We start from the raw sequence: 53,196 nt of genomic DNA, 5'->3' as shown, positions 1-53,196 counted from the left end.
TGATCAGCTTGACGATGCCCGGCAGGTCCGGCGCCACGTGCTGGATCAGCTTCAAAATGCTCAAGCCTGCCATCGCGCCGATCATGAGCACGTCGCCGTGCGCAAAATTGATCAGGTTCAGCACGCCGTACACCATCGTGTAGCCCAGGGCGATCAGGGCGTACATGCTCCCCAGGACCAGGCCGTTGATGATTTGCTGGATGAATATGTCCATATGTCTCCTAAGCTCCCTTTTTTCCACGCTGCTTGTTGCAGAGCGGTTCTGTGTAAATCTTTGTGGATTGAATTTCTGTCAGATCAACTTTGCAGCGAGTCACGCGCCACGCGCGCCGCCGCCAGATCCCATGAGGCCTGGCCGACGGTCTTGAAGACCGGCAAACCCTGCGCAGGCTGCAGCTTTTCACCGCGACCGGCCAGGATGTCGCCGATGGCGCGTACGCGACTCCAGTCGACGCCGGCCTGGATCAGGTCGCCGGCTTCATGTTTGGCGCCGCCGAGGTCGTCGACGACGATGGTGCGTTCAGCCAGCAGCGCTGCCGGGAATTCCACCATGTCAGGCTTGAAGGCGCCGACGCCGATGGCCAGGGTATGCGGCGCGAGTCTGGCCGGAATCACCGCGGTGCGCGAGGTGGTCAGTGCGATCAGTACGTCGGTCGCAGGCACGTCCTTTTGCATGGCGTCAGCCGCCAGCGGACTGGCGACGATGCCGCGCTCGGCATGACGCGTGCTGAGCTCGCTGCAGAACGCCTGCATGCGGGCAACGTCGCGCGCCACGATCCAGAATTGCGTGACGCCGAAGAACTCCACCAGCGCGTCGGCATGCGCGGCAGCCTGCACGCCGGTGCCGATCAGCAGCGCCGATTTTGGCTTGGCCGGCGCCAGCGTCTGGATGCCGAGCAGCGTCATCGCGGCGGTACGACGGGCAGTGACGGTCGGACCGTGCAGCAAGGCGATGCGCCGGCCGGTCTGCGTTTCAAAGACGATGACTTCGCCCTGGATGGCGGGCAGGCCATGCCGGGCGTTGTCGCCATGGACGGTAATCAGCTTGGTGACGCTGAGGTCAGCGCTGACGGCCGGCATGCTGAGCAGCACGCTGTTGGCGTCGATCGGCACGACCTGGCGTTCGGGCGCGGTGATGCGGCCGTCGGCGAATTCCTGCGCGGCTTGCGCCAGCGCCGGTACCAGGCGCGCATACGGCAGCGCGGCGGCGGTTTGTTGGGCGTCGAGAATGTGCATCGATTTACCTCAGGAAGAAGCCGGTCGGGAACGGGTCGGACTCTTCCAGCAGCCACTGGTTGGTGCTCATGATGTGCGCCGAACCGGTGACTTCGGTGAAGACCCCATCAAGCTCGCCGACCTTGGTGGTGCCGGTGACGCGCACGCTGAAGTTGCTGCCGACAATGCTGCCGTTGACGTAGTCCTGGTTGAGGTCCAGCTTGCCGCGCAGGAACAGCTGCGCCGCGCGGCCGGAGGTGCCGGTGCCGGTCGGCGAGCGGTCGACTTCGCGGTCGGCGAAGATGCAGACGTTGGACTGATCGGCGCCGGGAAAATTGGGGGCGCTGTCGATGATAGTGCCGTACAGCGTGTTCAAACCCGGCTCGAGCGGATGCTGGATCTTGACCTTGGCCTTGACGGCGGCCTTGGTCTCGGCGCCGAGCTGGATCAGCTGGCGCACTTGTTCCGGCTTGACGGTCAGCTTGGCCTGGTCGGCGTTGATGTAATAGTAGAAAGCGCCACCGAAGACGATGTCGCCGGTGATCTTGCCGAAGCTCGGGGTGTCGACTTCGACGTCGCGCTGATAGATGAAGGAAGGCACGTTCTTGAAGGTGACCTTGCCGGCGCGCTGGCCGTCCCACTCCACGCTGGCGTCGATGAAGCCGGCCGGCGCGTCGAAGCAGATGCGCGTCACCGGTGAAGTACGCTCAACATAGCCCATTTCGACCAGCACTTTGCCCAGCGCGATGATGCCGTGGCCGCACATGTCGCTGTAGCCTTCATTGTGAATAAAAATAACGCCGAAATCGGCATTCGGCGTCAGTGGCGGAAACAGGTAAGCGCCGTACATGTCGGCGTGACCGCGCGGCTCGTTCATCAGGAACTGGCGCAGGTCGTCGCGGTTTTCCTTCAGCCAGGTGCGCTTTTCAAGGATCGTGGCGCCGGGTACTTGCGGCAGGCCGGACACCAGGATACGCAGCGGTTCGCCGCCGGTGTGGGCGTCGATGGTCTGGACGGTGCGGGTGTAACTGAGCATGAAACTTCCTTCTGCAAAATACTAGAAACTATTCGCAATGGGCAGTGTATTGCATTTCCGATTGCGTGCGCCGTATTGGTGATACGGATGCATCAATGCCTTGCCCGATCGTAAAGATGAGGCTGTGGCAACCCCGGCCCTGCTGCATTGCAGAGGGCCGGGGATGAACTACGGAAATTACCAGGGGATCATTTCAGGGAAGCAATCACAAGACTGCGATTGTTCCCTGGCAGAAATGAAATGGAACTGGCGATGAAACCAAACAGCGGAAGCAGCGATCAGTAGCTGGTCAGAGCAACCGGCACGCCGTCCTTGAAGCGGAAGATCGTCACTGGCGATTGCTTCAGGTCATGCTTGTCGTCGAACTCGTACTGACCTGCCACGCCTTTGTATTTGATTTTAGCCAGCGCAGGGCCATAGACCTTTGGTTCGACGGAGTTGGCCGCCTTCATTGCCTGAGCGATGACCATCATGCCGTCATAGAACGAGACTGCGTAGACTTCCGCTGGGCGACCGAACTTCTTTTGATAGTCGTCGGCGAATGCCTTGCCTTCCTTGGCCTTCTCGAGGATCGTGCCGCCTTGCGTACAGTAGACGCTTTCGCCGATGGCGTCGCCGCCCAGACGACCCATTTCAGGCGAGCAGATACCGTCGCCGCCCATCAGCAGCGCGTCGATGCCCAGTTGCTTCATCTGACGCTTGATCGGACCGCCTTGTGGTGCGTAACCGCCGATGAACACGGCTTGCGGCTTCTTGCCCTTGATCGAGGTCAGGATGGCGGTGAAGTCGGTGGCCTTGTCGTTGGTGAAATCCTTGCTGACGACCTTGATGCCGTTGGCCTGGGCGATCTTGATGAATTCTTCCGCCAGGCCCTGGCCATACGCGGTGCGGTCATCGATCACGGACACGGTCTTGATCTTCAGTTCCTTGGCGGCGTACAGCGCCATCTTGCCGCCCAGCTGGCTGTCGCTTGCTGCAACACGGTACAGGGTGGCGAAACCTTGCTGGGTGATCTTCGGATTGGAAGCCACGGTCGCGGTCACGATGCCGGCGTCGTTGTAGACGCGCGAAGCAGGAATGGTGACGCCCGAGTTGTACGGACCGACGATGGCCTTGACGCCCTGGTCAACCAGCTTTTGCGCTACGCCCACGCCCGATTTCGGATCGGCCTGGTCATCTTCCGCGACGATTTCGAACTTGATCTTCTTGCCGCCGATGGTGAGGCCTTGCGTATTCAGACGCTCGACCGCCATTTGCAAACCGCCCTGGTTATCCTTGCCGGCCGAAGCTTGTGGCCCGGTCAGCGGACTGCTGAAACCGATCTTCACTGTTTGCACTTCCTGAGCAGATGCGAATGCCGGGATGATGGCAAGTGAAGCGGCGATGATATGCATGCGGTTATACATGTTGTTTCCTCTCTTGGTTGAAGGTCAGGCTTGCGTTAAAACACTGAATTCAAGCCGCGGCGGCAAAAAGGCAAGACGGTCGCAAGCGCAACTGCAGATAGGCATGGCGGGTGAGTCTCTCTTCTGTGCTTTGGTCGGCCCGTTGCGTCCGGTGGTCCGGCGCAACTACTTTTTATGGTGCTCGATTCTATTTACTCTTTGATGATATTAGTCCCGATAATTGCCCTTATAATCAGAATTTAATTCAGCAATTTCTCATTAAACAGAAGAAAATTCAGATTCTATGGCTACGCTTGATAAAATCAGCAAAAAAATTCTGTCGGAACTGCAAAACGACGGCCGCATCAGCAACGTCGACCTGGCCGCGCGCGTCAATCTGTCGCCGGCGGCCTGCCTGGAGCGGGTACGCAAGCTGCAGGACGCCGGCTATATCCTCGGCTACGCGGCCCAGCTCAATCCGGAATTGCTGGACGTGTCGCTGCTGGTGTTCATCGAGGTGGTGCTGGACCGCACCACGGCCGACGTCTTCGAAGCCTTCAAGAAAAGCGTGCAGAGCATTCCGGAAATCATGGAATGCCACATGGTCGCGGGCGGCTTCGATTATCTGGTCAAATCGCGCGTGAAGGACATGAACGCCTACCGTGAATTCCTCGGCAAGTCGCTGCTGCAGCTCAAGGGCGTACGCGAAACGCATACCTACGCGGTGATGGAAGAGGTCAAGAATACGATCCGGTTGCCGATCAAATAAATCACGGACGAGCCGTCTCAAAAACTCGATAGCGGCACCAGCTTGCCATCCTTGAAACGCAGGATGGTCACGGTCGATTCGGTCATGTCGTGGCGTGGCGTGAACTCATAGGTGGCCGTTACGCCCTTGTAACGCATGCGCGCCAGCACCGGCGCAAAGACGCGCGGGTCGAGCGAATTGGCCGACTTCATCGCCTGCCACAGCAACAGCACGCCGTCGTAGAAGGTCGGCGCATAGACATCCGGCAAGCTGCCATATTTGCCCTGGTAGGCGGAAGCGAAAACAGCGCCGTCCGACACCCTGGTCAGCCACACGCCTCCCTGCACGCAGTAAGTGCGTTCGCCCAGCGCGCTAGCGGCTTGCGTCGACATGGCCGACGAACACAAGGCGTCGCCGCCCAACAGGGGAATCGACAGGCCGCGCTGCTGCATCTGCCGCAGCAACGCGCTCGCCTGCGGCACGTAGCCGCCGAAGAAAATGGCGTCGGCCTTGGCGGCGGCGATGGCATTGAGCGCGACGCCGAATTCCTCCGCCTTGTCGCCGACCGCTTCCTTGTACACCAGCTGGACGCCATTCATTTTGGCGACCCGCTCGAACTCATCAATCAGCCCGCGCGCATACAGCGAACCGTCGTCGATGACTGCCATTTTTTTCAGTTTGAGATGACGCGCCGCATACAGGCCCATCTTGCCGCCCATATCGGCGTCGCTGGCGGCAATGCGAAACACATACGTCAGCGCGGTCTGGGTGACTTTGGGATTGGAGGCGACGGTGAGCGACACCACGCCGGCGTCGTTGTAGATCTTCGCAACGCTCAGCGCCACGCCGGAATTGAACGGTCCCAGCACCGCCCGGACCCCGGCCCCCACCAGCTCCCGCGCGATTGCGGCGCCTTCCTGCGTGCTGGCCTTGTCGTCGCGCACCAGCAACTCAAAACGAATGACTTTGCCGTCCAGCTGCAGGTTTTGCTGGTTCAGGCGTTCGATCGCCATCTGCGCGCCATTCAGCCCATCCTTGCCGGCGGCGGCTTGCGGCCCCGACAGCGGGCTGCTGAAACCGAGCTTGACCACTTGCCGCTCTTGCGCAAAAGCGCAGGCGGACAGCAAGGACAGGGCTGTTGCAATTGCAATGATGCGAACAGGTGGCATGCGCTCCTCGGGCCGGGACTGGCTGTGCCGGCGGCATTGCCGGTGACTCTGCCCAGAATAGCCCAATACGTCGCCGCGCATTGGTGAAAAACCGGCAAAAGAGCATGCCTTTTGCCGGTTTTGACTGGTTCAGGCGCCGCGCGCCATGCAAACGGGTTCCGGTCAGAACTGCGTGCGCACCCCGACGATCAGGTTGCGCCCCGATTGCGGCACGGTGTCCTTGAGCACGGCGGTGGAATAGCGGATGTCCTGGTTGAGCAGGTTCTTCACCAGCGCAAACCAGGTCACGCGCATCGCCTGCAGCTTTTGCGTGTACGACAGATTGGCGTCGAGCTGGGTATAGGACGGCGTCTGACTGGATTCGAAGGCGGCCAGGCGATCCTGCTTGAGCGCCCGCAACACGCGCGCGCCGCTGGCCCACGGACCTTGCTTCCAGCCGAGGTCGACGCCGTAGCGCGTGGCCGGCTGCAGCGGCAGGCTGCCCTGGTTGTCCAGCGTACCGCGTGAGGTGTCGGCAAAGCCGCGTACCGAGAAGCCTTCGTTGTTCAGGTTGTAGCTGACTTCGACTTCGGCGCCGTGGATGGTGGCGTCGCCCTGCGACCAGAAGCGCTGCAAGAATTCACCGGCCGGATCGGCATTGCCGGTTGCGTCGACCTGGCCGTTGGTGCGGCCGTAGACGTAATTCTTCACCTTGTTCTGGAACAGATTGCCCTTCCAGCGCACCAGGCCTTCGGTCTTTTGCAGGCTCAGTTCGATGTTGTGCGAGGTTTCCTTTTGCAGGCTGCCGTTGCCGATGTCGAAGGTCGAGGTCGATTCATGCGGGCCGTTGGAATACAGCTCTTCCACGGTCGGTGCGCGCTGCGCCACCGAATAGGTCGCACCCAGGCCGTAGCCGGGCACGAAGCTCCACAACGCGCCGGTGGACCACGAGAACAGATTGAAGTCGCGGTTCTGCAGGCCTTCCGGACGGCGCTTGACGGACTCCAGGCGCAGGCCGGCGCTGGCCAGCACCGAGCCGAACTTGCGCTCTTCGACCAGGAAGCCGGCGAAGGTGCTGGACTTGGTTTTGGGCGTCAGCTGCGGCGAACCGTCGACGGCCGACAAGGCCGAGTAATTGTTTTGCTCGGTCTGGATGCCGAAATTGCCGCGCCAGCCGGCCAACGGCTTGTGCGCCAGTTCCCAGCGCGTCTGCAGCGCGCGATTGGAGAACACCGTGTCGGCGGTGCCGTCCTCCTTCTTCTCGGTGTGGGTGTAGTCGGTATAGCCGAGCTTGAACTTGAAGGACTCGATGCCGGCAAACGGCTCCCTGACCAGGCTGTCGATGTCGTAGCGGGTCTGGTGCAGGTCGATGAAGGATTTTTCTGCAGTCGGAATGCCGTAGTGATCGTCCAGCGACGACACCGACGCGCCGATATGGCCCCAGTCGGCGATGTAGGAACCGCCGACGCCGACGCTGCTTTCATGCGTGAAGGAATTCGGCAGGCGGCCGGATGCGGTGGTGGCATCGCCCTGTTTGGCGTTGCCGGGAATCTTGTAGTTGTCGGTGTCGCGGTAATTGCCGTCAACATGCAGGCCGATCTGGCCGGCCGAACCGTCGACCGAGAATGAAGTATTTTTCTGGCCGTCGACGGTGCCGTAGCGCGCCTCGACCTGGCCGGTCGGCTTGCCCACCAGCTCGGTCGGGATGCGGTCGTTGACCACGTTGACCAGGCCGCCGATGGCGCCCGAGCCGTACAGCAGCGCGGCCGGACCGCGCAGGATTTCGATCTGGCGTGCGGTGGCGGCTTCGGTGGCGACCGCGTGGTCGTTGGAGACAGTCGACACGTCGGCGGTCGACATGCCGTTTTGCAGCATCAATACGCGCGGGCCTTCCATGCCGCGGATGATGGGACGCGACGCGCCGGCGCCGAAGGCGGAGGCCGAGACGCCGAGCTCTTGCGACAGCGTGTCGCCGAGCGAATTGCCGAGCTTGTTGCGCAGCTCATCGCCGGCCAGCACTTTGGCGGGCGTGAGGATCTGGGCGTTTTCTTCGGTGGCGAAGGGGCTGGCGGTGACGACGACTTCCTGCAGTTGCTGTGATTGTTGCTGTAATTGCGGCGATGGCGTAGTTTGCACGGTCTGCACGTTCTGTGCGAAGGCGGCGGTGGACATGACGGCGAGCGCGGACAGGACGGCGCTGGCCAGCAGGGTGGGCTGGGCTTGCATGGTGTTCCTTGACTGACAAATGAAAGAATGGCGTGCGGCCAGGCGCGGATCCGCGTGAGGCGGTCCGGCCGGCAAATCCTTGCGTTCAGATGTCAGCGCGGCGGCGCGCGTGAGGAAAAGTGGCAGACGGCCGGCGCATCCCAGGAGGCGAAGGCCTGCCACAGCGCCAGCACTTGCGTGCCGGGAATCAGCGGAGGAGAAAAGAAACCGGCGTGGATGCCGGCCGCACCGGCGGCGGCGTCATATTCGACGCAGGAATGATGCGATTTTTCATGCGCGGCGTGATGCTTGCCGTCGTCAGAACTGCGGGCGCCGACGTCGACATAGTTGAACAGCGCGGCATTGAAGGAAGCCAGCGAGGACGTCACTGACGACGCTTGCGCCTGCTCCGGCCAGCCGGCATGAGCGATGCCGTGCAGCAGACCGAGCCACTGCGAGAACAGCAGCATCGCGACCAATGCCAGCGCCAAACCCATGCGGCCGCTGCGACTGCGTCGGACAGCGACGCCGGCCGGACGAGGACGTGCCGGAGGGGCAATACGCAGCGATGTGGCGGAGGCGACGGCCATGAGGTTCAGGTAGGTCAGCGATGGTTCGGCAAGCGCGGCGGGCGGCATGCCGGAGAGCGCGAATTATAGCACTCAATTGCAACACTGTTGCATTGACGAATGCATCTTGCCCCGCATGATTACGCGGCGGTGCAATTGGGGAAACGTCGGAAGTTCGGAAATGCCGGGAAAGGACGCCGCACGCGAATATGACGAGAACGTGGTGACGGACTACAGTCGCACCACCGAGGCTGGAAGGACGAAAGAAGGAAAGAAAGACGTGCAAAACAAAAGCGAATGGCGCCGACTCGCGGCGCCATTGCTTGTGATCACAGCAGGAACTCAGTCGCCGTACAGCTTTTGCTTGAGTTCGCGGCGTTGTTGCGCTTCCAGCGACAGTGTCGCGGTAGGACGCGCCAACAGACGCGGAATGCCGATCGGTTCGCCGGTTTCTTCGCACCAGCCGTATTCGCCGCCGTCGATGGAGACGATGGATTGCTGCACCTTCTTGAGCAGCTTGCGCTCGCGGTCGCGGGTACGCAATTCCAGCGCGTGTTCTTCTTCGATCGTAGCGCGGTCGGCAGGATCAGGCACGAGCACGGTTTCGCGCAGATGCTCGGTGGTCTCGCCGGCGTTCTTGAGCAGATCTCGTTCCAGCTGTTGCAAACGGGCCTTGAAGAAAGCAAGTTGCGCTTCGTTCATGTAGTCCTTCTCGCCCATCTTGAGGATTTGTTCCTCGGTGAGCAAGGTTTGCGTATCAGGGGTAGTTTTGGGAGTTTTAGTTGCCACTTCGCTTACTTTCAATACTACGGGTTTTTCAATTTTATCCTTTAATCCGGCGCTTGCATCCTGCTTTGCTGTCTTGCCGCCGCTGGCTTTGCTGCCGCCAGCCTGACCGGATTTGGTCGCTTTTGAATCCACTTCCCTTGCTGCCGGTGTTGCCGGTGGTAACGCTATTGCGGACGCTTTTTGAGACGCCGCTCCGACTGCCTTGCCGGCGCTCTTCCCTGTGCCGGACCCGGAGGTCGCCGATACCGTTTTTTTAACGGTCAGGGATTTTACTACAACAACATTGGCTGCCGAGGAAGTTGTTGCCTTCTTCTTCGCCGCCGCGCCAGCCTTGGGCTGCGCGGCCGATGCAGTCTTCACTGCAGCGGTTTTGCGGGCCGGCGTCGCCGCCCGGCTGGCCGGTTTCGGCGTCAGCTTTTCAGCTGCCGCCTTTGGTGTTTTGACCGCTGCGGCAGTGGCGCCGGCTTTCTTGGCTGCACTTTTGGCCGCGGTGGCTTTGGAACTGTCTTTCTTTGCGGTGACGCCCATGTATCCTTCCCCCGAAACTTCCGGTTATCTGGTCAATCGACGATCGTGCCTGGCTCACGCCATGACACGCAGATGGGAAGCGTGTCATCCGGCACGCAAATCCAATACAGTGTATACCAGAACTTGGCGCATAAATAGCACTTCGCGTACTGCTGTGCGCCTGCACCCGCCTGTATTTATGCCCGCCTGGGGCCGCCTTTGCCTGCTTCGGTGCGGTCAGGCCGGATGTACGGCGCCGCACACCGGGCAAGCCGGGTTGCGCGCCAGCCGGATGGTGGTCCATTCCATGTTGCGGGCGTCCAGAATCTGCAGCCGTCCGGCCAGCGATTCGCCGATCCCGGCTGTCAGCTTGAGCGCTTCGGCCGCCTGCATGGTGCCGATGATGCCCACCAGCGGCGAAAACACCCCCATGGTCGAGCATTGCACCTCGTCGAATTTCTGATCCGGCGGGAACAGGCAGGCGTAGCACGGCGCCGTCCCTGAACGCGGGTCGAACACGCTGACCTGGCCGTCAAAACGGATCGCTGCGCCCGACACCAGCGGCACCTTGTGGGTCACGCACGCGCGGTTGACGGCGTGGCGGGTGTCGAAATTGTCGCTGCAGTCCAGCACCACCGTAGCGCTGCGCACCAGCTCGCCGAGGCGCCCGTCGCTGACGCGTTCGGCCAGTGCGACGATGTCGATGTCGGGATTGATTTCTTCCAGCGCCTGCTGCCCCGATTGCACCTTGAGCTGGCCGACGCGCCCCGTCGTGTGCATGATCTGTCGCTGCAGGTTGGTCAAATCGACGGTGTCGTCGTCCACCAGCGTGATCCTGCCCATGCCGGCCGATGCCAGATACATCGCCGCCGGCGACCCCAGGCCGCCGGCGCCGATGACCAGCGCATGGCCGGCCAGCAGTTTTTCCTGTCCGGCAATGTCGATCTCGTCGAGGAGGATGTGGCGCGAATAGCGCAGCAATTGCTGGTCGTTCATGGCGTGGCGGTGGCGGAGCGATAAATGAAAAAAGGGCTGCATGTCTGCAGCCCTCTTAATGTAACGCAATTTCCTACATCACTTCTTTTCGATCTTTTCTGCTGGAGCCTTTTCAATCTTTTCCGGTGGCGCCTTGTTGTCCTTGCGGATGTCCTTGACCGGCTTGTCGTCCTTGCTGGACTCGTCGCGGATTTCAGGCTTGACCTTGGACACCTGGACCGGCTGGCCCTTCAGGTGGTTGAGCGCCTGCGCCAGCTGGAAGTCTTCCTTGCTGCCGAATTCGAGCGGCTTGCGCTTCTTTTCCAGCGCGATCAGGCGTTCTTCTTCCTTCTCGTCGACCGTGGATGCCTTCACTTCCTTGGCATCCTTGTCCTTGTCGTTGGTCAGGTGCTTGGTCAGGTCGGCTTCGCGCAGGCGCAGGCCGTTGAGGCCATCGCCGTCGGCGTATTCATCCACCATGATGTCCGGCACGATACCGCGCGCCTGGATCGAGCGACCGTTCGGCGTGTAGTAACGCGCCGTGGTCAGCTTGACCGCAGTCAGCTTGTCCGGCGGCAGCGAGATCACCGACTGCACCGAGCCCTTGCCGAACGACTGCGTGCCCATGATCGTGGCGCGCTTGTAGTCCTGCAGTGCGCCGGCGACGATTTCGGAAGCCGAAGCGGAACCGGAGTTGATCAGCACCACCAGCGGCACCTTCTTGATCGCGTCAGGCAGCTTGGACAGCGGATCGTTGAGCGGATTGGCGGCGTAGAACTCGCGCTTGGCCAGGAAGCTCGACTTGGAGCTCGGCAGCTGACCGTTGGTGGTCACCACCACGGCATCCTTCGGCAGGAAGGTGGCCGACACACCGATCGCGCCCGGCAGCACGCCGCCCGGATCGTTGCGCAAGTCGAGCACCAGACCCTTGAGGTTCGGTTCCTGGGCGTAGATCGCCAGGATCTTCTTGGCCATGTCGTCGACCGTCGGTTCCTGGAATTGCGTCACGCGCAACCAGGCGTAGCCGGGTTCGACCACTTTCGACTTGACGCTTTGCACGCGGATTTCCTGGCGGGTAATGCTCAGGATGATCGGCTTGTCCTCGTCCTTGCGGGCGATGGTCAGCGTGATCTTGGTATTCGGTTCGCCGCGCATTTTCTTGACGGCTTCATCGAGCGTCAGTCCCTTGACCGGCGTCGAATCGAGACGGGTAATCAGGTCGCCCGCCTTGATGCCGGCGCGATAGGCCGGCGAATCTTCGATCGGCGAGATCACCTTGACGTAGCCGTCTTCCATGCCGACTTCGATGCCGAGGCCGACGAACTTGCCCATGGTGCCTTCGCGCAGCTCCTTGTAGGCCTTCTTGTCGAGGTAGGCAGAATGCGGGTCGAGCGAGGCAACCATGCCGGAAATTGCTTCGGTGAGCAGCTTCTTGTCTTCTACCGGCTCAACGTAATCGGACTTGATCAGACCGAACACATCGGTCAATTGCCGCAGCTCTTCCAACGGCAGCGGGGCCGTCGCATTTTTTTGCGCGATGGCGTCGAATTGCATCGAAGCCGCTACACCCGCAATCATGCCCAAACTGATAAGTCCAACGTTCTTGAGTTTGCTGCCCATTTTTCACCTAGTAGTTACCCAGCCCAGTGGGTCGAAAGCGCGGCCCTGATGCCGCATTTCAAAGTATAAACCCGATTGCTCATTGCCGCCGCTATTCCCTGCGCTGGCAATGACATCCCCGGTTTTGACGAGATCCCCCGCCCGCTTCAGAACGGACTGATTATTGCCATAAATCGTCATGTACTGGTTGCCGTGGTCGACAATCAGCAGATTGCCGAAACCCCGCAGCCAGTCTGCATACACTACCCGCCCGGCCGCCACTGCCTTGACTTCCGAGCCTTCCGGCGCGCGGATGAACAGGCCCTTCCAGCTCGGTCCGTCGCCGCGCTTGCCGCCGAACTTGGCGATCAGGTCGCCGCGCACCGGCAGGCGCAACTGGCCGCGCAGGCTGGCGAAAGGCTTACCAAAATTTTCTTCCGGCGACGGCGTGGCTTCGTTGCGGCCCAGCGATTGCGGCGCTTCGTCGTCGTCAATGTTGTCCGACGGCGCCGGCCTGGCCTTGGTTCCCGGCGCGGCCTTGGCTTGCTGGGCAGCAGCAGCCGCACGCCGCTCGTGTTCGGCCTTGGCTTTGGCCAATTGTTCCTGGCGCCGCTTTTCGCGCGCCGCGGCTTCGGCCTTCTTCTGGTCCTCGATCAGTTGCGCCAGCTTGTCGACCAGGCCGGACAGGCGCTGCTCGTCGCGCTGCAGGTTGCCGACTTCCTTGCGCTGCGAGTTGAGTTTGGTCGACAGTTGCGCCAGCAGCGTGCCGCGCTTGGCCTTTTCCTTCTCCAGCAGTTTCTTTTGCTCGTTCTCTTCCTGGGCGATTTCTTCCAGTTCGAACTTGGCGTTCTGGGTCGCGGCCTTGTTGTCCTTGATGGCCTGCAGGTTCGTGCGCAGCGTTTCGATCAGTTTCGCCTGCGCCTGCGACACGTAGCCCATGTATTGCAGCTCGCGGTTGATGCGATTGGGGTTGTCGCCCGACAGCAGCAACTTGATGCGATCCTCGTTGCCGGCCACGTACTGGTCACGCAGCAGTTTCGACAACTGCGCCTGCTGGCTGTTGACCACGCCCGACAAGTCGGCCTGCTGCTTCACCAGCACATTGAGCTTGGCTTCGGTGCCGGCCTGCTCCTGGCTCAGTTCGCGCAGCGAGCGGTTGGCCTTGGAAATCGCCTGCTCCGACTCGGCCAGCGCATCGGCGGCATTGCCCTTGGCGGTCTCGGTCTTGTCGATGTCGCGCTTGAGGTTGGCCAGCTTTTGCTGCAGGTCGGCGCGCTCTTTCTCGGCCGCCTGCTTTTGCTTGGCGCGTTCGGTGACCTGGGCGGCGACCGGGGGCGACAGCAAACACAACGCCGCGGCCAATGCCGCAGCACCGAGAGCCGCCGGTCTGCCGGCGCGCCAGCGCCGCAATCCTTCAGTCATGCAAAAAAGCTTAGTTATTTCGATTTCCCTTGATTTGCCACGGCCTTGAGCGCCGCGTCGATGGCCGACTGGTCGCCCAGATAGTAACTCTTGATCGGCTTGAGGTCGGCATCCAATTCATACACCAGCGGCTGGCCGTTGGGAATGTTGAGGCCGACGATGTCGTTGTCGCTGATGCCGTCGAGGTACTTGATCAGTGCGCGCAGGCTGTTGCCGTGCGCCGAGATGATGATCTTCTTGCCGGCGCGGATGGCCGGTGCAATGGTGTCGTTCCAGGCCGGCAGCACGCGCGCCACGGTGTCCTTGAGGCATTCGGTCAGCGGGATGTCCTCACGCTTGAGGTTGGCGTAGCGCGGGTCGTTGTAGGACGCGCGCGGATCGCTCGGCTCCAGCGGCAGTGGCGGCGTGTCGTAGCTGCGGCGCCAGACCAGGACCTGCTCATCGCCGTACTGGGCGGCGGTTTCCGCCTTGTTCAGACCTTGCAGCGCGCCGTAGTGGCGTTCGTTAAGACGCCAGTCGTGCTGCACCGGCAGATACATCAGGTCCATTTCGTCGAGCGTGGTCCACAGCGTGCGGATGGCGCGCTTCAACACCGATGTGTAAGCCAGGTCGAAGGTGAAGCCGGCTTCTTTCAGCAGCTTGCCGGCCTGCTTGGCTTCGGCCACGCCTTTTTCGGTCAGATCGACGTCAACCCAGCCGGTGAAACGGTTGGCGAGGTTCCAGGTCGACTCGCCGTGGCGCATGAAAACGATTTTGTACATAGTGTGGATTCGTGAGAAATAGGAAGAAACGGGAAGAGATCAGAAAATAGCAAAGGAAGAATCAAATAGCGTGTCAGCTTCTATTTTATAATGCCGGGATTCAGTAAACCCATTGAGATCCCGTGAAATTCATCGTAGACAATATTTTCCTGATCGGCCTGGTCATCATTTCCGGTGGCGCGCTGCTCATTCCCTTCCTGCAACAGCGCGGCAGCAAGCTGACGTTGCTGCAAGCCACCCAACTGATCAACACCGGCAAGACCCTGGTCCTGGACGTGCGCGACGTCGAGCAATTCAACGCCGCTCACCTGCGCGACGCCCGCAACATCCCGCTCAAGGACCTGTCGCAACGCATCGCCGAACTCGACAAGTTCAAGGGCAAGAACGTCATCGTGGTGTGCCAGTCCGGCACGCAAACAGCCAAGGCTGAAGGCATCCTCAAGAAGGCCGGCTTCGCCGAAGTGCACGGCCTGACCGGCGGTATCGCGGCCTGGCAGGCGCAAGGCCTGCCGACCGCCAGCCAGAAGGCGGCAAAATGACAGCGCGCGTCCTCATGTACAGCACCGGCGTGTGCCCGTATTGCATGATGGCCGAGCGCCTGCTCAAGAGCAAGGGCGTCGAGGACATCGAAAAGATCCGCATCGACCTCGATCCGCAGCAGAAGGACATCATGATGGAGAAGACCGGCCGCCGCACGGTGCCGCAAATCTACATCGGCGACACCCACGTCGGCGGTTTCGACGACCTCAGCGCGCTGGACCGCGCCGGCGGTCTCGATCCGCTGCTGCAGGGCTAAGCCTTCCCGAATCGATCCATTCGCATTTTTATCATCCGTATTAATCCAACCTGAAACGAGAGCATTCCATGGCGGAAGAGAACCAACAAGCTGAACAGCAACCCGTATTCCAGATCCAGCGCGTCTACCTCAAGGACCTGTCGCTGGAGCAACCGAACTCCCCGGCGATCTTCCTGGAACAGGATGCGCCTGCGATCGAAGTGGCAGTCGACGTCGGCGCCGAAGCGCTGGCCGACGGCATCTTCGAATCCACCGTCACCATCACCGTGACCGCCAAGGTCAAGGACAAGGTCGCGTTCCTGGTCGAAGGCAAGCAAGCCGGCATCTTCGAAGTGCGCAACATTCCTGCCGAGCAACTGGATCCGCTGCTGGGCATCGGTTGCCCGAACATCATCTATCCTTACCTGCGCGCCAACATCGCCGATGTGATCACGCGCGCCGGTTTCCCGCCGATCCACCTGGCCGAAATCAATTTTGAAGTGTTCTACCAGCAACGCCTGCAGGCGCTGGCCGAACAACAGACCGACAGCACGCTGGTCACCGGCACCACCACAGTCAACTGATCTCGCTGTATCCGCCGCACGCTGCCCCGCTCCGCGCGAGGCGCGTTGCGGTCGGCGCCTTCGTTGTATCCTGCATCCGATGCCGCGCCCGGCGATCATTCGCGCCATGCACGGCCTCACCCTCTCCAGCGGAGCAAGTCCATGAAATTTTCCCCTCTCGTCCTTTCCGCTCTGATTCTCGGTTCGACCGCGGCAGCGCCCGCCTTTGCGCTCGACTTCAAGTCGGTCGGCGCAGCGCCGGCCGTGCTGTATGACGCCCCATCCGAAAAAGGTCGCCGCGTCTTCGTGGCGCCGCGCGGCATGCCGGTCGAAGTGGTGCTGACCTACGGCGAGTGGAGCAAGGTGCGCGATGCGGCCGGCACGCTGTCCTGGGTCATGTCCAAGTCGCTGGCGGCCAAGCGCAACGTAGTGGTCAATGTCGCCAATGCCAAGATTCATGCTGCGGCCGACGACAACAGCGCCACCGTCTTCAGCGCCGACAAGAACGTGCTGCTGGAGCTGACCGACGCCGCGCCTGCATCCGGCGGCTGGGTCAAGGTCAAGCACCGCGACGGCCAGAGCGGCTTCGTCAAGGCGTCCGAGGTCTGGGGCGATTAAGCTTTACCAGGCGCATACTTTCCCCATTCCCGCCTCTACAAGCGAATCTTCATGAATATTTCCATACTCGGCGCCGGCGCCTGGGGCACGGCGCTGGCCATTGTGCTGGCGCAGCGCCATCAGGTCGTGCTGTGGGGCCGTAACGGCCAGGCCATGCGGGAAGCTTCCCTGCAACGCGAAAACATGGCCTACCTGCGCGGTTTTCATCTGCCGGAGTCGCTTATCGTCACCGGCGATTTTGCGAAGACGGTTGAACATGTCACCGCCAGCCAGGACAGCCTGCTGATCGTCGCCTCGTCGGTGTCCGGCCTGCGCGCTTTGGCCGAGACGCTACGCGATCATCCGATCCCCAACATCGTCTGGCTGTGCAAGGGACTGGAAGAACAAACCCGCCTGCTGCCGCATCAGATCGTGCGCGAAGTGCTGGGCGACAAGATCCCGGCCGGCGCGCTGTCGGGTCCGTCCTTCGCTCAGGAAGTGGCGCGCGGCCTGCCCTGCGCCCTGACCATCGCCAGCCTCGACAAGGCCTTGTGCGAACGCGTGGTCAGCGCGGTGCACGGCGGCAATCTGCGCGTGTATTCGAGCGACGATCTGATCGGGGTGGAAATCGGCGGCGCCGTGAAGAACATCCTGGCCATCGCCACCGGCGCGGCCGACGGCCTGCAATTGGGATTGAACGCGCGCGCGGCGCTGATCACACGCGGCCTGGCGGAAATCAGCCGGCTCGGCATCGCGCTGGGCGGCCGCGCCGAAACCTTCATGGGCCTGTCCGGCGTCGGTGATTTGATTCTGACCTGCACCGGCGACCTGTCGCGCAATCGCCGCGTCGGCCTCGGGCTGGCGCAGGGCAAGAAACTCGACGCCATCGTGACCGAACTCGGCCACGTCGCCGAAGGCGTGCGCTGCGCGCAGGCGGTGCGCTCGCTGGCGCAGGAGCTGGACATCGACATGCCGATCACCAATGCGGTGGCCGGGGCCTTGTTCGATGGGGTTTCAGTACAGGAAATGGTGGCGCAGCTGCTGTCGCGCGATCCGCGCGAAGAAAACTGAACAACTGGAAATTCAGGCGGGAAAATTGACGCCGGGCAAAACTGCCGGCTGAAGAAAAACGGGACTGGCGCCTGGCGCTCAGTCCCGCTGCTGCAACCCGAAAAACTTAGCGTGCGACGATGTCGCTCTCCATTTTGGGGCGCTTGAAACGCTTCGGCGACTCGCCTTCGACGATGTCGTCGATCTGCTTCGGCAGCTTGTCATAGACCGAGCAATCGTCTTCGCGCTCTTTCGCGCGGAACGATTTTCCTGCCTTGCTGAAACGGCCTTCCTTGGCCGCAAGCACATATTGCTGATGATGAGCGGCGCCGTTCTTGGCATTCTTGACTGCGATATTGCGTTCGATTGCTTGCATGACCCTGTCCTTACACGTCTTCTGACGTTCCCGTTCGTGGCGTTCTGCGACGAAAAATACCTTTCGGCACCATCGCAGTTGCGCGTTTTTGGCGCGCTGTAAGTCAACTAACGCACCAAATTCGATTTGGAATACGCAAAATCCGAATTTTTGTCAGGGAGTAGCAAGAAAAAACAAAACGCCGCCATGTTTGCGGCGTCGCAGCAAATCGAAAACTCCAGTATTTACAAGGCTTTACGGCGTTTTCCTCGACTGAAATTTGAAGAACATACGCAGTAGCAGCAGAATCGTAACAATTGTTGCAAAAAGTATCGGCTGGGCCAGCAGGTTCTTGCCCGCCTTCATCCACCAGAAGTGCAAAATGCCCAGCGGCAAGATCAGGTACATCAGCCGGTGCAGCCACAGCCAGCGTTTGGCGCCCAGCCGGCGCACCATGGCGTTGGTGCTGGTGGCCGCCAGCGGGATCAGCAGCACGAAGGCGATGAAGCCGACCGTGATGAACGGCCGCTTGACGACGTCGCGCCACATTTCTTCCACATCGAAGAAATGGTCGAACCAGAAAAACGTCATGAAGTGCAGCACGACGTAAAAGAACGAAAACAATCCCAGCATGCGGCGCAGCCGGATCAACCAGTTCCACCCGGTCAGGCGCCGCAGCGGCGTGACCGCCAGCGTGATGCACAGGAAATACAGGGTCCAGTCGCCGGTATTGCGCGTGATGAATTCGATCGGGTTGGCGCCGAGCCGGTCAAGGAAACCGAAGGCGATCAGCCGCACGAACGGCAACAGCGCCAACACGAACAGCACGCCCTTGAGGATGCCGACCTGGCGCGGCTTGAGGTTGCGCAGTGCATTCATGGGCGCGCTCAAAAGAATTTCTTCAGATCCATGCCCGCATACAGCGGCGCGACTTCGTTATAGCCGTTGAACATCAGCGTCTTGCGCTTGCGGGCCAGGAAACCGTCTTCGCCGATGCGGCGCTCCGAGGCCTGCGACCAGCGCGGGTGGTCGACGTTGGGATTGACGTTGGAATAGAAGCCGTATTCCTGCGGCGCCGAGACGTTCCACGCAGTCTTGGGCTGTTCCTTGAGGAAACGGATTTTGACGATGGACTTGGCCGATTTGAAGCCGTATTTCCAGGGCACCACCACACGCACCGGCGCGCCGTTCTGGTTCGGCAGCACTTCGCCGTACATGCCCACGGTCAGCAGCGTCAGCGGATGATTGGCCTCGTCCAGGCGCAGGCCTTCGGTGTACGGCCATTGCAGCACGCGCTCGTAGACGCCGGGCATCTGCTTCTTGTCGTCGAGGGTGATGAATTCGATGTATTTGGCGTTGCCGGTGGGCTCGGCCTTCTTGATCAGCTCGGACAACGAATAGCCGATCCACGGAATCACCATTGACCAGCCCTCCACACAGCGCAGGCGGTAGATGCGCTCTTCCAGAGGCGCCAGCTTGAGCAGCGCGTCGATGTCGAGCGTCAGCGGCTTCTTCACCTCGCCTTCGATGGCGATGGTCCACGGCCGCGTCTTCAGCGTGCCGGCGTTTTGCGCCGGATCGCCCTTGTCGGTGCCGAATTCGTAGAAATTGTTGTAGGTGCTGGCGTCCTTGAAGCTGGTCTGCTTGTCCATCACGACATAGGCGGAATTGGGCTTGGCGGTCAGCTTCTGCGCGCCCGGCGTCTGCGCCAGGGCGGGTTGCGTCATGGTTTCCAGCAAGGCGCCGCCGGCGATCGAACCGACCGCGACGTGGCGCATGAAATCGCGGCGCGATTCGAACAGCGCGCGCGGCGTGATCTCGGAGGACAGCGGGACGTCGATGTTGCGGAGTTGGCGCTTGATGAACATGGAATCTCCTGTGGCGGTAACTGACGACCATTGGTCGCGTTGATCCGCACCATCTTACAGAAGTTCGCCGATTTGATTGTGCCGGGGGAGACCCGGGTCAGGAGAGATTGGCGACCGGCGCCAGGCGGCCCGGCAATTCCGCCAATTCGCGGATCACGTGCACGCCGTCGGGCAAGGTCAGCACATGGTCTTCCGACTGCAGCGCAAACACCGTCATACCCGCCGCCAGGCCGGCCTTGACGCCGGGCAGGCTGTCTTCGACCACGGCGCAGCGCGCCGGCGCAACACCCATGGCGGCTGCAGCATGCAGGAACAAGGCCGGATCCGGCTTCCATTTCTGCACGTCGTAGGCGCTGTAAATCCGGCCTTCAAAATACGGCAGCATGCCGGTCACGCGCAGGCACAACTCGATCTTTTCACGCGGTGCATTGGACGCCAGGCAAAACGGCACGGCCAGCGACTGCACCAGCTCGAGCGCGCCGGCGATCGGCTGCAGGCGGGCGCGGAACATGATCGCCATGAGATCGCGCAGTTCGGTCACGAAGCTGGCCGGCAAGGGACTGCCGGCCAGGCGTTCGATCTCGGCCACGCAGTCGGCCATGTTGACGCCCTTGAATTTCTCCAGCGCCTCGACCGCGGTGATGCTGACGCCGAAGCGTGCGCTGTGCTCGACCCAGGCGTCGGCGGCGACGATTTCGCTGTCGACCAGGGTGCCGTCGCAGTCGAACAGGATCAGGTCGATGGTATCAATCGCGGGAAGCGCTGTCGTCATGGTGCGGTTCGCTTACAGTTCGCCGTAGGAATGCAGGCCGGACAGGAACATGTTCACGCCGAGGAAGGCGAAGGTCGTGACCAGCAGACCCACCAGCGCCCACCAGGCGGCAACCTGGCCGCGCAGGCCCTTCATCAGACGCATGTGCAGCCACGCTGCATAGTTGAGCCAAACGATCAGCGCCCAGGTTTCCTTCGGATCCCATGACCAGTAGCCGCCCCAGGCTTCGGCCGCCCACAGCGCGCCGAGGATGGTGGCGATGGTGAAGAAGGCGAAGCCGACCGCGATGGCCTTGTACATGACGTCGTCGAGCACTTCCAGCGACGGCAGCCGATCTTCCAGGTAACCCTTGGATTTGAGCAGGTAGGCCACCGCCACCATCGCCGCCAGCGCGAAGGTGCCGTAGCCGATGAAGTTGGCCGGCACGTGGATCTTCATCCACCAGCTTTGCAGCGCCGGCACCAGCGGCTGGATCTCGGCGGCGTCGCGCGAGACCGTGTACCACAGCAGGAAACCGACCGCCGCCGTAATCACCAGCAGCACGAAGGCGCCGAGCTGGCGGGTGGCGTAGCGATCTTCGTAATACAGGTAGAACAGCGCCGTGATCATGCAGAACAGGATGAACACTTCGTACAGGTTGGAAATCGGGATGTGACCGATGTCCGGACCGATCAGGTAGGACTCGTACCAGCGCACCAGCATGCCGGTGAAGCCCAGCACCACTGCCGCCCAGCACAGCTTGGAGCCGAGTGCGGCGCCGGTGCCGGAACGCGCCACCAGGCCGACCCAGTAGAACAGCGTGGACAACACGAACAGCGCGCTCATCCACAGGATGGCCGACTGGCTGGAGAGCAGGTATTTGAGGAAGAATTTCTTGTCGGCCATCTCCAGCGCGCCGCCGTACATGGCGATCGCCGACAGCGCCAGCACCGCCAGCACCGCCATCAGCCAGCGCACCGATTTCCAGTGCCAGCCGAGCCAGGCGAAGGTCGGCGCCGCCAGCAGCAGCACCGCTTTTTCGTAGTAATCCATGTGGCCGCCGTAGCGGCTCAGCGCAAACAGCGATGCCGCCACCAGCGCGGCCGCGTAAATCCAGTCAAGCACGCTGAGGCGCTTGAAAAAGCCGATATCCTGCGAATAAGCGTGGGTTTGGCTCAATTCCATTACGATCTCCAGTTCAATCCTGGGGCCGCCGCGCATCGTCGCGGCATCAGGCCCTCCGACATCCTACCCGTCTAGCGCGCGGGAGATATGTCGTTGCGGGCATAAGCGTTAAACGCTCATGCCTATATTATGTCCGACGCTAGCTTACGCCGTTTGCGACAGCTTCGCCTTCAGTAATTCGAATTCCTTATCGAAATCCATCGTCTTGCGCTGGGTGCTCATGGCCATCAGCGAATGCGATCCGCCGTCGTCTTGCGGGCGGATCCAGACCCACAGGCGACGCTCGCGGATGTACAGCATCGAGAACACGCCCAGCACCAGGAACAGGCAACCCAGATAGACCACTTTCTTGCCCGGCGAGCGCGTGACCTGGAACACCGAGGCCTTGATCTCGTCGAAACCGCTCAGCTTGAGGTACACCGGCGCATGGTAGAAGCCGGCGTCGGCCATCGCGTTGATCGCCAACTGCAGGAAACGCGCATGCTTCTCGTCGGTGCCCATGGATTTCAGGCCGGCCTTCTCGCGCGCGACCTGCCACAACTCCCACATGCTGCCGTTGAGGATCTTCATGAAGATGTCGGCGGCTTTTTCCTGCTCGGCGGCGGGGATCTTCTCGATGAAGCGCGACACCGCGATGTAACCCGATTCCTTGCCGTCGCCGGCGAAGATGCTCAGGCCGCGCAAGGCCGACTGCTGCACCTGGTCGCGCAACTGCTGGGCATTGGCGCCGTCGCCTTTCATGGCCTGGCGCGCGTAGCGTGTGGCGGCTTCCGCGCGCAAGGCCGGATTGGCCAGCGCGGCGCGCAGGCGCATCCACTCGTCGACGCTGTCTTCGTCATCGGCCGGAATGCGCAGGTAGCGGAATTGCTCGTCCGGCATGTCGCGTACCCCCGCCAGGAAGACATAGGCGCCGTCGACCTGTACCGGCTGCATGTAGTTCAGGAACTCGCGCGCCTGGCCGGTCTTGTCGCGCAATTTGTATTGCACGCTCGGGCCGACGTTCTTGAGGTCCTTGCTGTTGGCGTTCTTGGCGCCCGAGCCGAGATGCTTGTCGAGGCCATCGGCGAACGACTTGCCCATGCTCTGGTTGAGGCTCTTGTTGACGCTGCGAACATCGCCACTGCCGCCGCCGTTGGCGCTGTTGCCGTTGTTGTTCATGTTTTCCACGTTGAAGGGACGGAAGCCGCTCCACTCCACCGTGTACTCATTGTCCTTGGCCGCCGACAACGGCGTACTGCCGTTGACTTCACCGGCGATCTCGAAGCGCTTGTCGTCGGCGCCGGTCATCGCATGGCCGGTCAGGCGCAGCTTGCTGCCGCCGTCTTCGAAACTGGACTGGTACACCGCCACGCCGTTGTAGATCAGCGGTTCATTGACCTTGATGGTCGCAGCAAAATCCTTGCCGGTGGCGTTGTCGCGCACGATGACGTCGCTCGCGAACAGCTTCGGCATGCCGGTTGAGTAGTAGTCGATGACGAAGCGCTTCAACTGGATCGTGAACGGCAGGTCCTGGATCATCACGCCGTTCTGCTGCGGGATGATGGCGGTGCTGCTGCTGGCGCCTTCAGGGATTAGCGTGTTGCCGCGGAAGGTCGGATTGCCCAGGCCCAGCCGGTGCTCGGCCGGAATCTGCGAAATCACGCCGTTGCCGGTAAATGGCGTCTTGTCGTAGAACCATTGCTGGAAGCGGATCGGCAGGTCGGAGTCGAGCAGGCCGCCCAGGCAGATGATGACGATGGCGGAGTGGGCGAAGATGTAACCCAGTTTGTTGGCCGCGCCCTTCTTGGCGGCGATCAGCGTGGCGCCGTCCTTTTCCAGCAACTTGACCTTGTAGCCGTTGGCGCCGATGCGCTGCGCCAGTTGCAGCGCCATGCCGGCCACCGGCGTGGCGGCGGTCCATTCGGCCTTGTGGTGGAAATTGCGCAGCGATTGCTCGCGCACGTTTTCACGCCAACTGCTGATGTCCTTGAGCATTTTGGGACCGTTGCGCGCGATGCACAGCGAGGTCGACAGCACCAGGAAACCCATGATCATCAGGAACCACCAGGCCGAGTACACAGCGTAGAGGCCAAGCTTGCCGAACACCTCGAACCAGAACGGCCCGAACTGGTTGACGTAGTTCGGCATCGGCTGGTTCTGCTGCAGCACGGTGCCGATGATGGAGGCGACCGCGATCAGCGTCAGCAGGCTGATGGCAAAGCGCATGGAGGAAAACAGCTCGACGACTTCGGCGACCCAGCGTTGGCGGGTCTTCAGTTGGATGCCTGCGGTACTGCCTGTCATAAGTGCTACCTTTATCGATGCTCGATGGTGCTTGTCGTTGCTGCTTGCGGTGCAGTTTTCTGCGGTGCAGTTCTCAGCGGCTGCCTCGCCTGCCGGGGTGAGTTGGCCTGGCAAGACGGAAATGCAAAAAGGGGCGGCTTCGCAGCCACCCCCTCCAATTTGTTGCGACCGAATTTTTACATCGGATTTTTACAACTGATTCTTTAAAACGGATTCTTTACTTCAGGCCGGCGATGTAGTCTGCCACAGCCTTGATTTCCTTGTCCGACAGGCGGTCCGCAATGGTCGTCATCTGCGGGCTGTTGCTGCGCGTGCCGCCGCGGAAGGCTGTCAATTCGGTCACCGTGTAATCCTGGTGCTGGCCGGCCAGACGCGGATACTGTGCAGGGATGCCGGCGCCGTTCGGGCTGTGGCAACCGGCGCAGGCCGGAACGTTCTTGGAGGCGATGCCGCCGCGCCAGATCTGCTTGCCGAGTTCAAGGGTGTCCTTGCTCTTGGCGGCGCCCGGCTTCGGGGCCTGGGCGTTGAGGTAGGCGGCGATGTTCTTCACGTCATCATCCGACAAGGCCTTGGCCAGCGGCGACATGATGGGGTTGCTGCGGCCGGCGGCGCGGAAATCGGTCAATTGCTTGACGATGTAGGCGGTATGCTGGCCCGCCAGGCGCGGATTGGCGGTAATGGTCGAATTGCCCGCGGCGCCATGACAGGAAACGCAGGCGGTGATGTTGCGCGCCGCGTCGCCGTTGGTATAGAGCGCTTCGCCTTTGGCCGGATCAACCTTGGCGACTGGCTCGGGTTTTTTTTCTTCGGCTGCAAATGCTGCGGAAGATACCGCCAGCATTGCAATGAATAAGGATTTCAACAACGGCGAAAAGGCACGATTCATTCAAACACCCTGAGACTTGATTGTGATAATAAATTGCCAGGTTGGCGACGCGATTCCTCTTTCCCTAACTTTTCAGGCACGCTTGAAAATGCACAGCCGAAAAGTGTTTCCCCCAGTACAACACAACAAGAGACAACCCCTTATTGTACAATAGCTTTTCGGCATTTTTGCCCACTTTCAATGCATTTTCCTCCTACTATGTCCCAACTTTGGCAAGCCCGCTTCTTCACCACGGTGAATCATCTCCGTGATTTGCCAAATACTCAGGTACCGGAGATCGCCTTTGCAGGCCGCTCCAATGCCGGCAAATCCACGGCCATCAACGTACTGTGCAATCAAAAAAAGTTGGCTTTTGCATCGAAAACGCCAGGACGCACACAGCATATCAACTATTTCTCGATCGGCGGCGCGCATATAGCGCAGCATCGCAAAGATGAGACAAAAGTGGAAGAAATCCGCGCCCTGCTGGTCGACTTGCCCGGTTACGGCTACGCCCAGGTGTCCGGGTCGGCCAAGCTGCACTGGCAGGAACTGCTGGGCGACTATGTGCGCCGCCGCGACCAGCTCGCTGCGCTGGTGATGATCGTCGACTCGCGCCGGCCTTTTACCGAACTCGATATCCAGATGGTGGAATGGTTTGCGCCCACCGGCAAGCCGCTGCATTGCATCCTCAGCAAAGCCGACAAACTCAACCGCAACGATGCTACCAATGCATTGCGCCAGGCGCACACGTTCCTGTCCAGCTACGTCGATGCAAACGGCCAGCCGTTTCCGTTCACGGCGCAATTGTTTTCCGCGCTCAAGCGCACCGGCCTCGAAGAGGCCAACGACAAGATTCTGGAATTGGCGGGATTGTCGAATGACGAAGATTCTGAAGATACCGACGGGGATGCAACGAATGGTCCCGACGACATCGGCAACGAAGAGAATTAATAGCGCAATTAACAGCGAAAGTACGAGCGCAAATAAAAATGCCCTGGAAGGGGGGAAACCTTTCCAGGGCAAACGCCTATCGTTTGCACGATGAGCCCCGCTCAGGGAGGGAAGGGGAAGCGGGAGGCAACATACATTGCCTATGCGTCAGAACCCCTCCCGGGAGAAAAGTTTCAGAGGACGAATCGATTTTTTAATTATCGTCTTTTGACTATTTTTTAATTGAAATTGTTTAAATTTGTCCGCAGTTAAAAGGCCGGCAACATCATGGCGCGAAGGCTGGCCGATAGCGCCAGCCGTCTGCCCGTAGCAGCCTTCCTTTGCGGTTTAGCGAGCACTCACTATGTCATCGACTTCCACCTCCGCCCAGTTCCCCGCCATCCGCATGCGCCGCATGCGCAAGGATGCTTTTTCGCGCGCCATGATGCAGGAAAATGTCATCACGCCCGCCGACCTGATCTATCCGGTCTTCATCCAGGAAGGCCAGAACCTGCGCACCCCGGTCGGCTCTCTGCCCGGCGTCGAGCGCCTGTCTATCGACCAGTTGCTGCACGTGGCCGAAGACACGGTCGCGCTCGGCATTCCGGTGCTGGCGCTGTTCCCGGTCATCGATGTCGCGCTGAAAACGCCCGACGGCATCGAAGCCATCAATCCCGACGGCCTGGTGCCGCGCGCGGTGGCGGCGCTCAAGCAGCGCTTCCCCGAACTCGGCATCCTCACCGACGTCGCGCTCGATCCGTACACCAGCCATGGCCAGGACGGCGTGATGGATGACAACGGCTACGTGCTCAACGATGAAACCACCGCGCTGCTGGTGCGCCAGGCCCTGGCGCAAGCGCAGGCCGGCGTCGACATCGTGGCGCCGTCGGACATGATGGATGGCCGTATCGGCGCGGTGCGCGACGCGCTGGAAGCGGAGAAATTCATCTACACCCGCATCATGGCCTACTCGGCCAAATACGCGTCGGCCTTCTATGGCCCGTTCCGCGATGCGGTCGGCTCGGCCGCCAATCTCGGCAAGGGTAGCAAGAGCACCTACCAGATGGATCCGGCCAACAGCGACGAAGCCTTGCGCGAAGTGGCGCTGGATCTGCAGGAAGGCGCCGACATGGTCATGGTCAAACCCGGCATGCCGTATCTGGACATCGTGCGTCGCGTGAAGGACGAATTCAAGGTGCCGACCTTCGCCTACCAGGTCAGCGGCGAATACGCGATGATCAAGGCGGCTGCGCAAAACGGCTGGCTCGATCACGACAAGGCCATGATGGAAGCGATGATGGCCTTCAAGCGCGCCGGCGCTGACGGCGTGCTGACGTATTTCGCCCGCGACATCGCGCGCTATCTGAAGAAATAAAGCGGTAAAAGCAATCCCGCCGGCGTCGCCTTCAGCGTGACGCCGCGCCTTCTCCTCTTTTCCTACCTCCCACTGCGGATTTTCCACACGCCGACGCGCTTAGTCGAAATCCGGATATGCAATCTCTGAATTGGTATTTTTACAAAGTCGCCGGACTCTTTATAGTCTGCGAAATACGGAGTCCGTTCGGGCTCCGATTCTTTTGGCGCGCGTATTTTTACTTTCCTGCGCGCCCATCGCTCAACAATAAAACGGGGTCGGGAAATGACATCGCATACTCTCTTCAAGAAGCTCGCTGCCGCTGCGGCGCTCATCATCACCACACTCGGTGCAGGCCTTGCCCATGCCGAAGACGTACCGCAGGAAGTCCGCTTCGCCTGGGCCGGCGGACCGCGCGTCTGGATCCTCGGCAAGATCGACAAGTCCTTCGACAAATCCTTCGGCGCACCGGTGAAATGGATTCCGTTCGCCACCGGCGCCGACGTGCTGTCGCTGTTCGCCGCCAAGGAAATCGACATCGCCCGCTTCGGCTCCAGCCCCGCTGTTGCCGGCATCGCGCGCAAGCTGCCGATTGAAATCATCAGCGTGCCCGAAGTCATCGCCACCAGCGAACGCCTGATCGGCCGCAAGAGCAAGAACATCAATTCGATCAAGGACATCGAAGGCAAGACCGTCGCCTATCCGCCCAACTCGACCGCGCAATATGCGCTGGAACTGGCCATCAAGGTCAACCGTCTCGACAAATCCAAGATCCGCCTGGTGCCGCTGAAGCCGGCCGACCAGGTCGCCGCATGGAAGCGCGGCGACATCGACGCAGCCTATGTCTGGGGCCCGTTCACGCAACAGTTCGAAGCTGACGGCGGTCACGAAATCTTCGTCACCAAGCAGCTGCAAAAAGACGGTTACCTGGTCTACAACAACTTCGTCGTTCGCAAGGAATTCGCCGACAAGTATCCGCAGCTGGTCGTGAAGTTCCTGCGCACCTACCAGGAAAAAGTCGACCAGTACAAGAAGGATCCGGACGGTTCCGCGCAACTGATCGCCAAGCATCTCGACATCCCGTTTGAAACCGCACGCAGCGTGCTGACCGGCCTGGAATATCCATCCAGCACCGAGCAGCTGACCCCGTCCTACCTCGGCAACGGCGCCACCACGCCGACCTCGGGCATCGCCAAGGCCGCCAAGGACACCGCCAACTTCCTCGTGGAAATCGGCGACCTGCGCAAGAGCGACGTGCCGGAATCGTTTGCACCGGCCATCAACACCAGCTACCTGAAACAGGCCGTCGCCAAGTAATGTCCACGCGCCACGTCACACCGCAAGCAAGCGGAGCCCGCCCATGACGGCGCAGGCAAGCCGCCATACCGGCCTTGATCTCGGTATGGGTCCGGCCAAACGCGCCGCCGTCAGCACCGCCGCCGTGGCGCTGGTGCTGGGCGTGTGGCAGTTGTCCGGCAGCCTGCACTGGATCGATCCGCTGCTGCTGCCGCCGCCGAGCGAAATCTTCCAGACCACGGTCGACATCCTGGCCGACGGCTATCGCCAGGTCTCGCTGTGGCAGCACATCCTCGTGAGCGTGCTGCGCGCGACGGTAGCGTTCGCCGCCGCCATCGCCGCAGGCATTCCGCTGGGGCTGGCGATGGGCTTGTCGCAACCGGTCAGCGCAGTGTTGGAACCGTTCGTGCAATTCCTGCGGCCGTTGCCGAAGATTGCGCTGATTCCGTTGACGGTGGTGTGGTTCGGCATTGACGAAGGCTCCAAGTTTTTCCTGATCTTCATCTCCTGCTTCCTCAGCGTGGTGGTCAGCGCCGCCGCTGCCGCCGTCGGCGTCAACAAGAACCGCCTGCGCGCGGCACAGACGCTGGGCGCCAATCGCTACCAGCTGTTTACGCGCGTGGTGTTGCCGAATGCCTTGCCGGAAATTTTCACCGGCGTGCGCCTGTCGATCGGCATCGGCTGGACTTCGCTGATCGCCGCCGAAATGGTGGCCGCCAACTCCGGCCTCGGCTGGATGGTGATCAACGCCGGCACCTATTTGCGCACCGACGTGGTGATGCTCGGCATCCTGTTGCTGGGCATCATCGGCTATCTGTTCGACCTCGCGCTGGTGCTGCTGCAGCGCGCCTTTGTACCTTGGGCGGGACGCGATTCATGATGAAGCTAAGTAAGCTATGAACCAGATTGCACAACTGCCCGCCCGCGTGCGGCTGGCCGGCATCAGCAAGAGTTTCACCTCCGGCAAACAGGCGGCCACGCCGGTGTTGTCGGATATTTCACTGGAGCTGGAACAGGGTGAACTGGTCTGCCTGCTGGGCCCGTCGGGCTGCGGCAAATCGACCATCCTCAACCTGATCGCCGGTTTCGAACAAGCCGACGAAGGCGCCATCCTGCTCGACGGCGTCGCGGTCAACAAACCCGGTCCGGAACGCGGCGTGGTGTTCCAGCAGCCGACGCTGTTCCCGTGGCTGTCCGTGCTCGACAACGTGACCTTCGGTCCGCGCATGGCCGGCGTCAGGAAGTCCGTCTATCTGCCTGAAGCCGAGCGCTATCTGCGCCTGGTCGGCTTGCAGGATTTCCAGCATCACATGCCGTGGCAATTGTCGGGCGGCATGCGCCAGCGCGCCGCGCTCGCACGCGCCTGGCTGCCCAATCCGGAAATCCTGCTGATGGACGAACCGTTCGGCGCGCTCGACGCACAGACGCGACTCATGATGCAAGAGCTGCTGACCAGCGTCTGGCAGACCACCGGCACCACCATCCTGTTCATCACGCACGACGTCGATGAAGCCCTGTTCCTGGCTGATCGCGTGCTGGTGATGTCGGCGCGCCCGGGCCGCATCTGTGCGGAATTCAAACTGCCCTTCCCGCGTCCGCGCGACGTCGAATTGCTGGTGGCCGACGCCGGCTACGGCGCGCTCAAGCAAAAGATCCTGCACATCGTGCGGGAGGAAGCGCGCAAGAGCATGGCCGGTATCGGCGCATGAGTACAGCTTTGCTTGGCGTGCTGGGCGGCATGGGGCCGCTGGCGGCGGTGGATTTTGCACACAAGCTGCTGGAGTTGAATCATGTCGAGACCGAGCAGCAGCACATCCCGACGCTGCTGTGGAACGTGTCGCAAATCCCGGATCGCCAGCTCGCGCTGTCACGTGGCGGACCGTCGCCCTTGCCGGCGATGTTGCAAGGCATCGCCGTGCTCAATGCAGCCGGCGCGACGCGCATCGCCATCCCCTGCAACACCGCGCATCATTGGTTCGATGAGCTGGCCGCAGCGAGCGCAGCGCCCTTGTTCCATATCGTCGACGCCACCCTTGCACAATTGGGCGAGACCAGCGAAGTCATCGGCTTGCTGGCCACGCGCGGCGCTTTGCAGTCACGTCTGTATCAGGATCGTTTCGATGCCTTGCAGCGGCCCTACGTCGCCAACACGGCAGATGAACTCGACGAGCTGTTCATGCCCGGCTGCTATGCCGTCAAGCACGGCAAGCTTGAAGAAGGCGGTCGCCTGCTCGAGGCCGCCGGCAAACGTCTGCTGGCGCGCGGCGCAACCCGTCTGGTGCTGGCCTGTACTGAAATCGCCACCAGCCTTGCGCGCATCAACTCTCCCCTGCTGGCGCTGTCGGTCGACACCAACGAAGCCTTGGCGCAAGTGTGCATCAACTATTGGCATACGCAGGACAGCGCAAACAATCTGAACGCCGCATAAAAAAAGCGCACCCCGACGTGAGTCGAGATGCGCTGAAATGCATCGGCTTGCGCCGACTTCTGCTCAGAAATGTTGCTACTTCAAATCTGTCCTTACTGTCTTTGCTATGTCTTTGCTGTCCTTGCGATCACTTCCACAGCGAGCACTTCGACTCGGCCTTGGTCATGTACGCCTGGTCGCCTGGAATCGTCTGCACCAGCTTGTAGTAATCCCATGGGCGCTTGGATTCGGACGGCTTTTTCACTTCCATCAGGTACATGTCATGCACCATGCGGCCATCCGGACGGACCACGCCGTTGGAGGTGAAGAAATCGTTGATCTTGTTCTTGCGCAGGTAATCCATGACCTTGTCGGCATCAGTGCTACCCACGGCCTTGACCGCCTTCAGATACTGGCCCACGGCTGATGCGTCACCGGCCTGGAACATGGTCGGCATCTTCTTCATCTTGCCGAAGTAGCGATTGCCCCATGCGCGCGACTGGTCGTTCATGTCCCAATACCAGCCGTCGGTCAGGTACATGCCTTGCGTGACTTGCAGGCCCAGCGAGTGCGTGTCGGTGATGAAGATCAGCAAACCGGCCAGCTTCATGGTCTTGTTCACGCCGAATTCATTGGCTGCCTTGATGGCATTGATGACGTCGCCGCCGGCAACCGCCAGACCCAGGATCTGCGCCTTGGAGGCTTGCGCCTGCAGCAGGAAGGACGAGAAGTCCGATGTTGCCAGCGGTGCACGGACCTGGCCAACGACGGTGCCGCCGCCTGCCTTCACGACATCGCTGGTGTCTTTTTCAAGCGAGGTGCCGAAGGCGTAATCTGCCGTCACGAAGTACCACGACTTGCCGCCCTGCTTGGTGATCGCAGCGCCGGTGCCGCGCGCCAATGCCGTGGTGTCGTAGGCGTACTGGACGGTGTAAGCATTGCATTCTTCATTGGTCTGGCGAGTGGTGCCGGCACCGACCGAGATGAAGACCTTTTTCTTTTCGCCGGCCACTTTGCCCATGGCCAGGCTGGCTGCCGAGTTCACGCCGCCGACCAGCATGTCGACGCCGTCGCGGTCAAACCATTCGCGCGCCTTGTTGGCGGCGATGTCGGCCTTGTTCTGGTGATCGGCGAACACGAATTCGACCTTCTTGCCGTTGATGGTGCCGCCTGCATCGGCGATCGCCATCTTGATCGCTTCGATACCGCCTTGGCCGTCCATGTCGGCATAGGTGCCGGACAAGTCGGTGATGAAGCCGATCTTGATGGTGTCGCCGGCTGCATTGGCGTTACCGCTGAATGCCGCAGATATTGCAACCGACATCGCGGCGGACAATGCCGCCATTTTCAGAAATTTTTTCAAACCCGTCTCCTCTGTTGTTATGGTCCTGCCGCGGCGCGCAACCTGGAATTGCGCGCCGCCTCCCTGTTCAAATCAAATTGTTATGCAGTACGCGGATCGTTCACCACAGCCTTGGTCGGCTCACCGTCAACCAGACGCAGCAGGCCGAGCGGATTGCTGTTTTGCAGTGCCGCCGGCAACAACTCGTCCGGATAGTTCTGGTAGCAGATCGGACGCAGGAAGCGATCGATCGCCAGCGTACCTACCGAGGTACCGCGGGAATCCGATGTCGCCGGATACGGGCCGCCGTGCACCATTGCATCGCTGACTTCGACGCCGGTCGGGAAACCGTTGACCAGCAGACGGCCGGCCTTTTGTTCCAGCAGCGCGATCAGGTCCTGGTGAGCGCGCAGGTCTTCCGGTTGCGCTTGCAGAGTCGCGGTCAATTGACCGTGCATGTTGCGGGCGAAGTCGATCAGTTGTTCGCGGCTTTCCAGCTCGACGATCACGGTCGCGGGGCCGAACACTTCTTCTTCCAGCGGTGCTTCCTTGGTGAACAGCACCGATGCTTCCGCCTTGAACAGGTGCGGCACGGCTTGAGTTTCGCTGCTGCCGCCGGCGGCAAGAACGACTACGCCGGGGACTTTGCTCAGGCGTTCCACACCGCCGCCGTAGGTCTTCAGACCGGCGCTGTTGAGCATGGTCGCGGGCGATTGTGCAAGTGTCGCTTCGCGCAGTTGTTCAATGAACTTGGTCAGTTCCGGCGAACGCACGCCGAGCACCAGGCCCGGGCTGGTGCACAACTGGCCGACGCCGACCACCACCGAGCCGATCAGGTCGCGGGCGATTGCTTCACCGCGTGTCGCCAATGCTTGCGGCAACACGATGATCGGGTTGATGCTCGACATTTCGGCGAACACCGGGATCGGTTGCGGACGCGCTGCCGCCATGTCGCACAGTGCACGACCGCCGCGCAGCGAACCGGTGAAACCGACCGCCTGGATGCCGGCGCTCTTGACCAGTTGCGCACCGACGCGATCGCCGTAAATCATGTTGAAGGTGCCGGCCGGCACGCCGCTGCGCTTGACTGCGCGCTCAATGGCGTCAGCCACCAGTTCCGACGTGATCAGATGGCCGCTGTGCGCCTTAAACACGACCGGGCAACCGGCTGCCAGTGCAGCGGCAGTGTCACCGCCGGCCACCGAGAACGCCAATGGGAAATTGCTGGCGCCGAACACGGCCACCGGACCGACGCCGATGCGGTATTGACGCAGATCGGGACGCGGTAGCGGCTGGCGTTGCGGCAAAGCGGTATCAATGCGGGCACCGTAGAAATCGCCGCGGCGCAGGACCTTGGCGAACAAACGCATCTGGTTGCTGGTGCGGCTGCGCTCGCCTTGCAGGCGACCTGCAGGCAAGGCGGTTTCACGCGAGACTTCCGCGATGAAGTCGTCGCCGAGGGCGTCGATTTCTTCTGCGATGGCGTCGAGGAATTTGGCACGCGCTTCCGCAGGCAAAGCGCGATAAGCCGGATAGGCCGCGCTGGCGGCGTCGACCGCAGCGCTGACTTCGGCTTCGGTCGCGGTCAGGAACGGTACGGCATGCGCTTCGCCGGTCGCCGCTGCGATGCTGAGCAACTTGACGTCGCCTTCGCCGCTGCGTCCGCCGCCGATATAGTTATGTCCGAGCAGTGTCATTTTTATAGTTCTCCAGATTTACATCGATTGGGTGAGCATACGAGCGTAGTCGTCTTCCGACGCCACGCGCGGATTTGTTTTGTGGCTGTGGTCAGCCAGCGCGCCCTTGATGATCTTCGGATACATGTCTTCGGTCACGCCGAGTTCGGCCAGGCCGGTCGGCAAGCCGAGGCGCTTGCTCATGTCCTTGATCGCAGGGCCGATGTCGGCTTCGCTTGCCAGTCCCATGGCGTGCGCGATGCGCGCCAGTTTCTTTTCCTTGATGACCGACTCCGAATCCTTGTTGAACTCGATGATGGCGGGCAGGAAGATGGCGTTCAGGGTGCCGTGGTGCAGGCGCGGATTGATGCCGCCCAGCGAGTGGCTCAGGCTGTGCACGCAGCCGAGGCCCTTCTGGAATGCCATGGCGCCTTGCATCGATGCGCTCATCATGTTCAGGCGCGCTTCGCGGTCGTGCGGTTCCTTGGTGGCGGTTTCGATGTGCGCCCAGGCGCGCCACAGACCATCCAGCGCAATGCCGTCGGCCGGTGGGTTGAAGGACGGCGCCATGAAGGTTTCCAGGCAGTGGGCGATGGCGTCCATGCCGGTGGCGGCGGTCATCATGGCCGGCAGATTCAGGGTCAGTTCGGGATCGCAGATCGCCAGGCGCGGCACCAGGTACGGCGACAACACGCCGACCTTGCGGCCGTCGTCGAGGATCAGGATGGCGCCGCGGCCGACTTCGCTGCCGGTGCCGGCAGTGGTCGGGATGGCGATCACGGGTGCGGTCTTGGCGGTGATGTTGGCGAGGCCGCCTTCGATCAGCGCAAACGATTTGAGCGTGCCTTCGTGCGTGCCGCAGACGGCCACGCCCTTGGCAAGATCGATCGAGGAACCGCCGCCGACGGCGATGATGCCATCACAGGCGCTGTCGCGGAACAGTTTGACCGCAGCGCGCACGGCGGTTTCATTTGGATTCGGCGGCGTCTGATCGAACACGGCAACTTGGGCGCCATCTTTCAGTTGGGCGACCACCTTGTCGAGGATGCCGGCATTGCGGATGCCCATGTCGGTGACGATCAGCGGCTTGCGGATGCCGATGCGGTCGCATTCCTGCTGCAGCAGCGCGAGCGCGCCGAAGTCGAACTGGACTTGGGTAATGTAGTTAATCAATGCCATCGTACATAGCCTTAAAGTTATAGATATACTTGCAGCGTGTTGCGGAGCCGGCGGCTTCCGAACCACGGCGCATCAGGCGGTTTCCCTGTGCGAATCAAGCTTTAGAGGCAAAACTGTATGCCAATCGGCAGGCTTTGCCTAATGAGAGCTGCTGATACAGCTATAACTTATATTCATACAAAAGTCATTCCCATGATGCAAGAAATCCCCTCGCTGAGCTCCATCACTTCCCGCCTGCATCTGAAGCAGCTGCGCCTGCTGATCGCGTTGGCCGACCATGGCTCGCTGCTCAAGGCGGCGGAACAGGTCGCGCTGACGCAGCCAGGCGCCAGCAAGGCCTTGCAGGAGATCGAAACTACCCTGGGCGCGCAACTGTTCGTGCGCACCAACCGCGGCCTGGAGGCGACCGACCTCGGCCATTGCGTGATCCGCTACGCGCGCCTGATCCAGACCGACCTGGCGCATTTGCGCGAAGACATGATCGGCATCCTGCAGGGCCACGGCGGCCGGCTGGCGCTGGGGGTGATCATGGGCGCAGTGCCGCTGCTGACCGATGCGCTGACGCGGCTGCTGGAAAAGCGCCCGGCGCTGTCAGTGGAAATCGTCGAAGACACCAGCGCGCGGCTGCTGCGCCTGCTTGACCAGGGCCGGCTGGACATGGCGATCTGCCGCACCAGCATCAGCCAGCAGCCGCATTTGTACGACAGCATCGAGATCCACAACGAGAAATTGGCGGTGGTGGCCAACATCAACCACCCGCTGGCGGGACGCGACACGCTGCAGCTGACCGACCTGGCCGATTCACGTTGGGTGGTGTACTCGGCCAACATGCCGATGCGACTGCTGCTGGAGCGCGAATTCCACGAAGCCAACCTGCGCTTCCCGCTGCACTTGCTGGAAACCACCTCGGCCTTCACCACCTTGTCGTTATTGCAAAGGAATCCATCCTTCGTGGCGCTGATGTCGGTCGACGTGGCGCAGTTCTGCACACGCTTCGGCATGACCACGATCCTGCCGCTGCCGCTGCATTCGCGCAGCGAGCCGTATCAATTGGTGACGCGCCACGGCAGCATGCGCTCGTCGGTGGCGCAACTGTTCATCGACGAGTTCACCGAGACGCCGAAGGAAGAGGCGTAAAAAAAGCGCTCCGTTGCGGGAGCGCTTTTGATGATGCTTATGCTTCAGCTCACTTGTTCGGCTGCGGCGTGATGCGCAGGTAAGGACGCGGCGAGGTGTAACCCTTCGGATACTTCTGCTTGATCACTTCTTCGTCCTTGACCGACAACGGGATGATGACGTCGTCGCCGTCTTTCCAGTTGCCCGGTGTGGCCACGGTGTAGCCGTCGGTCAGTTGCAGTGCATCCAGCACGCGCAGCACTTCGTCGAAGTTGCGGCCGGTGCTCATCGGGTAAGTGATGATCAGGCGCACCTTCTTCTTCGGATCGATGATGAACAGCGAACGCACGGTCGCGGTTTCGGACTGGTTCGGATGGATCATGTCGTACAGGCCGGCGACTTTCTTGTCGACGTCGGCGACGATAGGGAAACCGACCACGGTCTTCTGCGTGTCTTCGATGTCCTTGATCCATTTGGTATGCGCTTCGGCGCCGTCGACCGACAGGGCGATGGCCTTGACGTTGCGCTTGTCGAATTCAGGTTTCAGCTTGGCGGTCAGGCCGAGTTCAGTGGTGCAGACCGGCGTGAAGTCGGCCGGATGCGAGAACAGGACTACCCAGGAGTCGCCTGCCCATTCGTGGAACTTGATTTTGCCGATGGAGGAATCTTGCTCGAAATCCGGCGCGGTGTCGCCCAAACGTAGTGTCATGTCAGTCTCCTTGGTAACAAAATTCAGGACGTCTACTATAACGTCAGTGACGTCGCGGCCCAACAATTATTAACGAGTAACCAAATAACGCCGCGCTATGAAAACACCGCCGGCGGCGACCAATTTCAAGGCGCCAAAGCTTGCAGACTTTGCAAGAACTGGTCGGCATTCTGGTAGCCGATCACGCGCTTGTCGGCCAGTTCGCGGCCTTGGCCGTCGAACAGGATGATGCCGGGCGGTCCGAACAGCTGGAAGCGTTTGAGCATGGCCTTGTCGTCGGCATTGTTGGCGGTGACGTCAATCTGCAGCAGGACCATGCGGGCGAATTTTTCACGCACGCGCGGGTCGGTGAAGGTGAATTTTTCCATCTCCTTGCAGGACACGCACCAGTCGGCATAGAAGTCGAGCATTGCGGGCTTGCCGCCGGTCTGCGCCAGTGCGGCGTCAAGTTCGGCGACCGAACGCACACGCACGAAATCGGTATGCGCGGCCGGCTTACCGCCGCCCAGATGCGACAACGGCGCCAAGGGATCGCGGCCGCCGGTGGCGACGCTGACCAGTTGCAATAGGCCCAGCGCGGCGAACGCCAGGCCGCAGGCGCGCGCGGCCCAATGGCCCGGTTTGCTCCACAACAAGTACGCGCCGTAGGCGATGCCCAGCGCCGCCCAGCCAGCCACGAAGGCCCAGGCCGGAATCACCGGCGACACCATCCACAAGGCGGTAGCCAGCATCAGTACGCCGAAGAAGCGCTTGACCGATTCCATCCAGCCGCCGGCGCGCGGCAGCAAGGCGCCGGCGGAAGCGCCGATGACCAGCAGCGGCACGCCCATGCCGAGCGCCATCGCGAACAGGGCGCTGCCGCCCAGCACGACGTCGCGCGTCTGGCTGATGTAGAGCAGCGCACCGGCCAGCGGCGCCGCGACGCAGGGGCCGACGATCAGGGCGGAAATCGCGCCCATCACAAATACCCCCGCCAGCTTGCCGCCGCCCTGGCCGGAGGCCTCGGTCAGTTTCGATTGCCAGGCCGCCGGTATTTGCAACTGGTAGAAATTGAACATCGACAGCGACAGGCCGACCATCAGCAGCGCGAACGCCGACAACACCCAGGGATTCTGCAGCACCGCCGACAGCCCTTCGCCGATCAGGCCGGCGGCAATGCCGAGCGCGGTGTAGACCAGCGCCATGCCGAGCACGTAAACGGCCGACAGCAACAAGCCACGGCCGCGTTTGGCTTGCGCGCCCTCGCCGACGATGATGGACGACAGGATCGGCACCATCGGCAGCACGCAAGGCGTGAACGAGAGGCCGACGCCGAGCAGGAAGAACAGCGACAGGACAGTCAGCAGCTTGCCGCTCCTGAGCGCGGCGGTGATCCTGTCCATGTCCGAGCCGCTGGAAGCGATCACGTTGCCGGATGCATCCGCCGGTCCGACGACCTTGCCGACGGCGCTGGCCGACATGTCCACAACGGTATCCATCGGCGGATAGCACAAGCCCTTGTCGGCGCAGCCCTGTGCGGTCGAGACCAGTTTGAATGCGCCAGGGGATGTGGACACCTCAACCGGGATGCGGATGCTGACGCTGTTGCGATAGGTCTCGACTTCCTTCTGGAAATTCTCGTCGTACTTGACCTTGCCATGCGGAAAATCAGGCTGGCCCAGTGTGGCGCCGTCGGCCTTGAAGTGGAAACGGTCGCGGTACATGTAGTAGCCGTCGGCGATCGCGTAGGTGATCTGCAATGTGCCGGCATCGACCATCACGGCGGAAAAACGGAAGGCCGCTTCCGGCGCGAGATACTCTTCCGCCGACGCGCTTGCGGGCGTCAGCGAAATCGTCAACATGGCGGCGAGCCACAACTTCATCAAGAAGCCGCCACGTACGGCGACCAGCAAACGCTTAAACATTCAACTCTTTCCCGGTTTCTGCAACGATCCAATTCAGGTAGGCGAGCAAGCCGGCGGTAATCGGCAGTGCGATGATTTCCGGCACGTCGTAAGGATGCGCGGCGACGATCGCCGCTTCCAGTTCGGCATAGCGCGCCTGCGTGCTCTTGATCATCAAGCTTATCTCGCTGGCATGCTCGACGGCGCCCTGCCACCGATATATCGACTGTACCGCAGGCATGATATTCACGCAGGCCGCCAGGCGGCGTTCCACCAGCGTGTGCGCCAGCGATTTTGCCAGCTCGGCGTCGGGCACATTGGTCAGTACGATCAGCGTTTGTTCCATGGTGTCTCTCCGTTTGCTTCGGAACTCAGAAGCGTCGTCGCGTGAAGATCACTGCGGCATAGAATCCCGCGCAGCAATAAAACGCCAGCACCGCCAGATCCAGCAGCGGCGCCTGCGGCCAGCCGCCCAACACCAGCGGACGCACCAGGTTCACGGCGGCGCTCAGCGGCAGGAGTTGCGACACCGTCTGCAGCCATGACGGCAACTGCGCAACCGGATAATACACGCCCGACAGGAAAGTCATCGGCGTCAGGATCAGGGTGAAATAGTAGGTGAAGAAATCGTAGCCCTTGGCGAGCGCGTTCATGATCAACCCGAGCGCGCCGAAGGTCATCCCGGCCAGGAACAGCACCGGCAGCACCAGCACCACCTGCGGGTGCAGACCGATGCCGAGCGCGAACATCACGCACAGGATGGCGGCGCCGCTGAACAGCGACTTGGTAGCGGCCCACAGCAGCTCGGCGAGGACGATGTCGTCCAGCGCCAGCGGCGCATTCATCAACGCATCCCAGGTGCGCTGCACGCTCATGCGCGAATAGGCAGAATACAACGCTTCGAACGACGAGGCCATCATCACCGACATGCAGATCGAGCCCGAGGCGAGATAGTGGATGTAGGGAATCCCGTCGATCTCCTTGAGGATGCTGCCGAGGCCGTAGCCGAAGGCGATCAGCGTGATCAGCGGCTCGGCGATGTTGCCGATGATGCTGGCCGCCATGAGCTTTTTCCAGACCAGGAAATTGCGGCGCCAGATCGGGTAGAAGCGCAGCGAAAACACCGGCGGTGCGTAGATTGTCGTCATGTGTGATGTCCAGGCGCCTAATCGCGCATTTCGCGGCCGGTAAGTTTGAGGAAGAGATCTTCAAGGTTGGCCGGGCGATGCATGTAGCGCACGCCCTGCACGTGCTGCAAGGTGGCCAGCAGCGCCTGCGCATCGTTGGTGTAGCAGAACACCGTCTCGCCGCTGTATTCGACGCGCGAAGCATGGCTGCGACCGTGCTGCTCGGCCCATGATTTGGCGTTCTCGCCGTAGATCTCGAGCACTTCGGCTTCGATGTGCTGGGCAATCAGATCCGGCGGCGATCCTTCGGCGATCATCTTGCCGTGATCGATCACCGCCAGGCGGTCGCACAGCCGTTCCGCCTCATCCATGAAGTGGGTGGTCAGCAGGATGGTCTTGCCGCGTGCCAGCAGGTTCTTGAGGCGCTCCCAGATCATGTGGCGCGCTTGCGGATCGAGGCCGGTGGTCGGCTCGTCCATGAAGATCAGATCGGGATCGTTGACCAATGCACGCGCCAGCGTCAGGCGCCGCTTCATGCCGCCGGACAGCTCGGCGATGCGGGCATCCTTCTTTGCCGTCAGGTTGGCGAACTCGAGCAATTCGGGAATGCGCTGCGCCATGGTCGCGTCGGCGATGCCGAAGTAACGCGCGAACACCAGCAGGTTTTCCTGCACGGTGAAGTCGGGATCGAGGTTGTCGGCCTGCGGCACCACGCCGACACGCATGCGTGCGGCGCGCGCCTGGTCCGGGATGACCTTGCCGCCGAGCCGGATCTCGCCGCTGTCGGGCGTGGCCAACCCGAGGCACAGGCGCAGCGTGGTGGTCTTGCCGGCGCCGTTGGGGCCAAGCAGGCCGTAGCATTCGCCGGGACGCAGCGCGAAGCTAAGGTCGTTGATGATGGCGACGCGTTGCGCGCCGGCGCCGAACGCCTTGTGCAGCTTGCGGACCGATAGTATCGCTTGCTCCGTCATATCATCCCTGGCGCCGCGCGAGCGCTCCGTTGTTGTTGGTTGGTTGGCATGCTGATTTGTTGCACCGGGAAACCGGCAGCAAGCGGTTCGACCGTGTTTGCGTGTGCTTGTTGCAATCGGACCGGTTGAGTTGGGCAAATCAAACTGCGCGGTATCGCAATGTCCCCGAAATGCAAAAAGCCAGGCATAGCCTGGCTTTTTTCTTCCATCGTGCTTGACGCGATGTCAGCATGCAGCAGCGTGATTACTCGACGCTTGGCGCTTCTTCCGAGACGTCCGGACGATCAACCAGTTCAACGAAAGCCATAGGAGCATTGTCGCCGACGCGGAAACCCATTTTCAGGATGCGCACGTAACCGCCGTTACGTGCTGCGTAACGTGGGCCCAGTTCGGAGAACAGCTTGCCGACGATTTCACGGTCGCGCAGGCGGGAGAATGCCAGGCGCTTGTTGGCCAGTGTATCGGTCTTGCCCAGAGTCAGGATAGGCTCGACGACGCGGCGCAGTTCCTTGGCTTTTGGCAGAGTTGTCTTGATGGCTTCGTGGCGCAGCAGGGATACTGTCATGTTGCGCAGCATTGCCAGGCGGTGCGAGGAAGTACGATTCAGTTTACGGAGACCGTGACGGTGACGCATGATATTTCCTTTCAGATTACAGTTTTAATCCAGCTCTTCTATCGGCAGTGTCTGGCTGCCGCGGACCGGTATCGATTGGGTTATTGCCTGTCGCCAGGACTTGGTGCTTCTACTTCGGTGTTGCTTGATTCTTTGCTGCCTTGCTTTGCATGGTGAGCGATTTTTCAAGCGCTCACCATCATTGCAAAATTACTTTTCCAGGCCGGCTGGCGGCCAGTTTTCCAGCTTCATGCCCAGGGTCAGACCGCGGGATGCCAGAACTTCCTTGATTTCGTTCAGGGACTTGCGGCCCAGATTCGGCGTCTTCAGCAGTTCATTCTCGCTACGTTGGATCAGATCGCCAATGTAGTAGATGTTTTCGGCCTTCAGGCAGTTTGCCGAACGGACAGTCAGTTCCAGATCGTCGACCGGACGCAGCAGGATAGGATCGACTTGCGGTGCGCGCGATGGAGCTTCGGCAGTCGCTTCGGTGCCTTCCAGGGCGGCGAACACGTTCAGTTGATCAACCAGGACGCGGGCCGATTGACGGATCGCTTCTTCCGGCGTGATCACGCCGTTGGTTTCGATGTTGATGACCAGCTTGTCCAGATCGGTGCGTTGTTCCACGCGAGCCGATTCGACAGCGTAGGAAACACGGCGCACTGGGGAGAACGATGCGTCCAGGATGATGCGACCGATGGTCTTGTTGGCATCTTCGGACAAACGGCGAACGTTACCCGGCACATAGCCACGGCCCTTTTCGACCTTGATCTGCATGTCCAGCTTGCCGCCTGCTGTCAGGTTGGCGATCACGTGATCCGGATTGATCAGCTCGACATCGTGCGGCAGATCGATATCCGATGCCAGAACAACGCCTTCGCCTTCTTTCTTCAGGGTCAGTGTGACTTCGTCGCGGTTATGCAACTTGAACACGACGCCCTTCAGGTTCAACAGGATGTCAACGACGTCTTCCTGCACGCCGTCGAGGGAGGAATACTCATGTACGACGCCGGCGATGGTGACTTCGGTCGGGGCGTAACCGATCATCGACGACAACAGAACGCGGCGCAGCGCGTTGCCCAGGGTGTGGCCATAGCCACGCTCGAACGGCTCCATCACGACCTTCGCGTGACCGGCGCCCAGTGCTTCAACTTCGATGATACGTGGCTTCAACAAACTATTTTGCATGAAATGTCCTCTTCAATACCCTCGGTTCGTTACACCGATAAGGCTGATGGCATGTCGGAAAAATGCCCACCAAGAAGGTGGGCACAGGGAAAACTCAGGGTACGGATTAACGCGAATACAGTTCGACGATCAGCGATTCGTTGACGTCGTTGGCGATCTCGTTACGGTCCGGGGAAGTCTTGTAAGTGCCTTCCAGCTTCTTGGCATCGACGGAAACCCACGATGGGAAACCGGATTGCTCAGCCAGCGACAGGGCTTCGGCGATACGCACTTGCTTCTTGGCCTTTTCGCGGATGGCGACGACGTCGCCGGCCTTGACCTGGTACGAAGCGATGTTCACGACGATACCGTTGACGGTCAGCGCCTTGTGCGAAACCAGTTGACGCGCTTCAGCACGGGTCGAACCGAAACCCATACGATAAACGACGTTGTCCAGACGGGCTTCCAGCAGCTTCAGCAGCGTTTCGCCGGTGTTGCCCTTGCGGCGGTCGGCTTCTGCGAAGTAACGGCGGAATTGGCGCTCGAGCACGCCGTAGATACGCTTGACCTTTTGCTTTTCGCGCAATTGGTTGCCGTAGTCCGAAGTGCGAGCACCGGAAGTACGACCGTGTTGACCTGGCTTGGAATCCAGTTTGCACTTGGAATCCAGCGAGCGGCGTGCGCTCTTCAGGAACAGGTCGGTGCCTTCACGGCGGGAAAGTTTTGCTTTAGGTCCGATATAACGTGCCACGGTATTTCCTTTAATTGAATGACGTCCCAAGGCCGTCGCCGGCCTGAACGCTAGTTTGATCTGCCTGCTATCAAACAGTGGGCTTAAGAACAAAACCCGCCAAGGTCATTGGCGGGTGATTTCCAACGCTTTCGCATGTTCTGCGAAAGCGCAAGATTATACTACAGATTAGATACGACGACGCTTTGGTGGGCGGCAGCCGTTGTGCGGGACCGGAGTCACGTCCTGGATCTGGGTGATCTTGATGCCCAGATTGTTCAGTGCGCGCACAGCCGATTCACGGCCTGGGCCTGGGCCCTTGATACGCACTTCCAGATTCTTGATGCCGCATTCGATTGCAACCTTGCCGGCCGCTTCAGCAGCGACCTGGGCAGCAAACGGAGTCGATTTACGCGAACCCTTGAAACCGGCACCACCCGAAGTCGCCCAAGACAAAGCATTACCTTGGCGATCGGTGATCGTGATGATGGTATTGTTGAACGAAGCGTGAACGTGAGCGATACCTTCTGCTACGTTCTTCTTAACTTTCTTGCGCACGCGTGCTGCTGCGGCGTTATTTGGGCTCTTTGCCATAATTATTTCCTTGAATCCGGTAATCGACTAGCGGGTGCCGGGATTATTTCTTCAACGATTGTGCGGCTTTACGTGGACCCTTACGAGTACGCGCATTGGTGCGGGTACGTTGGCCACGGCAAGGCAAGCCCTTACGGTGACGCATACCACGGTAGCAGCCCAGGTCCATCAAACGCTTGATGTTCATCGACAGTTCGCGACGCAGGTCACCCTCGACGACGAATTTTGCAATTTCGTCACGGAGCTTTTCCAGTTCGTTATCGTCCAGATCCTTGACCTTTTTATTGGTCGGGACACCGGTGGCGACGCAAATATCTTGCGCGCGTGGACGGCCAATACCGTAGATGGCTGTCAAGCCGATTACAGTGTGCTGATGGTTGGGGATGTTGACCCCTGCAATACGTGCCATGCGTTATTCCTCGATCAATAACGTTAAATTAACCTTGGCGCTGTTTATGACGCGGTTCTGTGCAGATAACACGAACTACGCCTTTGCGCTTGATGATTTTGCAGTTGCGGCAGATCCGCTTGACTGATGCGAGCACTTTCATTGTGGCCCTCTTTCTTTCGATACTAGGTTCGTTTCACACTACTTGGTACGGAACACGATACGTGCCCGGCTCAAATCATAAGGAGTCAGTTCCACCGTGACCTTATCCCCTGGGAGGATGCGAATATAGTTCATCCGCATTTTCCCGGAAATATGGCCGAGTACAACATGTCCGTTTTCCAACTTAACTCTGAATGTCGCATTAGGCAGATTCTCCAGAATCTCGCCTTGCATCTGAATAACGTCGTCTTTTGCCATTCGATCGTCTGTTCCTTTGGGCGCTACCCTTCACCTATCGTGAAGTCATACCGCCCTTGAAATTTGCCTTGCGAAGCAACGATTCATACTGCTGAGACATTACATAATTCTGGACCTGCGCCATGAAATCCATGGTGACGACCACAATAATCAGAAGAGAGGTTCCACCGAAGTAGAAAGGCACCTTCCAACGTGCGATCAAAAATTCAGGTAACAAGCAAACCAATGTGATGTACACCGCACCGGCCAACGTCAAGCGCATCAAGATCTTGTCGATGTAACGGGCAGTCTGATCACCAGGACGAATACCGGGAACAAACGCACCGCTCTTTTTCAGGTTATCTGCAGTTTCTTTGCTGTTGAAAACCAACGCAGTGTAGAAAAAACAGAAGAAAACAATTGCAATCGCATACAGCAGCGCATGAATCGGTTCGCCCGGCGCCATCGATGCAGCCAAATCCTTCAGAAAACGAATGAAAGGATTCGATGTATCGCCGGATGTGAACCAGCTCGTAATCGTTGCCGGGAACAAGATGATCGACGAAGCGAAGATGGGAGGAATCACACCAGCCATATTCAGCTTCAGCGGCAAATGACTGCTTTGCCCGCCGTAGATCTTGTTGCCGACCTGACGTTTCGCATAGTTCACCAGGATCTTGCGTTGGCCGCGTTCAATGAACACCACCAGGAACGTCACCAGCGCCACAATCACGCAAATCAGAATCGCCGACAATGCGCTCATCGAACCTGTACGAACCAGTTCAAACAAGCCACCCAATGCGTTCGGCAAACCAGCTGCGATACCGGCGAAGATAATGATCGAAATGCCATTACCCAAACCGCGCTCTGTAATCTGCTCGCCCAGCCACATCAGGAACATCGTACCGGTCACCAGCGTCACGACCGTCGTCAGGCGGAACGCCAGACCCGGATCCAACACAAGACCAGCTTGCGATTCCAGTGCAACGGCAATACCCAGCGCCTGAAACGTTGCCAGCACCAGGGTGCCGTAGCGGGTGTACTGGGTAATCTTGCGACGCCCGGCTTCACCTTCTTTTTTCAACGCTTCGAGCTGCGGCGATACCACCGACAGCAACTGCATGATGATCGACGCCGAAATGTACGGCATGATCCCAAGAGCGAAAATTGTGAAACGCGACAGGGCACCGCCGGAGAACATGTTGAACATGCCCAAGATGCCGCCCTGGTTTTGTTTGAACAATTGCGCCAACTGCGTCGGGTCAATTCCTGGAACAGGAATGTGAGCACCGATGCGATATACAACTAATGCCGCCAGCAAAAACCACAAACGGTTCCAAGGGAATCCTTTTGCAGCGCCTTTAGCAAGTTGAGGTGTAGTCGCCAATTAATGCTCCGCGTCAAACGTCAGATTAAGCTACCGAACCGCCGGCAGCTTCGATAGCTGCTTTTGCGCCCTTGGTAGCAATCAAACCCTTGACTGTTACTTTCTTGGTCAGCTCACCCGACAGGATGATGCGGACAACCTTGGCCAGTTCGCCGATGACGCCGGCTTGCTTCAATGCCAGGATATCGATCTCGGTAACCGGCAGGTTTTCCAGGTCGGACAAACGGACTTCAGCCTTGTACGGCGCTGCCAGCGACTTGAAACCGCGCTTTGGCAGACGACGTTGCAGAGGCATCTGACCGCCTTCGAAACCGACTTTATGGAAGCCGCCCGAACGCGATTTTTGACCCTTGTGACCACGACCGGCTGTCTTGCCCAGGCCAGAACCGATACCACGGCCGACGCGACGCTTGTAGTGCTTGGCGCCATCAGCTGGTTGGATTGTGTTTAATTCCATGATTTGCTCCGTTCGCAAGCCCAGGGCTTACGAAACCACTTTCACAAGATAGGACACTTTGTTGATCATGCCGCGAACCGATGGAGTGTCTTGCAATTCGGAGACCGAATTAACGCGACGCAGTCCCAGACCGCGCACTGTTGCACGGTGGTCTTGGCGAGTACCGATCAGACCTTTGACCAGTTGTACTTTGATTGTGTTTGCCATCTGTTTCACCTTAGCCCAGGATGTCTTCAACAGACTTGCCGCGCTTGGCTGCAATCTCTGCTGGAGTGTTCATTTTGGCCAACCCGTCGAGTGTTGCACGGACCATGTTGTAAGGATTGGTGGAACCATTCGACTTTGCAACAACGTTGGTCACGCCCATCACTTCGAAAATTGCGCGCATCGGGCCGCCGGCGATCACACCGGTACCGTCTTTGGCTGGCGACATCAGAACCGACGACGCGCCATGCTTGCCGGTCACTGTGTGCTGCAGAGTACCGTTTTTCAAGGTGACCTTGATCATCTTGCGACGGGCTTCTTCCATTGCCTTCTGCACTGCAACTGGCACTTCTTTCGACTTGCCCTTGCCCATGCCGATACGGCCATCGCCGTCACCAACAACTGCCAGCGCTGCGAAACCCATGATACGACCACCCTTCACCACTTTGGTGACACGGTTGACCGCGATCATTTTTTCGCGCATGCCGTCATCCGGCTTGTCGCTTTGCATTTTCGATTGCATTTTTGCCATGATGATTTTCCTTAGAACTTCAGGCCGGCTTCACGCGCAGCTTCAGCCAACGCCTTGACGCGGCCGTGATAACGGAAACCGGAGCGGTCAAACGCTACTTCGGTGACTCCAGCTTTCAGTGCCTTCTCGGCGACGCGCTTGCCTACCAATGTCGCGGCAGCAGCGTTGCCGCCCTTGCCCGATTGGCCAGCCAGTTGTTGGCGAACTTCCGCTTCCAACGTCGATGCCGAAGCCAGGACGTTTGCGTCGGGGCCGATGATGCTCGCGTAGATGTGCGTGTTGGTACGATGCACGGCCAGGCGATTGACCTTTAATTCTGCGATCTTGGCACGGGTTTGAGTCGCGCGGCGCAGACGTGATTGTTTCTTGTCCATCGTCAACCCCTATTACTTCTTCTTGGTTTCTTTGAGTACAACCACTTCATCCGAATAACGAACGCCCTTGCCCTTGTAAGGCTCTGGCTGACGATATGCACGGATTTCAGCGGCGACCTGGCCAACTACTTGGCGGTCGATACCCTTGATTAAGATCTCGGTTTGAGTCGGGGTTTCACACTTGATGCCTTGTGGCATCTGGTGAACGATCGGGTGCGAAAAGCCCAGCGACAGATTCAGCTTGTCGCCTTGTGCTTGAGCGCGGAAACCCACACCAACCAAGTTCAGCTTCTTTTCGAAACCCTTAGTGACACCGTTGACCATGTTATTGACCAACGCACGCAGGGTACCGGACATTGCATTCGCTTCGCGGCTCTCATCTGCCACTTCGAAGTTCAGCGTGCCATTGTTGTTTGCAACCTTCACCAGGCCAGTCAATGGCTGGGAAAGCGAGCCCAACGGGCCCTTTACTGTGATCTGCGCTGCAGTAATGGTCGCTTCCGCGCCACCCGGCAGTGCAATCGGCATTTTACCAACACGAGACATATTGCACTCCTTAGGCCACGTAGCAAATCACCTCGCCACCGACACCGGTAGCGCGCGCTTTGCGATCTGTCATGACGCCACGTGGAGTGGAAACAATTGCCACACCCAGGCCGTTCATCACATTAGGAATCTCGTCTTTGCCTTTGTAGATACGCAGGCCTGGACGGGACACGCGCTCGAGGCGCTCGATAACTGGACGACCGGCATAGTACTTCAGGCCGATTTTCAGTTCTGCTTTGCCGCCGGCTTCTGCCACGGCGAAGTCTTCGATATAGCCCTCGTCCTTGAGGACGTTAGCAATTGCGATTTTGACTTTCGACGACGGCATTGCTACGGTCGTCTTATGCACAACTTGCGCATTGCGGATACGGGTCAGCATATCGGCGATAGGATCGCTCATACTCATTGCTTGTTCTCCTATTACCAGCTGGCTTTAGTCAAACCCGGGATCTCACCACGCATGGCGATTTCACGGACCTTAATACGGCCCAAACCGAATTTACGGAATGTGCCACGTGGACGACCTGTCAGTGCGCAACGGTTACGTTGGCGGGTCGGAGCAGAGTTACGTGGCAGCGCTTGCAACTTCAGGCGCGCTTCGTAACGTTCTTCTTCCGACTTGGATTGGTCGTCGATGATTGCCTTCAACTCAGCGCGCTTGCCGGCGTATTTCTTCACCAGATCTGCACGCTTCTGTTCACGGTTAATCAGTGCCAGTTTTGCCATGGCAGCCTCAGTTTCTGAACGGGAATTTAAATGCGGCGAGGAGCGATTTCGCTTCGTCGTCGGTCTTCGCGGTTGTCGTGATGCTGATATTCAAGCCACGCAGCGCATCAATTTTGTCGTATTCAATTTCGGGGAAAATGATTTGCTCTTTCACACCGATATTGTAGTTGCCACGACCATCGAAAGCACGACCGGAGACACCACGGAAGTCACGCACACGCGGCAGAGCCACGGTGATGAAACGATCCAGGAACTCGTACATCTGGGCGCCACGCAGGGTCACCATGCAACCAATCGGGTAGCCTTCACGGATCTTGAAACCCGCAATCGCCTTACGCGCCTTGGTCACGACCGGCTTTTGACCTGCAATCTTGGTCAAATCGCCGACAGCGTGCTCGATGATTTTCTTGTCCGCAACTGCTTCCGACAGACCCATGTTCAATGTGATCTTCAGAATGCGCGGAACTTCCATTACCGACTTATAAGCGTACTTAGCAGTCAAGTCGGCAACGACTTTTTCTTTATAGAACTCTTGGAGACGTGCCATGATCTATTAAACCTTAACAACTTCGCCGCTGGATTTATAAGCACGGACTTTCTTACCGTCCACGCTCTTGTAACCCACGCGATCTGCCTTGCCGGCCGTCGCATTGAACAATGCGAGGTTCGACACATGAATTGGCATCAGCTTATCGACAATGCCGCCAGTTGCACCAGTCATTGGATTAGGCTTGGTCGCTTTTTTAGCGACGTTAATGCCGTCAACAACAACGTAATCAGCGCTGACACGCTGAGTTACCACACCGCGCTTACCTTTGTCTTTACCAGTCAGCACGATGACTTCATCGTTCTTACGAATCTTTCCCATGACCACTCCTTACAGAACTTCAGGCGCCAGAGAGACGATCTTCATGAAGCGCTCTGTACGCAGCTCACGAGTAACTGGCCCGAAAATACGGGTACCGATAGGCTCAAGCTTGGCGTTCAGCAGAACAGCAGCATTGCTGTCGAACTTGACCAAGGAACCATCCTGACGACGCACGCCCTTGGCGGTACGAACGACGACAGCGTTATAAATTTCACCTTTTTTGACGCGACCGCGTGGAGCTGCGCTCTTCACGGTAACTTTAATCACGTCACCGATGCCTGCGTAACGGCGCTTGGAACCACCCAAGACTTTGATGCACAAAACTTCGCGCGCACCGGTGTTGTCGGCCACTTCGAGCCGGCTTTCAGTTTGAATCATGATATTTTCTTTCCCAACTTAATCCGCTTAAATCACACAATGTGAATCGCGGTCAGTCTTGGTCCTGTTAGCAAGCGAACCTGCTAGTTAGGGGACGATTAAGCTACGTAACTGCATCTTGCCTCTCGGCCTTGCCAAACACCAAGAAGCAAAGGAGAGCTCAGCATTATGACGCCATAATGCTGAGTAAGCAAGCACTACTTAAACTATTTGTGCCACTTGTACAACGCGTGTCACGCTCCAAGCTTTGGTCTTGGAGATTGGACGACCTTCCTGGATCTCGACGGTGTCGCCGGTCTTCGCCTGGTTGGCTTCATCATGAGCGTGGTACTTGTTGGTACGCACGATGATTTTGCCATACAGAGGATGCTTGACGTGACGCTCGATCAGAACGGTAACAGTCTTATCCATCTTGTCGGACACAACCTTGCCAATCAGCGTGCGCTTGAGCGCTTGTTTCACTTGATCGTTCATTGTTGACCCTTCGAATTGATGACTGTTTTCACACGTGCGATATCGCGACGTACTTTCTTCAGTTGCGCAGTATTGTTCAGTTGCTGCGTAGCCACTTGCATGCGCAAGCTGAAGTGAGCCTTCAACAGCTCATTCAGTTCTTTGGCCAGAGCCGCTTCGTCTTTACCACGGAGTTCAGATGCTTTCATATTCCGCTCCTATTATTGACCGACTTGACGAACAACAAAAGTCGTCGACAGTGGCAATTTGGCTGCTGCCAAGCGGAACGCTTCACGCGCCAGAGCTTCGTCAACACCATCCATCTCGTACAGCATCTTACCTGGCTGAATTTCAGCCACGTAGTATTCTGGATTGCCCTTACCGTTACCCATACGCACTTCAGCAGGCTTTTGGGAAATCGGCTTGTCCGGGAAAACACGGATCCAGATACGACCGCCACGTTTGATGTGACGGGTCATAGCACGACGAGCGGCTTCGATCTGACGCGCCGTGATACGACCACGACCAACTGCCTTCAGACCAAATTCGCCAAACGATACGGCAGTACCACGCGAGTGCGAGATACCCGTATTGCGACCTTTTTGTTCTTTACGATATTTTCTACGTGCTGGTTGCAGCATGATTATTCTCCTGCTTTCTCGGCCGACACACCGGCATCGGCAGCTTGACGTGGAGCACGCTTGGCGCCCGCACCTGCTGGAGCACCGGCGGTCTTCGGACGAGGACGAGCACCTGGCTTGCCATCATCACGACGTGGACCGCGACGCTTCTTGTCGTCTTCTGGCTCACCGACCAACACTGGTGCATCGCCGTTAGCCAGACGATCGCCCTTGTAAACCCAAACCTTGATACCGATGATGCCGTATGTGGTTTGTGCTTCGCCGAAGCCGTAGTCGATATCAGCGCGCAGGGTATGCAGAGGCACGCGGCCTTCGCGATACCATTCCTTACGGGCGATTTCGATACCGTTCAGACGACCGGACGACATGATCTTGATGCCTTGAGCACCCAGACGCATTGCGTTTTGCATCGCACGCTTCATGGCGCGACGGAACATGATGCGCTTTTCGAGCTGTTGAGCGATCGAATCAGCGATCAGTTGCGCGTCGGCTTCCGGCTTGCGGATTTCTTCGATGTTGACGTGCACAGGCACGCCCATCAATTTAGCCAGCGCTGCCTTCAGCACTTCGATGTCTTCACCCTTCTTACCGATCACAACGCCTGGACGGGAGCTGTAAATGGTGATGCGGGCATTCTTCGCCGGACGCTCAATAACGACGCGACCAACCGAAGCGTTCTTCAGTTTTGCCTTCAGGTAAGCACGAACCTTCAGATCTTCGTTGAGCATGCTGGCAAAATTATTATTGCCTGCATACCAGCGCGATCCCCAGTTACGTGTAACCGCCAGACGGAAACCGGTTGGATGAATCTTCTGTCCCATCGTGACTCCTTAGTTTCCGACAGTCACGTAAATGTGACAGGATTGCTTGGAAATACGATCACCACGGCCTTTTGCACGCGCTGTGAAGCGCTTGAGGACCGTACCTTTTTCCACATAAATAGTCGTGACTTTGAGCTCGTCAATGTCGGCGCCATCATTGTGTTCGGCGTTCGCGATTGCGGACTCCAGAACCTTCTTGATGATGACCGCACCCTTTTTAGGGCTGAAGGCCAAGATATTCAGTGCTTGATCAACTTTTTTGCCGCGGATCAGGTCTGCAACCAGACGGCCCTTTTGGGCCGACAGATGCACACCACGCAGGGTAGCTTTAGTTTCCATCATAGGACCTTATTTCTTAGCCTTCTTATCGGCGGCGTGACCCTTGAACGTACGGGTCAGCGCGAATTCGCCGAGCTTATGACCAACCATGTTTTCGGACACATAAACCGGCACGTGTTGCTTGCCGTTGTGCACCGCGATCGTCAAACCGATGAAATCCGGCATGATTGTCGAACGACGGGACCATGTCTTGATTGGCTTCTTGTCTTTAGTCGCTTGAGCGGCTTCAACCTTTTTGACCAGGTGAGCGTCGCAGAATGGACCTTTTTTCAATGAACGTGTCATGTTTTATCCTTATTTCTTGCCGCGGCGCGAGACAATCATTGAAGTCGTACGCTTGTTGCTGCGTGTCTTCTTGCCCTTGGTCTGTTGACCCCACGGCGAAACTGGATGACGACCTGCTGCAGTCTTACCTTCACCACCACCGTGCGGGTGATCGACCGGGTTCATGACCACACCACGCACTGTCGGACGAACGCCGCGCCAACGCATGGCACCAGCTTTACCGATCTTGCGCAGATTGTGTTCGCCGTTACCGACTTCACCGATGGTTGCACGGCATTCGATGTGAATGCGGCGCACTTCACCGGAGCGCAGACGCACCTGAGCGTAAGTACCTTCGCGTGCCATCAGCACAACGCCGGCGCCGGCGGTACGAGCGATCTGAGCACCCTTGCCTGGCAACATTTCCACGCAGTGGATTGTTGTACCGACAGGAATGTTGCGGATCGGCAGCGAATTGCCAGCCTTGATCGGCGCTTCTGCACCACTGATCAGCGAATCGCCGATTGCGATGCCCTTAGGCGCGATGATGTACTTGCGTTCGCCGTCTGCGTAGCACAGCAGAGCAATGTGCGCAGTACGGTTCGGGTCGTATTCAATACGCTCGACCTTGGCAACGATACCGTCCTTGTTACGACGGAAGTCGATAACGC

General features: G+C 59.6%; 64 protein-coding genes and 1 pseudogene (1 of these 65 cut by a window edge). 13 read left to right on the top strand and 52 right to left on the bottom strand.

Annotated features, from left to right (window positions below; all coding sequences use genetic code 11):
- From E4P32_RS23960 to E4P32_RS23945, 4 genes and pseudogenes are all read right to left on the bottom strand, one after another.
- Positions 1–214 (bottom strand): annotated as a pseudogene (locus E4P32_RS23960) (branched-chain amino acid ABC transporter permease); the annotation flags it as partial.
- A gap of 83 nt (positions 215–297) precedes the next feature.
- Entirely contained in the window at positions 298–1,236 is a 939-nt protein-coding gene (locus tag E4P32_RS23955; protein ID WP_116436368.1) for a delta(1)-pyrroline-2-carboxylate reductase family protein, read from the bottom strand.
- A 4-nt stretch (positions 1,237–1,240) separates the two neighbouring features.
- Positions 1,241–2,251 (bottom strand): trans-3-hydroxy-L-proline dehydratase, encoded by a 1,011-nt coding sequence (gene lhpH, locus E4P32_RS23950; RefSeq protein WP_116436367.1) that lies wholly within the window; start codon positions 2,249–2,251, stop codon positions 1,241–1,243.
- Between the two features lie 278 nt (positions 2,252–2,529).
- On the bottom strand, positions 2,530–3,657 hold the full coding sequence (locus tag E4P32_RS23945) for a branched-chain amino acid ABC transporter substrate-binding protein (RefSeq protein WP_116436366.1): 1,128 nt from the start codon (positions 3,655–3,657) through the stop codon (positions 2,530–2,532).
- Positions 3,658–3,940: 283 nt separating this feature from the next.
- On the opposite strand from E4P32_RS23945, the gene E4P32_RS23940 reads away from it, so the two are divergent.
- The gene (locus E4P32_RS23940) at positions 3,941–4,405 is read left to right on the top strand and encodes an Lrp/AsnC ligand binding domain-containing protein (protein WP_016832045.1); all 465 of its coding nucleotides are present in this window, start codon (positions 3,941–3,943) and stop codon (positions 4,403–4,405) included.
- 17 nt (positions 4,406–4,422) lie between these two features.
- Here the strand turns inward: E4P32_RS23940 and E4P32_RS23935 are convergent, their stop codons facing one another.
- From E4P32_RS23935 to gpmA, 8 genes are all read right to left on the bottom strand, one after another.
- Positions 4,423–5,553: a branched-chain amino acid ABC transporter substrate-binding protein gene (locus tag E4P32_RS23935; RefSeq protein ID WP_167735749.1), complete on the bottom strand. Its 1,131-nt coding sequence runs from the start codon at positions 5,551–5,553 to the stop codon at positions 4,423–4,425.
- 162 nt (positions 5,554–5,715) lie between these two features.
- Complete coding sequence (locus E4P32_RS23930; RefSeq protein WP_116436364.1) at positions 5,716–7,758, bottom strand: TonB-dependent receptor; 2,043 nt, start codon at positions 7,756–7,758, stop codon at positions 5,716–5,718.
- A gap of 92 nt (positions 7,759–7,850) precedes the next feature.
- Positions 7,851–8,375 carry a hypothetical protein gene (locus E4P32_RS23925; RefSeq protein ID WP_233526759.1) on the bottom strand — a complete coding sequence of 175 codons (525 nt, stop codon included), beginning with the start codon at positions 8,373–8,375 and terminating at the stop codon, positions 7,851–7,853.
- Positions 8,376–8,648: 273 nt separating this feature from the next.
- On the bottom strand, positions 8,649–9,053 hold the full coding sequence (dksA, locus tag E4P32_RS23920) for an RNA polymerase-binding protein DksA (RefSeq protein WP_116436363.1): 405 nt from the start codon (positions 9,051–9,053) through the stop codon (positions 8,649–8,651).
- A gap of 786 nt (positions 9,054–9,839) precedes the next feature.
- On the bottom strand, positions 9,840–10,598 hold the full coding sequence (gene moeB, locus E4P32_RS23915; protein ID WP_116436362.1) for a molybdopterin-synthase adenylyltransferase MoeB: 759 nt from the start codon (positions 10,596–10,598) through the stop codon (positions 9,840–9,842).
- Positions 10,599–10,676: 78 nt separating this feature from the next.
- Positions 10,677–12,197: a S41 family peptidase gene (locus E4P32_RS23910; protein ID WP_116436361.1), complete on the bottom strand. Its 1,521-nt coding sequence runs from the start codon at positions 12,195–12,197 to the stop codon at positions 10,677–10,679.
- A gap of 3 nt (positions 12,198–12,200) precedes the next feature.
- Entirely contained in the window at positions 12,201–13,598 is a 1,398-nt protein-coding gene (locus E4P32_RS23905; protein WP_233526758.1) for a peptidoglycan DD-metalloendopeptidase family protein, read from the bottom strand.
- Between the two features lie 14 nt (positions 13,599–13,612).
- On the bottom strand, positions 13,613–14,359 hold the full coding sequence (gene gpmA / locus E4P32_RS23900; RefSeq protein WP_116436360.1) for a 2,3-diphosphoglycerate-dependent phosphoglycerate mutase: 747 nt from the start codon (positions 14,357–14,359) through the stop codon (positions 13,613–13,615).
- A gap of 122 nt (positions 14,360–14,481) precedes the next feature.
- On the opposite strand from gpmA, the gene E4P32_RS23895 reads away from it, so the two are divergent.
- The 5 genes from E4P32_RS23895 (at position 14,482) to E4P32_RS23875 (ending at position 17,365) form a co-directional block, all read left to right on the top strand.
- Positions 14,482–14,898: a rhodanese-like domain-containing protein gene (locus tag E4P32_RS23895; RefSeq protein WP_116436359.1), complete on the top strand. Its 417-nt coding sequence runs from the start codon at positions 14,482–14,484 to the stop codon at positions 14,896–14,898.
- Complete coding sequence (gene grxC / locus E4P32_RS23890; protein ID WP_016835992.1) at positions 14,895–15,155, top strand: glutaredoxin 3; 261 nt, start codon at positions 14,895–14,897, stop codon at positions 15,153–15,155. Before E4P32_RS23895 ends, grxC begins: the two co-directional genes overlap by 4 nt.
- A 68-nt stretch (positions 15,156–15,223) precedes the next feature.
- On the top strand, positions 15,224–15,718 hold the full coding sequence (gene secB / locus E4P32_RS23885; protein WP_116436358.1) for a protein-export chaperone SecB: 495 nt from the start codon (positions 15,224–15,226) through the stop codon (positions 15,716–15,718).
- A 141-nt stretch (positions 15,719–15,859) separates the two neighbouring features.
- Positions 15,860–16,315 (top strand): SH3 domain-containing protein, encoded by a 456-nt coding sequence (locus E4P32_RS23880; protein ID WP_116436357.1) that lies wholly within the window; start codon positions 15,860–15,862, stop codon positions 16,313–16,315.
- 51 nt (positions 16,316–16,366) lie between these two features.
- Positions 16,367–17,365, top strand: coding sequence for an NAD(P)H-dependent glycerol-3-phosphate dehydrogenase (locus E4P32_RS23875; protein WP_116436356.1), 999 nt, complete (start codon positions 16,367–16,369; stop codon positions 17,363–17,365).
- A 106-nt stretch (positions 17,366–17,471) separates the two neighbouring features.
- Here the strand turns inward: E4P32_RS23875 and E4P32_RS23870 are convergent, their stop codons facing one another.
- The 7 genes from E4P32_RS23870 to E4P32_RS23840 form a co-directional block, all read right to left on the bottom strand.
- Complete coding sequence (locus tag E4P32_RS23870; protein WP_116436355.1) at positions 17,472–17,720, bottom strand: hypothetical protein; 249 nt, start codon at positions 17,718–17,720, stop codon at positions 17,472–17,474.
- Positions 17,721–17,954: 234 nt separating this feature from the next.
- A complete protein-coding gene (locus E4P32_RS23865) occupies positions 17,955–18,578 on the bottom strand; it encodes a protein-methionine-sulfoxide reductase heme-binding subunit MsrQ (RefSeq protein WP_116436354.1) in 624 nt (207 codons plus the stop codon).
- A gap of 8 nt (positions 18,579–18,586) precedes the next feature.
- Positions 18,587–19,567, bottom strand: a complete 981-nt coding sequence (gene msrP, locus E4P32_RS23860; RefSeq protein WP_116436353.1) for a protein-methionine-sulfoxide reductase catalytic subunit MsrP — start codon at positions 19,565–19,567, stop codon at positions 18,587–18,589.
- A 97-nt stretch (positions 19,568–19,664) separates the two neighbouring features.
- Entirely contained in the window at positions 19,665–20,339 is a 675-nt protein-coding gene (locus tag E4P32_RS23855; protein WP_116436352.1) for an HAD-IA family hydrolase, read from the bottom strand.
- A 12-nt stretch (positions 20,340–20,351) separates the two neighbouring features.
- The gene (ccsB, locus tag E4P32_RS23850; RefSeq protein ID WP_116436351.1) at positions 20,352–21,503 is read right to left on the bottom strand and encodes a c-type cytochrome biogenesis protein CcsB; all 1,152 of its coding nucleotides are present in this window, start codon (positions 21,501–21,503) and stop codon (positions 20,352–20,354) included.
- A 144-nt stretch (positions 21,504–21,647) separates the two neighbouring features.
- On the bottom strand, positions 21,648–23,786 hold the full coding sequence (locus E4P32_RS23845) for a cytochrome c biogenesis protein ResB (protein WP_116436350.1): 2,139 nt from the start codon (positions 23,784–23,786) through the stop codon (positions 21,648–21,650).
- A 217-nt stretch (positions 23,787–24,003) separates the two neighbouring features.
- On the bottom strand, positions 24,004–24,672 hold the full coding sequence (locus E4P32_RS23840; RefSeq protein ID WP_116436349.1) for a c-type cytochrome: 669 nt from the start codon (positions 24,670–24,672) through the stop codon (positions 24,004–24,006).
- Positions 24,673–24,870: 198 nt separating this feature from the next.
- Here E4P32_RS23840 and yihA point away from each other — a divergent pair, with 198 nt between their 5' ends.
- The 6 genes from yihA (at position 24,871) to E4P32_RS23810 (ending at position 30,662) form a co-directional block, all read left to right on the top strand.
- Positions 24,871–25,605, top strand: a complete 735-nt coding sequence (gene yihA, locus E4P32_RS23835) for a ribosome biogenesis GTP-binding protein YihA/YsxC (protein WP_116436348.1) — start codon at positions 24,871–24,873, stop codon at positions 25,603–25,605.
- Between the two features lie 343 nt (positions 25,606–25,948).
- The gene (hemB, locus tag E4P32_RS23830) at positions 25,949–26,959 is read left to right on the top strand and encodes a porphobilinogen synthase (RefSeq protein WP_116436347.1); all 1,011 of its coding nucleotides are present in this window, start codon (positions 25,949–25,951) and stop codon (positions 26,957–26,959) included.
- Positions 26,960–27,223: 264 nt separating this feature from the next.
- Positions 27,224–28,255 carry an ABC transporter substrate-binding protein gene (locus E4P32_RS23825; RefSeq protein WP_116436346.1) on the top strand — a complete coding sequence of 344 codons (1,032 nt, stop codon included), beginning with the start codon at positions 27,224–27,226 and terminating at the stop codon, positions 28,253–28,255.
- Positions 28,256–28,298: 43 nt separating this feature from the next.
- Positions 28,299–29,114, top strand: coding sequence for an ABC transporter permease (locus E4P32_RS23820; protein WP_199525690.1), 816 nt, complete (start codon positions 28,299–28,301; stop codon positions 29,112–29,114).
- Positions 29,115–29,130: 16 nt separating this feature from the next.
- The gene (locus E4P32_RS23815; RefSeq protein WP_116436345.1) at positions 29,131–29,943 is read left to right on the top strand and encodes an ABC transporter ATP-binding protein; all 813 of its coding nucleotides are present in this window, start codon (positions 29,131–29,133) and stop codon (positions 29,941–29,943) included.
- Positions 29,940–30,662 (top strand): amino acid racemase, encoded by a 723-nt coding sequence (locus tag E4P32_RS23810; RefSeq protein ID WP_116436344.1) that lies wholly within the window; start codon positions 29,940–29,942, stop codon positions 30,660–30,662. Before E4P32_RS23815 ends, E4P32_RS23810 begins: the two co-directional genes overlap by 4 nt.
- 127 nt (positions 30,663–30,789) lie before the next feature.
- Here the strand turns inward: E4P32_RS23810 and E4P32_RS23805 are convergent, their stop codons facing one another.
- The 3 genes from E4P32_RS23805 to E4P32_RS23795 form a co-directional block, all read right to left on the bottom strand.
- Positions 30,790–32,004 carry an ABC transporter substrate-binding protein gene (locus tag E4P32_RS23805; RefSeq protein WP_116436343.1) on the bottom strand — a complete coding sequence of 405 codons (1,215 nt, stop codon included), beginning with the start codon at positions 32,002–32,004 and terminating at the stop codon, positions 30,790–30,792.
- 80 nt (positions 32,005–32,084) lie between these two features.
- Positions 32,085–33,680 carry an aldehyde dehydrogenase (NADP(+)) gene (locus E4P32_RS23800; protein WP_116436342.1) on the bottom strand — a complete coding sequence of 532 codons (1,596 nt, stop codon included), beginning with the start codon at positions 33,678–33,680 and terminating at the stop codon, positions 32,085–32,087.
- Between the two features lie 18 nt (positions 33,681–33,698).
- Entirely contained in the window at positions 33,699–34,838 is a 1,140-nt protein-coding gene (locus E4P32_RS23795; RefSeq protein WP_116436341.1) for an iron-containing alcohol dehydrogenase, read from the bottom strand.
- A 192-nt stretch (positions 34,839–35,030) separates the two neighbouring features.
- Here E4P32_RS23795 and E4P32_RS23790 point away from each other — a divergent pair, with 192 nt between their 5' ends.
- Positions 35,031–35,975, top strand: coding sequence for a LysR family transcriptional regulator (locus tag E4P32_RS23790; RefSeq protein ID WP_116436340.1), 945 nt, complete (start codon positions 35,031–35,033; stop codon positions 35,973–35,975).
- 49 nt (positions 35,976–36,024) lie between these two features.
- Here E4P32_RS23790 and E4P32_RS23785 read toward each other — a convergent pair whose 3' ends face one another.
- The 30 genes from E4P32_RS23785 to rplB form a co-directional block, all read right to left on the bottom strand.
- Entirely contained in the window at positions 36,025–36,663 is a 639-nt protein-coding gene (locus E4P32_RS23785; protein WP_116436339.1) for a peroxiredoxin, read from the bottom strand.
- 125 nt (positions 36,664–36,788) lie between these two features.
- The gene (gene dsbD / locus E4P32_RS23780) at positions 36,789–38,567 is read right to left on the bottom strand and encodes a protein-disulfide reductase DsbD (protein WP_116436338.1); all 1,779 of its coding nucleotides are present in this window, start codon (positions 38,565–38,567) and stop codon (positions 36,789–36,791) included.
- Complete coding sequence (gene cutA / locus E4P32_RS23775) at positions 38,560–38,892, bottom strand: divalent-cation tolerance protein CutA (RefSeq protein ID WP_116436337.1); 333 nt, start codon at positions 38,890–38,892, stop codon at positions 38,560–38,562. Before cutA ends, dsbD begins: the two co-directional genes overlap by 8 nt.
- A 25-nt stretch (positions 38,893–38,917) precedes the next feature.
- Positions 38,918–39,694: an ABC transporter permease gene (locus tag E4P32_RS23770; protein WP_116436336.1), complete on the bottom strand. Its 777-nt coding sequence runs from the start codon at positions 39,692–39,694 to the stop codon at positions 38,918–38,920.
- 17 nt (positions 39,695–39,711) lie between these two features.
- Positions 39,712–40,644, bottom strand: coding sequence for an ATP-binding cassette domain-containing protein (locus E4P32_RS23765; protein WP_116436335.1), 933 nt, complete (start codon positions 40,642–40,644; stop codon positions 39,712–39,714).
- 244 nt (positions 40,645–40,888) lie between these two features.
- Positions 40,889–41,278, bottom strand: a complete 390-nt coding sequence (gene rplQ, locus E4P32_RS23760) for a 50S ribosomal protein L17 (protein WP_116436334.1) — start codon at positions 41,276–41,278, stop codon at positions 40,889–40,891.
- A gap of 189 nt (positions 41,279–41,467) precedes the next feature.
- Positions 41,468–42,445 carry a DNA-directed RNA polymerase subunit alpha gene (rpoA, locus tag E4P32_RS23755; RefSeq protein WP_007875351.1) on the bottom strand — a complete coding sequence of 326 codons (978 nt, stop codon included), beginning with the start codon at positions 42,443–42,445 and terminating at the stop codon, positions 41,468–41,470.
- A 106-nt stretch (positions 42,446–42,551) separates the two neighbouring features.
- The gene (gene rpsD / locus E4P32_RS23750) at positions 42,552–43,175 is read right to left on the bottom strand and encodes a 30S ribosomal protein S4 (RefSeq protein WP_116436333.1); all 624 of its coding nucleotides are present in this window, start codon (positions 43,173–43,175) and stop codon (positions 42,552–42,554) included.
- A gap of 168 nt (positions 43,176–43,343) precedes the next feature.
- Positions 43,344–43,748 (bottom strand): 30S ribosomal protein S11, encoded by a 405-nt coding sequence (gene rpsK, locus E4P32_RS23745; protein ID WP_016836020.1) that lies wholly within the window; start codon positions 43,746–43,748, stop codon positions 43,344–43,346.
- 43 nt (positions 43,749–43,791) lie between these two features.
- Positions 43,792–44,157, bottom strand: coding sequence for a 30S ribosomal protein S13 (gene rpsM / locus E4P32_RS23740; RefSeq protein ID WP_016836021.1), 366 nt, complete (start codon positions 44,155–44,157; stop codon positions 43,792–43,794).
- Between the two features lie 28 nt (positions 44,158–44,185).
- Positions 44,186–44,299, bottom strand: a complete 114-nt coding sequence (rpmJ, locus tag E4P32_RS23735; RefSeq protein ID WP_014004415.1) for a 50S ribosomal protein L36 — start codon at positions 44,297–44,299, stop codon at positions 44,186–44,188.
- Between the two features lie 38 nt (positions 44,300–44,337).
- On the bottom strand, positions 44,338–44,556 hold the full coding sequence (infA, locus tag E4P32_RS23730; protein WP_005663428.1) for a translation initiation factor IF-1: 219 nt from the start codon (positions 44,554–44,556) through the stop codon (positions 44,338–44,340).
- Between the two features lie 34 nt (positions 44,557–44,590).
- Positions 44,591–45,922, bottom strand: a complete 1,332-nt coding sequence (gene secY, locus E4P32_RS23725) for a preprotein translocase subunit SecY (protein WP_029363882.1) — start codon at positions 45,920–45,922, stop codon at positions 44,591–44,593.
- Positions 45,923–45,947: 25 nt separating this feature from the next.
- Complete coding sequence (gene rplO, locus E4P32_RS23720; RefSeq protein WP_116436332.1) at positions 45,948–46,379, bottom strand: 50S ribosomal protein L15; 432 nt, start codon at positions 46,377–46,379, stop codon at positions 45,948–45,950.
- A gap of 27 nt (positions 46,380–46,406) precedes the next feature.
- Complete coding sequence (gene rpmD / locus E4P32_RS23715; RefSeq protein WP_007875342.1) at positions 46,407–46,586, bottom strand: 50S ribosomal protein L30; 180 nt, start codon at positions 46,584–46,586, stop codon at positions 46,407–46,409.
- Between the two features lie 10 nt (positions 46,587–46,596).
- On the bottom strand, positions 46,597–47,115 hold the full coding sequence (gene rpsE, locus E4P32_RS23710) for a 30S ribosomal protein S5 (protein ID WP_016836024.1): 519 nt from the start codon (positions 47,113–47,115) through the stop codon (positions 46,597–46,599).
- A gap of 11 nt (positions 47,116–47,126) precedes the next feature.
- The gene (gene rplR / locus E4P32_RS23705) at positions 47,127–47,489 is read right to left on the bottom strand and encodes a 50S ribosomal protein L18 (RefSeq protein ID WP_016836025.1); all 363 of its coding nucleotides are present in this window, start codon (positions 47,487–47,489) and stop codon (positions 47,127–47,129) included.
- 12 nt (positions 47,490–47,501) lie between these two features.
- Positions 47,502–48,035, bottom strand: a complete 534-nt coding sequence (gene rplF / locus E4P32_RS23700; protein ID WP_116436331.1) for a 50S ribosomal protein L6 — start codon at positions 48,033–48,035, stop codon at positions 47,502–47,504.
- Between the two features lie 10 nt (positions 48,036–48,045).
- Positions 48,046–48,441: a 30S ribosomal protein S8 gene (gene rpsH / locus E4P32_RS23695; RefSeq protein WP_116436330.1), complete on the bottom strand. Its 396-nt coding sequence runs from the start codon at positions 48,439–48,441 to the stop codon at positions 48,046–48,048.
- Positions 48,442–48,455: 14 nt separating this feature from the next.
- A complete protein-coding gene (rpsN, locus tag E4P32_RS23690) occupies positions 48,456–48,761 on the bottom strand; it encodes a 30S ribosomal protein S14 (protein WP_007875333.1) in 306 nt (101 codons plus the stop codon).
- 7 nt (positions 48,762–48,768) lie between these two features.
- Positions 48,769–49,308, bottom strand: coding sequence for a 50S ribosomal protein L5 (gene rplE / locus E4P32_RS23685; RefSeq protein WP_016836027.1), 540 nt, complete (start codon positions 49,306–49,308; stop codon positions 48,769–48,771).
- Between the two features lie 6 nt (positions 49,309–49,314).
- A complete protein-coding gene (gene rplX / locus E4P32_RS23680; protein ID WP_016836028.1) occupies positions 49,315–49,629 on the bottom strand; it encodes a 50S ribosomal protein L24 in 315 nt (104 codons plus the stop codon).
- A 9-nt stretch (positions 49,630–49,638) separates the two neighbouring features.
- Entirely contained in the window at positions 49,639–50,007 is a 369-nt protein-coding gene (gene rplN / locus E4P32_RS23675) for a 50S ribosomal protein L14 (RefSeq protein WP_016836029.1), read from the bottom strand.
- 201 nt (positions 50,008–50,208) lie between these two features.
- A complete protein-coding gene (gene rpsQ, locus E4P32_RS23670; RefSeq protein WP_016836030.1) occupies positions 50,209–50,481 on the bottom strand; it encodes a 30S ribosomal protein S17 in 273 nt (90 codons plus the stop codon).
- Positions 50,478–50,669, bottom strand: coding sequence for a 50S ribosomal protein L29 (rpmC, locus tag E4P32_RS23665; RefSeq protein WP_016836031.1), 192 nt, complete (start codon positions 50,667–50,669; stop codon positions 50,478–50,480). The genes rpsQ and rpmC overlap by 4 nt, the downstream gene beginning before the upstream one ends.
- A 12-nt stretch (positions 50,670–50,681) precedes the next feature.
- Positions 50,682–51,101, bottom strand: a complete 420-nt coding sequence (gene rplP / locus E4P32_RS23660) for a 50S ribosomal protein L16 (RefSeq protein WP_007875315.1) — start codon at positions 51,099–51,101, stop codon at positions 50,682–50,684.
- A 2-nt stretch (positions 51,102–51,103) separates the two neighbouring features.
- Positions 51,104–51,922: a 30S ribosomal protein S3 gene (gene rpsC, locus E4P32_RS23655; RefSeq protein WP_116436329.1), complete on the bottom strand. Its 819-nt coding sequence runs from the start codon at positions 51,920–51,922 to the stop codon at positions 51,104–51,106.
- Positions 51,923–51,931: 9 nt separating this feature from the next.
- On the bottom strand, positions 51,932–52,264 hold the full coding sequence (gene rplV, locus E4P32_RS23650; RefSeq protein WP_016836033.1) for a 50S ribosomal protein L22: 333 nt from the start codon (positions 52,262–52,264) through the stop codon (positions 51,932–51,934).
- Between the two features lie 6 nt (positions 52,265–52,270).
- A complete protein-coding gene (gene rpsS, locus E4P32_RS23645) occupies positions 52,271–52,546 on the bottom strand; it encodes a 30S ribosomal protein S19 (RefSeq protein WP_007875308.1) in 276 nt (91 codons plus the stop codon).
- 9 nt (positions 52,547–52,555) lie between these two features.
- Positions 52,556–53,196: the 3' portion of a 50S ribosomal protein L2 gene (gene rplB / locus E4P32_RS23640; RefSeq protein ID WP_116436328.1), read on the bottom strand. Its footprint extends 184 nt past the window's final position; the window shows 641 of its 825 coding nt (coding positions 185–825); the start codon falls outside the window, past its right edge — the gene reads right to left on this strand; its stop codon occupies positions 52,556–52,558.

This window comes from Herbaspirillum sp. 3R11, assembly GCF_004563925.1.
Lineage (GTDB): Bacteria > Pseudomonadota > Gammaproteobacteria > Burkholderiales > Burkholderiaceae_D > Herbaspirillum.
Note: the sequence above shows the minus strand (reverse complement) of the source record. Positions and strands in the feature narration are given on the sequence as shown.

What these genes read in the sequence shown, in the direction of transcription:
- rplX (WP_016836028.1), bottom strand. Translation starts at nt 49,629, where the DNA reads ATGGGAAAGATTCGTAAGAACGATGAAGTCATCGTGCTGACTGGTAAA.
- E4P32_RS23810 (WP_116436344.1), top strand. Translation starts at nt 29,940, where the DNA reads ATGAGTACAGCTTTGCTTGGCGTGCTGGGCGGCATGGGGCCGCTGGCG.
- E4P32_RS23865 (WP_116436354.1), bottom strand. Translation starts at nt 18,578, where the DNA reads ATGAATGCACTGCGCAACCTCAAGCCGCGCCAGGTCGGCATCCTCAAG.
- E4P32_RS23940 (WP_016832045.1), top strand. Translation starts at nt 3,941, where the DNA reads ATGGCTACGCTTGATAAAATCAGCAAAAAAATTCTGTCGGAACTGCAA.
- E4P32_RS23935 (WP_167735749.1), bottom strand. Translation starts at nt 5,553, where the DNA reads ATGCCACCTGTTCGCATCATTGCAATTGCAACAGCCCTGTCCTTGCTG.
- msrP (WP_116436353.1), bottom strand. Translation starts at nt 19,567, where the DNA reads ATGTTCATCAAGCGCCAACTCCGCAACATCGACGTCCCGCTGTCCTCC.
- rplE (WP_016836027.1), bottom strand. Translation starts at nt 49,308, where the DNA reads ATGGCACGTCTCCAAGAGTTCTATAAAGAAAAAGTCGTTGCCGACTTG.
- hemB (WP_116436347.1), top strand. Translation starts at nt 25,949, where the DNA reads ATGTCATCGACTTCCACCTCCGCCCAGTTCCCCGCCATCCGCATGCGC.
- E4P32_RS23765 (WP_116436335.1), bottom strand. Translation starts at nt 40,644, where the DNA reads ATGACGGAGCAAGCGATACTATCGGTCCGCAAGCTGCACAAGGCGTTC.
- rpsH (WP_116436330.1), bottom strand. Translation starts at nt 48,441, where the DNA reads ATGAGTATGAGCGATCCTATCGCCGATATGCTGACCCGTATCCGCAAT.
- E4P32_RS23930 (WP_116436364.1), bottom strand. Translation starts at nt 7,758, where the DNA reads ATGCAAGCCCAGCCCACCCTGCTGGCCAGCGCCGTCCTGTCCGCGCTC.
- E4P32_RS23785 (WP_116436339.1), bottom strand. Translation starts at nt 36,663, where the DNA reads ATGACACTACGTTTGGGCGACACCGCGCCGGATTTCGAGCAAGATTCC.
- E4P32_RS23795 (WP_116436341.1), bottom strand. Translation starts at nt 34,838, where the DNA reads ATGGCATTGATTAACTACATTACCCAAGTCCAGTTCGACTTCGGCGCG.
- E4P32_RS23875 (WP_116436356.1), top strand. Translation starts at nt 16,367, where the DNA reads ATGAATATTTCCATACTCGGCGCCGGCGCCTGGGGCACGGCGCTGGCC.
- E4P32_RS23800 (WP_116436342.1), bottom strand. Translation starts at nt 33,680, where the DNA reads ATGACACTGCTCGGACATAACTATATCGGCGGCGGACGCAGCGGCGAA.
- rpsS (WP_007875308.1), bottom strand. Translation starts at nt 52,546, where the DNA reads ATGACACGTTCATTGAAAAAAGGTCCATTCTGCGACGCTCACCTGGTC.
- E4P32_RS23770 (WP_116436336.1), bottom strand. Translation starts at nt 39,694, where the DNA reads ATGACGACAATCTACGCACCGCCGGTGTTTTCGCTGCGCTTCTACCCG.
- rplO (WP_116436332.1), bottom strand. Translation starts at nt 46,379, where the DNA reads ATGGAATTAAACACAATCCAACCAGCTGATGGCGCCAAGCACTACAAG.
- E4P32_RS23820 (WP_199525690.1), top strand. Translation starts at nt 28,299, where the DNA reads ATGACGGCGCAGGCAAGCCGCCATACCGGCCTTGATCTCGGTATGGGT.
- gpmA (WP_116436360.1), bottom strand. Translation starts at nt 14,359, where the DNA reads ATGTACAAAATCGTTTTCATGCGCCACGGCGAGTCGACCTGGAACCTC.
- cutA (WP_116436337.1), bottom strand. Translation starts at nt 38,892, where the DNA reads ATGGAACAAACGCTGATCGTACTGACCAATGTGCCCGACGCCGAGCTG.
- rplV (WP_016836033.1), bottom strand. Translation starts at nt 52,264, where the DNA reads ATGATGGAAACTAAAGCTACCCTGCGTGGTGTGCATCTGTCGGCCCAA.
- ccsB (WP_116436351.1), bottom strand. Translation starts at nt 21,503, where the DNA reads ATGGAATTGAGCCAAACCCACGCTTATTCGCAGGATATCGGCTTTTTC.
- E4P32_RS23825 (WP_116436346.1), top strand. Translation starts at nt 27,224, where the DNA reads ATGACATCGCATACTCTCTTCAAGAAGCTCGCTGCCGCTGCGGCGCTC.
- moeB (WP_116436362.1), bottom strand. Translation starts at nt 10,598, where the DNA reads ATGAACGACCAGCAATTGCTGCGCTATTCGCGCCACATCCTCCTCGAC.
- yihA (WP_116436348.1), top strand. Translation starts at nt 24,871, where the DNA reads ATGTCCCAACTTTGGCAAGCCCGCTTCTTCACCACGGTGAATCATCTC.
- E4P32_RS23815 (WP_116436345.1), top strand. Translation starts at nt 29,131, where the DNA reads ATGAACCAGATTGCACAACTGCCCGCCCGCGTGCGGCTGGCCGGCATC.
- E4P32_RS23845 (WP_116436350.1), bottom strand. Translation starts at nt 23,786, where the DNA reads ATGACAGGCAGTACCGCAGGCATCCAACTGAAGACCCGCCAACGCTGG.
- secB (WP_116436358.1), top strand. Translation starts at nt 15,224, where the DNA reads ATGGCGGAAGAGAACCAACAAGCTGAACAGCAACCCGTATTCCAGATC.
- rpsQ (WP_016836030.1), bottom strand. Translation starts at nt 50,481, where the DNA reads ATGAACGATCAAGTGAAACAAGCGCTCAAGCGCACGCTGATTGGCAAG.
- E4P32_RS23925 (WP_233526759.1), bottom strand. Translation starts at nt 8,375, where the DNA reads ATGCCGCCCGCCGCGCTTGCCGAACCATCGCTGACCTACCTGAACCTC.
- grxC (WP_016835992.1), top strand. Translation starts at nt 14,895, where the DNA reads ATGACAGCGCGCGTCCTCATGTACAGCACCGGCGTGTGCCCGTATTGC.
- lhpH (WP_116436367.1), bottom strand. Translation starts at nt 2,251, where the DNA reads ATGCTCAGTTACACCCGCACCGTCCAGACCATCGACGCCCACACCGGC.
- rpmC (WP_016836031.1), bottom strand. Translation starts at nt 50,669, where the DNA reads ATGAAAGCATCTGAACTCCGTGGTAAAGACGAAGCGGCTCTGGCCAAA.
- E4P32_RS23910 (WP_116436361.1), bottom strand. Translation starts at nt 12,197, where the DNA reads ATGGGCAGCAAACTCAAGAACGTTGGACTTATCAGTTTGGGCATGATT.
- rplF (WP_116436331.1), bottom strand. Translation starts at nt 48,035, where the DNA reads ATGTCTCGTGTTGGTAAAATGCCGATTGCACTGCCGGGTGGCGCGGAA.
- dsbD (WP_116436338.1), bottom strand. Translation starts at nt 38,567, where the DNA reads ATGTTTAAGCGTTTGCTGGTCGCCGTACGTGGCGGCTTCTTGATGAAG.
- E4P32_RS23945 (WP_116436366.1), bottom strand. Translation starts at nt 3,657, where the DNA reads ATGTATAACCGCATGCATATCATCGCCGCTTCACTTGCCATCATCCCG.
- E4P32_RS23840 (WP_116436349.1), bottom strand. Translation starts at nt 24,672, where the DNA reads ATGAATCGTGCCTTTTCGCCGTTGTTGAAATCCTTATTCATTGCAATG.
- E4P32_RS23790 (WP_116436340.1), top strand. Translation starts at nt 35,031, where the DNA reads ATGATGCAAGAAATCCCCTCGCTGAGCTCCATCACTTCCCGCCTGCAT.
- E4P32_RS23955 (WP_116436368.1), bottom strand. Translation starts at nt 1,236, where the DNA reads ATGCACATTCTCGACGCCCAACAAACCGCCGCCGCGCTGCCGTATGCG.
- E4P32_RS23905 (WP_233526758.1), bottom strand. Translation starts at nt 13,598, where the DNA reads ATGACTGAAGGATTGCGGCGCTGGCGCGCCGGCAGACCGGCGGCTCTC.
- rpsM (WP_016836021.1), bottom strand. Translation starts at nt 44,157, where the DNA reads ATGGCACGTATTGCAGGGGTCAACATCCCCAACCATCAGCACACTGTA.
- infA (WP_005663428.1), bottom strand. Translation starts at nt 44,556, where the DNA reads ATGGCAAAAGACGACGTTATTCAGATGCAAGGCGAGATTCTGGAGAAT.
- rplN (WP_016836029.1), bottom strand. Translation starts at nt 50,007, where the DNA reads ATGATTCAAACTGAAAGCCGGCTCGAAGTGGCCGACAACACCGGTGCG.
- rpmJ (WP_014004415.1), bottom strand. Translation starts at nt 44,299, where the DNA reads ATGAAAGTGCTCGCATCAGTCAAGCGGATCTGCCGCAACTGCAAAATC.
- rpsK (WP_016836020.1), bottom strand. Translation starts at nt 43,748, where the DNA reads ATGGCAAAGAGCCCAAATAACGCCGCAGCAGCACGCGTGCGCAAGAAA.
- E4P32_RS23870 (WP_116436355.1), bottom strand. Translation starts at nt 17,720, where the DNA reads ATGCAAGCAATCGAACGCAATATCGCAGTCAAGAATGCCAAGAACGGC.
- rpsN (WP_007875333.1), bottom strand. Translation starts at nt 48,761, where the DNA reads ATGGCAAAACTGGCACTGATTAACCGTGAACAGAAGCGTGCAGATCTG.
- rpmD (WP_007875342.1), bottom strand. Translation starts at nt 46,586, where the DNA reads ATGGCAAACACAATCAAAGTACAACTGGTCAAAGGTCTGATCGGTACT.
- rpoA (WP_007875351.1), bottom strand. Translation starts at nt 42,445, where the DNA reads ATGCAAAATAGTTTGTTGAAGCCACGTATCATCGAAGTTGAAGCACTG.
- rpsE (WP_016836024.1), bottom strand. Translation starts at nt 47,115, where the DNA reads ATGGCAAAAATGCAATCGAAAATGCAAAGCGACAAGCCGGATGACGGC.
- rplR (WP_016836025.1), bottom strand. Translation starts at nt 47,489, where the DNA reads ATGGACAAGAAACAATCACGTCTGCGCCGCGCGACTCAAACCCGTGCC.
- rplP (WP_007875315.1), bottom strand. Translation starts at nt 51,101, where the DNA reads ATGCTGCAACCAGCACGTAGAAAATATCGTAAAGAACAAAAAGGTCGC.
- E4P32_RS23855 (WP_116436352.1), bottom strand. Translation starts at nt 20,339, where the DNA reads ATGACGACAGCGCTTCCCGCGATTGATACCATCGACCTGATCCTGTTC.
- rplQ (WP_116436334.1), bottom strand. Translation starts at nt 41,278, where the DNA reads ATGCGTCACCGTCACGGTCTCCGTAAACTGAATCGTACTTCCTCGCAC.
- rpsC (WP_116436329.1), bottom strand. Translation starts at nt 51,922, where the DNA reads ATGGGACAGAAGATTCATCCAACCGGTTTCCGTCTGGCGGTTACACGT.
- E4P32_RS23880 (WP_116436357.1), top strand. Translation starts at nt 15,860, where the DNA reads ATGAAATTTTCCCCTCTCGTCCTTTCCGCTCTGATTCTCGGTTCGACC.